The 57,671-nt window shown below is 34.7% G+C and carries 62 protein-coding genes, 1 tRNA gene and 1 pseudogene (2 of these 64 only partly in view); 12 read left to right on the plus strand and 52 right to left on the minus strand.

All coding sequences use genetic code 11. The annotated features are described in order from the left end of the window. The 13 genes and pseudogenes from BR52_RS10705 to BR52_RS10755 all read right to left on the minus strand — a co-directional run. Positions 1-241, minus strand: partial view of a restriction endonuclease subunit S gene (locus BR52_RS10705; protein WP_034572536.1) — the 5' end (the start) only. It extends 974 nt beyond the left edge of the window; only the first 241 of its 1,215 coding nucleotides appear in the window; it begins with the start codon at positions 239-241; its stop codon lies beyond the left edge, outside the window. After that, positions 231-1,826, minus strand: a pseudogene (locus BR52_RS10710) (type I restriction-modification system subunit M). Before BR52_RS10710 ends, BR52_RS10705 begins: the two are co-directional and overlap by 11 nt. A 415-nt stretch (positions 1,827-2,241) precedes the next feature. Continuing rightward, on the minus strand, positions 2,242-2,418 hold the full coding sequence (locus BR52_RS12885) for a hypothetical protein (RefSeq protein ID WP_156099057.1): 177 nt from the start codon (positions 2,416-2,418) through the stop codon (positions 2,242-2,244). 28 nt (positions 2,419-2,446) lie between these two features. Next, positions 2,447-2,698 (minus strand): hypothetical protein, encoded by a 252-nt coding sequence (locus BR52_RS10715; RefSeq protein WP_051915712.1) that lies wholly within the window; start codon positions 2,696-2,698, stop codon positions 2,447-2,449. Positions 2,699-2,756: 58 nt separating this feature from the next. Beyond that, positions 2,757-3,518, minus strand: coding sequence for a hypothetical protein (locus BR52_RS10720; protein WP_034572540.1), 762 nt, complete (start codon positions 3,516-3,518; stop codon positions 2,757-2,759). Positions 3,519-3,770: 252 nt separating this feature from the next. Then, the gene (locus tag BR52_RS10725) at positions 3,771-4,619 is read right to left on the minus strand and encodes a hypothetical protein (RefSeq protein ID WP_034572541.1); all 849 of its coding nucleotides are present in this window, start codon (positions 4,617-4,619) and stop codon (positions 3,771-3,773) included. A gap of 5 nt (positions 4,620-4,624) precedes the next feature. Further along, entirely contained in the window at positions 4,625-5,119 is a 495-nt protein-coding gene (locus tag BR52_RS13025; RefSeq protein WP_236707181.1) for a hypothetical protein, read from the minus strand. Positions 5,120-5,184: 65 nt separating this feature from the next. Next, complete coding sequence (locus tag BR52_RS12640; protein ID WP_201785269.1) at positions 5,185-6,279, minus strand: T7SS effector LXG polymorphic toxin; 1,095 nt, start codon at positions 6,277-6,279, stop codon at positions 5,185-5,187. Further along, positions 6,270-6,632 carry a hypothetical protein gene (locus BR52_RS10740; RefSeq protein WP_034572547.1) on the minus strand — a complete coding sequence of 121 codons (363 nt, stop codon included), beginning with the start codon at positions 6,630-6,632 and terminating at the stop codon, positions 6,270-6,272. Before BR52_RS10740 ends, BR52_RS12640 begins: the two co-directional genes overlap by 10 nt. Positions 6,633-6,642: 10 nt before the next feature. Then, entirely contained in the window at positions 6,643-6,894 is a 252-nt protein-coding gene (locus BR52_RS10745; RefSeq protein ID WP_034572549.1) for a hypothetical protein, read from the minus strand. A gap of 240 nt (positions 6,895-7,134) precedes the next feature. Further along, positions 7,135-7,272: a hypothetical protein gene (locus BR52_RS12890; RefSeq protein ID WP_156099058.1), complete on the minus strand. Its 138-nt coding sequence runs from the start codon at positions 7,270-7,272 to the stop codon at positions 7,135-7,137. A gap of 153 nt (positions 7,273-7,425) precedes the next feature. After that, positions 7,426-7,905: a 23S rRNA (pseudouridine(1915)-N(3))-methyltransferase RlmH gene (gene rlmH / locus BR52_RS10750; protein WP_034572552.1), complete on the minus strand. Its 480-nt coding sequence runs from the start codon at positions 7,903-7,905 to the stop codon at positions 7,426-7,428. A 61-nt stretch (positions 7,906-7,966) separates the two neighbouring features. After that, complete coding sequence (locus tag BR52_RS10755) at positions 7,967-8,152, minus strand: CxxH/CxxC protein (protein ID WP_034572556.1); 186 nt, start codon at positions 8,150-8,152, stop codon at positions 7,967-7,969. Between the two features lie 277 nt (positions 8,153-8,429). On the opposite strand from BR52_RS10755, the gene BR52_RS10760 reads away from it, so the two are divergent. Further along, a complete protein-coding gene (locus BR52_RS10760) occupies positions 8,430-9,290 on the plus strand; it encodes an alpha/beta fold hydrolase (protein WP_279625195.1) in 861 nt (286 codons plus the stop codon). Positions 9,291-9,334: 44 nt separating this feature from the next. Here BR52_RS10760 and BR52_RS10765 read toward each other — a convergent pair whose 3' ends face one another. The 10 genes from BR52_RS10765 to BR52_RS10810 all read right to left on the minus strand — a co-directional run bounded on the left by BR52_RS10765 (position 9,335) and on the right by BR52_RS10810 (position 20,293). Continuing rightward, on the minus strand, positions 9,335-10,498 hold the full coding sequence (locus BR52_RS10765) for a S1C family serine protease (RefSeq protein ID WP_051915751.1): 1,164 nt from the start codon (positions 10,496-10,498) through the stop codon (positions 9,335-9,337). Between the two features lie 468 nt (positions 10,499-10,966). Continuing rightward, entirely contained in the window at positions 10,967-11,776 is an 810-nt protein-coding gene (locus tag BR52_RS10770; RefSeq protein WP_376711490.1) for an MBL fold metallo-hydrolase, read from the minus strand. A gap of 121 nt (positions 11,777-11,897) precedes the next feature. Next, on the minus strand, positions 11,898-12,764 hold the full coding sequence (locus BR52_RS10775; RefSeq protein WP_034572564.1) for a two-component system regulatory protein YycI: 867 nt from the start codon (positions 12,762-12,764) through the stop codon (positions 11,898-11,900). Further along, entirely contained in the window at positions 12,754-14,085 is a 1,332-nt protein-coding gene (locus BR52_RS10780; protein WP_034572568.1) for a YycH family regulatory protein, read from the minus strand. The genes BR52_RS10775 and BR52_RS10780 overlap by 11 nt, the downstream gene beginning before the upstream one ends. Beyond that, positions 14,082-15,917: a cell wall metabolism sensor histidine kinase WalK gene (gene walK, locus BR52_RS10785; protein ID WP_034572572.1), complete on the minus strand. Its 1,836-nt coding sequence runs from the start codon at positions 15,915-15,917 to the stop codon at positions 14,082-14,084. The genes BR52_RS10780 and walK overlap by 4 nt, the downstream gene beginning before the upstream one ends. A gap of 6 nt (positions 15,918-15,923) precedes the next feature. Next, positions 15,924-16,631, minus strand: a complete 708-nt coding sequence (gene yycF / locus BR52_RS10790) for a response regulator YycF (RefSeq protein WP_034572575.1) — start codon at positions 16,629-16,631, stop codon at positions 15,924-15,926. Between the two features lie 246 nt (positions 16,632-16,877). Then, the gene (locus BR52_RS10795) at positions 16,878-18,323 is read right to left on the minus strand and encodes a PTS transporter subunit EIIC (RefSeq protein WP_034572578.1); all 1,446 of its coding nucleotides are present in this window, start codon (positions 18,321-18,323) and stop codon (positions 16,878-16,880) included. A gap of 24 nt (positions 18,324-18,347) precedes the next feature. Then, positions 18,348-18,866, minus strand: a complete 519-nt coding sequence (locus BR52_RS10800) for a PTS transporter subunit EIIC (protein WP_034572581.1) — start codon at positions 18,864-18,866, stop codon at positions 18,348-18,350. A gap of 33 nt (positions 18,867-18,899) precedes the next feature. Next, positions 18,900-19,730: a BglG family transcription antiterminator gene (locus BR52_RS10805; RefSeq protein ID WP_034572585.1), complete on the minus strand. Its 831-nt coding sequence runs from the start codon at positions 19,728-19,730 to the stop codon at positions 18,900-18,902. A 44-nt stretch (positions 19,731-19,774) separates the two neighbouring features. Next, the gene (locus BR52_RS10810) at positions 19,775-20,293 is read right to left on the minus strand and encodes a PTS sugar transporter subunit IIA (protein WP_034572587.1); all 519 of its coding nucleotides are present in this window, start codon (positions 20,291-20,293) and stop codon (positions 19,775-19,777) included. 747 nt (positions 20,294-21,040) lie between these two features. On the opposite strand from BR52_RS10810, the gene BR52_RS10815 reads away from it, so the two are divergent. The 7 genes from BR52_RS10815 to bla all read left to right on the plus strand — a co-directional run bounded on the left by BR52_RS10815 (position 21,041) and on the right by bla (position 26,296). Further along, the gene (locus tag BR52_RS10815) at positions 21,041-21,955 is read left to right on the plus strand and encodes a PLP-dependent cysteine synthase family protein (protein ID WP_034572590.1); all 915 of its coding nucleotides are present in this window, start codon (positions 21,041-21,043) and stop codon (positions 21,953-21,955) included. Between the two features lie 11 nt (positions 21,956-21,966). Then, positions 21,967-23,112: a cystathionine gamma-synthase gene (locus BR52_RS10820; protein ID WP_034572592.1), complete on the plus strand. Its 1,146-nt coding sequence runs from the start codon at positions 21,967-21,969 to the stop codon at positions 23,110-23,112. Between the two features lie 12 nt (positions 23,113-23,124). Next, positions 23,125-23,763 (plus strand): class I SAM-dependent methyltransferase, encoded by a 639-nt coding sequence (locus tag BR52_RS10825; RefSeq protein ID WP_034572595.1) that lies wholly within the window; start codon positions 23,125-23,127, stop codon positions 23,761-23,763. Positions 23,764-23,781: 18 nt separating this feature from the next. Continuing rightward, the gene (locus BR52_RS10830; protein WP_034572597.1) at positions 23,782-24,246 is read left to right on the plus strand and encodes an S-ribosylhomocysteine lyase; all 465 of its coding nucleotides are present in this window, start codon (positions 23,782-23,784) and stop codon (positions 24,244-24,246) included. Between the two features lie 141 nt (positions 24,247-24,387). Then, complete coding sequence (locus tag BR52_RS10835; RefSeq protein WP_227001276.1) at positions 24,388-24,705, plus strand: DUF1622 domain-containing protein; 318 nt, start codon at positions 24,388-24,390, stop codon at positions 24,703-24,705. A 107-nt stretch (positions 24,706-24,812) separates the two neighbouring features. Next, positions 24,813-25,187 (plus strand): GyrI-like domain-containing protein, encoded by a 375-nt coding sequence (locus BR52_RS10840; protein WP_034572603.1) that lies wholly within the window; start codon positions 24,813-24,815, stop codon positions 25,185-25,187. Between the two features lie 194 nt (positions 25,188-25,381). Further along, positions 25,382-26,296, plus strand: coding sequence for a class A beta-lactamase (gene bla / locus BR52_RS10845; RefSeq protein WP_034572608.1), 915 nt, complete (start codon positions 25,382-25,384; stop codon positions 26,294-26,296). A gap of 71 nt (positions 26,297-26,367) precedes the next feature. Here bla and BR52_RS10850 read toward each other — a convergent pair whose 3' ends face one another. From BR52_RS10850 to BR52_RS10860, 3 genes are all read right to left on the minus strand, one after another. Further along, the gene (locus BR52_RS10850; protein WP_034572611.1) at positions 26,368-26,637 is read right to left on the minus strand and encodes a hypothetical protein; all 270 of its coding nucleotides are present in this window, start codon (positions 26,635-26,637) and stop codon (positions 26,368-26,370) included. 196 nt (positions 26,638-26,833) lie between these two features. Next, positions 26,834-26,906, minus strand: a tRNA-Lys gene (locus BR52_RS10855). A gap of 145 nt (positions 26,907-27,051) precedes the next feature. Next, the gene (locus tag BR52_RS10860) at positions 27,052-27,636 is read right to left on the minus strand and encodes a recombinase family protein (RefSeq protein ID WP_034572614.1); all 585 of its coding nucleotides are present in this window, start codon (positions 27,634-27,636) and stop codon (positions 27,052-27,054) included. Between the two features lie 213 nt (positions 27,637-27,849). Here BR52_RS10860 and BR52_RS10865 point away from each other — a divergent pair, with 213 nt between their 5' ends. Continuing rightward, positions 27,850-29,355, plus strand: a complete 1,506-nt coding sequence (locus BR52_RS10865) for a helix-turn-helix domain-containing protein (RefSeq protein WP_034572616.1) — start codon at positions 27,850-27,852, stop codon at positions 29,353-29,355. A gap of 43 nt (positions 29,356-29,398) precedes the next feature. Here BR52_RS10865 and BR52_RS10870 read toward each other — a convergent pair whose 3' ends face one another. The 14 genes from BR52_RS10870 to BR52_RS10935 form a co-directional block, all read right to left on the minus strand. Next, positions 29,399-32,449, minus strand: a complete 3,051-nt coding sequence (locus BR52_RS10870) for a hypothetical protein (protein ID WP_034572618.1) — start codon at positions 32,447-32,449, stop codon at positions 29,399-29,401. Next, positions 32,446-32,757, minus strand: coding sequence for a hypothetical protein (locus BR52_RS10875; RefSeq protein ID WP_034572621.1), 312 nt, complete (start codon positions 32,755-32,757; stop codon positions 32,446-32,448). Before BR52_RS10875 ends, BR52_RS10870 begins: the two co-directional genes overlap by 4 nt. A 9-nt stretch (positions 32,758-32,766) precedes the next feature. Continuing rightward, positions 32,767-33,717, minus strand: a complete 951-nt coding sequence (locus BR52_RS10880; RefSeq protein WP_236707161.1) for a DUF3324 domain-containing protein — start codon at positions 33,715-33,717, stop codon at positions 32,767-32,769. After that, on the minus strand, positions 33,693-33,887 hold the full coding sequence (locus BR52_RS10885; RefSeq protein ID WP_034572626.1) for a DUF916 domain-containing protein: 195 nt from the start codon (positions 33,885-33,887) through the stop codon (positions 33,693-33,695). The genes BR52_RS10880 and BR52_RS10885 overlap by 25 nt, the downstream gene beginning before the upstream one ends. 42 nt (positions 33,888-33,929) lie before the next feature. Further along, positions 33,930-34,751, minus strand: a complete 822-nt coding sequence (locus tag BR52_RS10890) for a WxL domain-containing protein (protein WP_034572628.1) — start codon at positions 34,749-34,751, stop codon at positions 33,930-33,932. 24 nt (positions 34,752-34,775) lie between these two features. After that, positions 34,776-35,951, minus strand: coding sequence for a WxLIP family cell surface protein (locus BR52_RS10895; protein WP_236707160.1), 1,176 nt, complete (start codon positions 35,949-35,951; stop codon positions 34,776-34,778). A 136-nt stretch (positions 35,952-36,087) separates the two neighbouring features. After that, the gene (locus BR52_RS10900; RefSeq protein ID WP_034572631.1) at positions 36,088-36,900 is read right to left on the minus strand and encodes a WxL domain-containing protein; all 813 of its coding nucleotides are present in this window, start codon (positions 36,898-36,900) and stop codon (positions 36,088-36,090) included. Between the two features lie 61 nt (positions 36,901-36,961). Then, positions 36,962-37,789: a WxL domain-containing protein gene (locus BR52_RS10905; protein ID WP_034572634.1), complete on the minus strand. Its 828-nt coding sequence runs from the start codon at positions 37,787-37,789 to the stop codon at positions 36,962-36,964. A gap of 35 nt (positions 37,790-37,824) precedes the next feature. Next, positions 37,825-38,553 (minus strand): WxL domain-containing protein, encoded by a 729-nt coding sequence (locus BR52_RS10910; protein ID WP_034572637.1) that lies wholly within the window; start codon positions 38,551-38,553, stop codon positions 37,825-37,827. 9 nt (positions 38,554-38,562) lie between these two features. Next, positions 38,563-39,360 carry a WxL domain-containing protein gene (locus BR52_RS10915; protein ID WP_051915713.1) on the minus strand — a complete coding sequence of 266 codons (798 nt, stop codon included), beginning with the start codon at positions 39,358-39,360 and terminating at the stop codon, positions 38,563-38,565. A gap of 41 nt (positions 39,361-39,401) precedes the next feature. Beyond that, complete coding sequence (locus BR52_RS10920; RefSeq protein WP_051915714.1) at positions 39,402-40,148, minus strand: WxL domain-containing protein; 747 nt, start codon at positions 40,146-40,148, stop codon at positions 39,402-39,404. A gap of 36 nt (positions 40,149-40,184) precedes the next feature. Next, on the minus strand, positions 40,185-40,949 hold the full coding sequence (locus tag BR52_RS10925) for a WxL domain-containing protein (RefSeq protein WP_051915715.1): 765 nt from the start codon (positions 40,947-40,949) through the stop codon (positions 40,185-40,187). 35 nt (positions 40,950-40,984) lie between these two features. Further along, positions 40,985-41,314: an LPXTG cell wall anchor domain-containing protein gene (locus tag BR52_RS10930; RefSeq protein WP_034572640.1), complete on the minus strand. Its 330-nt coding sequence runs from the start codon at positions 41,312-41,314 to the stop codon at positions 40,985-40,987. Between the two features lie 120 nt (positions 41,315-41,434). Beyond that, positions 41,435-41,638 carry a hypothetical protein gene (locus BR52_RS10935; protein WP_034572643.1) on the minus strand — a complete coding sequence of 68 codons (204 nt, stop codon included), beginning with the start codon at positions 41,636-41,638 and terminating at the stop codon, positions 41,435-41,437. Between the two features lie 398 nt (positions 41,639-42,036). On the opposite strand from BR52_RS10935, the gene BR52_RS10940 reads away from it, so the two are divergent. The 3 genes from BR52_RS10940 to BR52_RS10950 all read left to right on the plus strand — a co-directional run bounded on the left by BR52_RS10940 (position 42,037) and on the right by BR52_RS10950 (position 44,049). Continuing rightward, positions 42,037-42,645, plus strand: a complete 609-nt coding sequence (locus tag BR52_RS10940; RefSeq protein WP_051915716.1) for a recombinase family protein — start codon at positions 42,037-42,039, stop codon at positions 42,643-42,645. After that, the gene (locus BR52_RS10945) at positions 42,635-43,450 is read left to right on the plus strand and encodes an AcpB/EbpR/MafR family transcriptional regulator (RefSeq protein ID WP_034572646.1); all 816 of its coding nucleotides are present in this window, start codon (positions 42,635-42,637) and stop codon (positions 43,448-43,450) included. Before BR52_RS10940 ends, BR52_RS10945 begins: the two co-directional genes overlap by 11 nt. A gap of 137 nt (positions 43,451-43,587) precedes the next feature. Then, positions 43,588-44,049 (plus strand): PTS sugar transporter subunit IIB, encoded by a 462-nt coding sequence (locus tag BR52_RS10950; RefSeq protein ID WP_034572649.1) that lies wholly within the window; start codon positions 43,588-43,590, stop codon positions 44,047-44,049. A gap of 52 nt (positions 44,050-44,101) precedes the next feature. Here BR52_RS10950 and BR52_RS10955 read toward each other — a convergent pair whose 3' ends face one another. The 12 genes from BR52_RS10955 to dnaB all read right to left on the minus strand — a co-directional run. Continuing rightward, positions 44,102-45,403, minus strand: coding sequence for a pyrimidine-nucleoside phosphorylase (locus tag BR52_RS10955; RefSeq protein ID WP_034573887.1), 1,302 nt, complete (start codon positions 45,401-45,403; stop codon positions 44,102-44,104). Positions 45,404-45,544: 141 nt separating this feature from the next. After that, entirely contained in the window at positions 45,545-46,216 is a 672-nt protein-coding gene (gene deoC / locus BR52_RS10960; RefSeq protein WP_034572652.1) for a deoxyribose-phosphate aldolase, read from the minus strand. 348 nt (positions 46,217-46,564) lie between these two features. Then, positions 46,565-47,503 carry a DNA-binding transcriptional repressor DeoR gene (gene deoR, locus BR52_RS10965; RefSeq protein ID WP_034572655.1) on the minus strand — a complete coding sequence of 313 codons (939 nt, stop codon included), beginning with the start codon at positions 47,501-47,503 and terminating at the stop codon, positions 46,565-46,567. A 154-nt stretch (positions 47,504-47,657) separates the two neighbouring features. Next, positions 47,658-48,413, minus strand: coding sequence for a tyrosine-protein phosphatase (locus BR52_RS10970; protein ID WP_034572658.1), 756 nt, complete (start codon positions 48,411-48,413; stop codon positions 47,658-47,660). 16 nt (positions 48,414-48,429) lie between these two features. Beyond that, positions 48,430-49,818 carry a hexose-6-phosphate:phosphate antiporter UhpT gene (gene uhpT, locus BR52_RS10975; protein ID WP_034572661.1) on the minus strand — a complete coding sequence of 463 codons (1,389 nt, stop codon included), beginning with the start codon at positions 49,816-49,818 and terminating at the stop codon, positions 48,430-48,432. Positions 49,819-50,066: 248 nt separating this feature from the next. Next, entirely contained in the window at positions 50,067-51,113 is a 1,047-nt protein-coding gene (locus tag BR52_RS10980) for a tyrosine-protein phosphatase (RefSeq protein ID WP_034572664.1), read from the minus strand. 18 nt (positions 51,114-51,131) lie between these two features. Further along, positions 51,132-52,394: a PTS sugar transporter subunit IIC gene (locus BR52_RS10985; RefSeq protein WP_034572668.1), complete on the minus strand. Its 1,263-nt coding sequence runs from the start codon at positions 52,392-52,394 to the stop codon at positions 51,132-51,134. Between the two features lie 3 nt (positions 52,395-52,397). Then, positions 52,398-52,709 (minus strand): PTS lactose/cellobiose transporter subunit IIA, encoded by a 312-nt coding sequence (locus BR52_RS10990; RefSeq protein WP_034572671.1) that lies wholly within the window; start codon positions 52,707-52,709, stop codon positions 52,398-52,400. 14 nt (positions 52,710-52,723) lie between these two features. Further along, a complete protein-coding gene (locus BR52_RS10995; RefSeq protein ID WP_034572674.1) occupies positions 52,724-53,041 on the minus strand; it encodes a PTS sugar transporter subunit IIB in 318 nt (105 codons plus the stop codon). A 109-nt stretch (positions 53,042-53,150) separates the two neighbouring features. After that, entirely contained in the window at positions 53,151-55,814 is a 2,664-nt protein-coding gene (locus tag BR52_RS11000) for a sigma-54-dependent transcriptional regulator (RefSeq protein ID WP_034572678.1), read from the minus strand. 143 nt (positions 55,815-55,957) lie between these two features. Continuing rightward, positions 55,958-57,250, minus strand: coding sequence for an adenylosuccinate synthase (locus tag BR52_RS11005; RefSeq protein ID WP_034572681.1), 1,293 nt, complete (start codon positions 57,248-57,250; stop codon positions 55,958-55,960). 213 nt (positions 57,251-57,463) lie between these two features. Next, positions 57,464-57,671, minus strand: the end of a protein-coding gene (dnaB, locus tag BR52_RS11010; RefSeq protein WP_034573890.1) for a replicative DNA helicase. 1,175 nt of this gene lie beyond the right edge of the window; only the last 208 of its 1,383 coding nucleotides appear in the window; the start codon falls outside the window, past its right edge — the gene reads right to left on this strand; its stop codon occupies positions 57,464-57,466.

The following is a 57,671-nucleotide window of genomic DNA, read 5'->3' on the forward strand; positions in this document are numbered from 1 at the left end:
ATAGATTTTGTGGTGAGAGAACTAAACAACCGTCTTCAATAATTTTATACCCTTGATTTGATGTACCAGAAACACGACCTTTTCGTATTTCCATACCACTATTAGTGCTAGATAAAACTTTATATTCATTTTCTATTTTAGATTTAACGCTAAATTCCTGTAGAATATCTCCCAATTTACGTTGTTTCCAATCGCCAGTAAACTCTGGAAAACGTATTTCTGGTACTTGATTACTCTTCATGATCAAATACCTCCAATGCACCTTTTATCCATTCTGCATCTTCGGAACTAAATTGTAGAGAAGAAATCGTTTCAAATAACTTCTTTTCTAAAGCACGTTTCTCTTGTCGAATCTCTTTCATTTCAGTTCCAATCGTCGCCATATCAATCGGTGCTTCCTCTTCAAAAGTATCTACATAACGTGGAATATTCAAATTGTAATCATTTTCTTTGATTTCATCAAAACTTGCTACATGTGCGTATTTTTCAACTGATTTTCTTTCTTTATAAGTAGAAAGAATTTTTGTGATGTTTTCTTCAGTTAATTTATTTTGATTTTTTTCTTTGACAAAATCACTACTAGCATCAATAAATAAAACGTCACGCGTTGTACGACTTTTTTTCAAAATGATAACCGTTGTTGGGATAGAGGTCCCAAAGAAGAGATTAGCTGGCATACCAATAATCGCATAGATACTGCCATCTTCTAATAATTTCTGTCTAATAGTACCTTCTGCTGCACCACGGAATAAAACACCATGTGGAAGAACAATTGCCATTGTTCCTGTATCTTTCAAGTGATAAAAGCCATGAAGTAAGAAAGCAAAGTCAGCTTTTGATTTTGGTGCTAATTTTCCATAACGATTAAAACGAGAATCATCTAAAAATGTATCATCCGCAGACCATTTAGCTGAATAGGGTGGATTCATTACAACTGAATCAAATGTATATGGTTCATCTGTAGGCCAATCTTTATTCAGAGTATCTCCATTCCGTACTTGCATATCTTCTGCATCAACACCATGCAAAATCAAATTCATTTTAGCTAAATTGTAGGTCGTCGTATTTAATTCTTGTCCATGATATTTTACATTATCTGGATACGTTAAATAGTTACGAACATTTAACATCAGGGAGCCTGAACCCATCGTCGGATCAAATACACTGAAAAGATTTTTGTCTTCTTGTCCTAGTGTAACAATTTGTGCCATCATATCTGACACCATATGCGGCGTGTAGAACTCTCCTGCCTTTTTCCCAGCTTCTGATTCAAACTGACTAATTAGGAATTCATATGCATCACCGATTACGTCGCCTTCATGTCCAAGAACATCTATGTCATTTAACTTTTTCAAAACTTCTGTAATCGTTACATTCCGTTGTTGCTCATCTGATCCAAGTTTTTTCGACTGTAAATCAACATCATCAAATAAATTATTAAATTGACTATATTTTGATGATAAATCAATGAAGGCCTTATTCAAGTCATTTAGTTGGAAAACATTCTGCTTTGCTTGATTTGCTAACACATTAAATAAATAGTCCGGTTCAATATCGTATCCTAACGTGTCAATTAATGTATCAATCAAATCAGCTTTTGTGGCATCATCAGAAAGTAACTCTTTATACAGTTCCGTCTGCTTATCTATTGTGTCGTATTCCTCTAAAGGTTCATCTGCAAGTTCGACTACTTTTTATACTAATTTATCTGAAAGATACTTATAAAAAATCAATCCTAGCAAATAATTTTTATATTCTGAAGCATCCATTTTACTACGAAGATTATCAGCTGCACTGAATAATCGTTGATTCAATTCTACACTCATGTTTAACTTCCTCATTTCCTTAAGTGGCCTTTTTTATAATTCGAAATGAACTATTTTTTGCCATTTTATACTCTATTTCTATTTTAGATGATTACTCCTGCTTATACAAGTTAAATCAAGGTTTTTAAAGGCTGACTGGCTCAGTAAAGTCTAAAATCATTAAAAAGTATATCCTATTTATATGTACTATAAAAGTATCCAAAAAAAAAAAGAAATCATCTCAAATTTAAGAGATAATTCCTTTAATGATACTTTTTTATTTTGTATATATTAGTATTAGTGTTTTTGCAACATTTTAATTTTCCTTATACTTAAATTCGTTCATACTTATCTTTTAAAACCTTCTTAATGGTTCTTTTACTAGATTACATCTGTTCAACTGCACTAAAAGAAAATGGCTATATTCTTCTATTCATTATCCATGATAATCCCCAGTTTTTTTGTTAATCGTCACAATAGGAAGCTTCTCACTACCACCAGGTAACTCTCCAATCAACTGAGTATACGTATCATCCTTGTTAGAAAAATAATAGTTGACTCCTTCCACCGCATCTTGTGCTAAATAGCCATTCTCTTTGACTCTTTTACACATGGAGCCCAGCCATCAATGCTCGATGTAGCTAATGGGGACTTGTCTTCAACTTCTTCTTTTCTTTATCTTTCTCACTGATAAATGTATGCTTCTCATCTATCCAATTTAGAGCGTCCTTTATATAAGGAAATTTATTTATACTAGAAACATCGGATAAACCACCACCTTGACCAAAGTAATTCATTGTACCGGCTAAAGCACTTACTGGTCCTCCATATTGTGGTCCTTCCAATAGCCCGCTATTTACTAAAAACTTATTAATACCAACGTATAAGGCCATACTTTTATTTCCATAAGCAGGACTTTTAGGATTTTTATATTCTTCCTAAACTTTACATTTATTTCCCATACCACTCTTCTTTTGTATAGTTGTATTGTTTTCTAAACTCTTCAGAATATTTTTCGAACAATTTCCCTTTTACATAACTACTTGGAGAAAATATTAGTGTCGGTAATAAAGTAAAACCAATTAATAATGTAATCAAAATTCCACCCCAAATAATATATTCAAAAACACTTACATTTTCAGTATTTAAATTAACATTCATTAGCCACCATTTGTTGAACCTATAAAAAAGAATACCGAGTATAATTACTGACAAGAATGTTTTTAATATTTTAGAAGTTTTTGGACTTAGTAAACCTGTTTTTTTATGGTATTTTTCACTTGATTCTGGATATTCAGTTTTTATAAAATTAACTATTTTAGAGCGTGCTAAATAATAAGAACATAAGTATCCAAAAATAACATATATAAAAGGCACGATATGGTATTTATCTACTTTTATATATAAAAACACAGTTAGAAAAAAAATCATTCCTGTCTGCCATATTGTGAACATAAATTTGTTATAATTTACTATTTTAAATAAGCGATTTAGACTTAAATATTTTATTAATATCATACTTAAGCATAAAAAAGAAAAACATGGAAAAATTAAAAAATAATTTAGCGACGGAAGAGTGACTAATACTGAAAGTATAAAGCTAGTTATTATTTTGTAAAAAAAAGAACTTGAATTTTTGCGACTATTTACCATATTACGAATATCCTCACAGGATATTTTTTTTACTGCTTGTTCAAAACTTATATTTTCCAAATTTTACCACCTCGGTAATCCGTTATTAAAATCTTTAACATCAACTCGTCCCTCTTGTTTTTCAAACCATTTAAAATATAGTTGCTTTTTTAACTTCTAATGGATATGAAATTTGTTTGACCATAAAATAAACCTCCGTTTTCTTCATTTTACATGAATTCAACGGGGGATTTTTATATTTATCTCAACCTATGGGTGTAGTTCCTTGCCTCTCCTACTAGTTTATCTATCTCATAATACTCAAACGTGATATTAATCTCCATACCACTCTTTTTTTGTATAGTTATACTGTTCTCTAAACTGTTCAGAGTATTGTGAGATAACTTTCCCTTGAACATGATGCTTTACATTAAATAGAAAATATGTTGGTATCAATGAAATGAGTAAAAGTAGTGGAATTCCTATAAATATCCCTATAAGGTTATCCACTAAGCTATTTTGAATTGTTGGATTTCCATCTACAATACCGTTTAACCACCACTTATTTAATCGATAAACTTGCATACCTATCAAAATTAAGACAGCAACAACACCTGATACTTTTAACATTATATTCATTACTTTTGATGTTTTATAATTCCTATTAAACGCTTCATTTATTTCTTCTAAAATCATATTTTGTTCTACTTTATAATAAAGAAATAAGAGCACTACTATACAGAAAGTAACTACAACGAACGTAATTCTGTAATCCCCCATATTCATTCCAAATCCTACAATAAAATAGGATATATATGCTAACTTAGCGCTTATATAACAATATTTTTTATACCCCCAGTTACGCAAAAAATTATTATATTGTTTTAAAAATTGGTACGTGATTAAACAAATAATTAGTAATTCTAATAAGATAACAACTAATTTAGGAAAAAAAGAATCATTTGTCTCTGTAATTTCTTGAATAAATACTAGTTCCATAAAAATGGGGAAAAATAGTGCCAGAATTAAAATTAATAATTTTTTTATTCCAATAGAAAATTTTTGATCTTTTTTTTCATTCATAACTAAATCAATATCTTCAAAATTAATATACTTATTTGCTTCTTTCAAAGATATAGAACTTAAACATTCATCTACTTTGTGACTTAACTTTTTATTCATATAATTTAATTCACTCCGTTCGGAAATATATTTTCGTTATTAATACTAGGATTCGAGTTAGGACTTCCCGAATGAGACGGAATACCTGGCTTATATTCACTGTTTGGTATTTCAAATCCTGAATAATCACCTGATTGTAATCCTTCATGCCTTTTTCCATAGATTTCGTACTGCTCTTTTATCCATTTTTCTTTATCTTTCTCACTGATAAATGTATGCTTCTCATCTATCCAATTTAGAGCATCCTTTATATAAGGAATTTTATTTACACCCGGAACGTCGGATAAACCTCCACCTTGACCAAAATAATTCAATGTACCAGCTAAAGCACCTACTGGTCCTCCATATTGTGCTCCTTCTAATGGCCCACTATTTACTAAAAACTTATTAATTCCCCCATATAAGGCCATACTTTCATTTCCATACGCTGGACTTTTAGGATTTGTATACTCTTCATAGGCATACGCAGTAATTGTTAAGGCATCTCCACCATATGCCAAGCCTTCTCTTGTTCCTGGATGTTCTTTTATAAATTTAGAGATAGGTTTAAACTTCTTAAATAATGTTAAACCAACTTTTGAACCTGCAATGACTTTAGCTCCACTTGGCTATGTGACAGTATACTTGTCACATAGCCAAGTGGAGCTAATACATCCCATCCTTTATCGCTTAAATGCAATAAATTCCCATATACTTTAGCTTGGTTATCCAAGGACATTTTGCCTACATATAAACCAAATTTTGGATTGTTTAAGATACTTTTAGCAATATTTTTAGGCAATTGGTTCCATCTTTCTTGTGCGATAAAAATACCCAATGCTGCATCTTGAAGTCCTTTCGGAAATTTATCTAAAGCCGCAATGACATATCCAAATAGTCGGTCATTATTTTTAATTTTTTCAATCGCTGCTGCTGGATTTTTTGAAAACAGGTCATTTAATTCTTTGATTGCTGTATTCTTTGCTTTGTCTTCCATTTCACCGACTTTACCAGCATCTTGAAGTGATGTAAACCAGTTTTTCTCAACCCCATCGGGTAACGTATAGCTTCCATCACTGTTAACAATCGTTGCGTTTAATACCATAACACCTTGCATAGCTATTTTCATATCACTTAAACTATCGCCAAACAGCCCACTTGTTTCAGCAGAAAATTGTTGCAACTTTTGTAATTTCTTTTCCAAATCGCGTATACCTTCTTGTAAATCATTTGACATTCTTCCTAAATTTCTCTGAAATTCAAACAATGAATCTAGCACTTTAGCAACAGGATTATTTCTTGACAAAGTTTTCGCAATAACAGCGGCGGCATCTACTGATAGTTTCATAGATTTTTTTATCGCGATTTGCTGATTCAGATTATCTTCATCTAAATAACCTTCACTTGAAATAACTTGATCTGCAGACTGATATTTCTGAAGATCTTGTTCGATTGAATCAATAGCTGTAGTTACTCTTGTAATCGTTGGGATGATTAGCTCACTGAATAACCCTTTACCTGCTGTGTAAGCAGCCCCTGATAATGTTTTACCATCTATAGCCGCCACTACTTTTTGACTTCCAGATTTTAATTGGTTAACAGCTTCTGCTCCACTTCTTAAATTACTAGTCAATGCTTGTATCAAATTAGATGAATCAGCACTTGAATATTTTAATCCCACGGAACTTCACTCCTTTTCTTATACAGAACTTCCGTTTCATCCTTTATTGACTTTGATTCTGCATTGTAGTTATCTATAATTTGATGTTCCGCATCTCTGAATTGTTTTTGAAAAAAATGTTCTTGCTCCTCATTGTGCCTCTGCATAAATCTATTTTCATTACCTCCATGCCGAATATTTTCTTTATTTAACATGTTTAACTCTTGAAATCCCCTATGTAGATTTTCTTTTAATTCAGAAATACATTCTTCAATTTTTCTTTTGTCTCTATTTAAATCATCTAGCGTATTTTCTTTTTCCGTAATCAAACGGTTATATTTTAATCGTTCTTGATTATTTGTCGTATTATTCAATTTATCCTCCTTAGAATTTAATTTTACTGTCTTCAATAGCAATCAATTCAGCAATTTTTGGAAACTTATTGCCTTGTTCTTTCACACACTCAATTAAATTAGTTAAATCTGGTAATAATTGATTCGTTACTTCTGTACCCGTCTTCATACTAGATACATTACTTTCTCCTAAAGAAACTTGTTGACCTTTGTTTACTTCAACTGATTGGATACCAGATATAGCGTTTGTAGCAGCGCCACTATCAGATGCAATATGACCCATAAAAAAAATCATCCTCTTTTATTATTTTTCAAAAAGATACACAAACACTTCTTTTTTTACTTTATTGATTCTTAAAAAAACGAACGTCCTCCTATAAAAAGAATAACATTTTATACAGTATCTTGTCTATTTTATTTGATACATGATACATTTTCTTATATTAAAAAATGACTATTAACGACTTTTAATTCTTGAATACAAAAATACTCTCAAAAACCTTCTAGGCATTGAGAGCATTCTTTACTTCTTATATTCATCAAACTTCTTTACTCTTTTTAACATACTTTCTTCACATTTTGTAAGTATACTAAAAGAGTAGTAAGGATGACACACATTCTTACCTAAAGCCAAACCACAAACTAACTTTTTTATTTTCATTACAACTCCTCCAAAAAAATAAAAGAATATTAAAAGACCGTTCAATTGAACGGTCTCAGGTAGTAGCTACATTAATTAATAGGGCTTCTTATTACTACCCTAAATTTGTTAGATAATTCCCCATACAACAACACTCTCCAAGAAAAAACCTCACTACTTATGGTAGGGTTCCCCCTTCATAATCCGATACCCTCGATAAACCTGCTCCACCAATACCAACCGCATCAACTGATGAGGCAATGTCATTTTCCCAAAGGAAATTTGTGTATTGCTGCGTTTCAGAACCGCGTCACTCAGACCCAATGATCCGCCAATCACAAATACCAACTGACTTTTTCCACTAATCCCTAGTTGATCGATTTCTTTTGAAAATTCTTCAGAAGTACGTTGTTTTCCTTCAATTGCTAAAGCAAATACATAGGCATTTTCTGGAATTTTACTTAAAATACGCTCGCCTTCTTTTTCTTTTACTTGAATCATTTCAGCTGCACTCAATTTTTCTGGTGCTTTTTCATCAGGTACTTCAATCAATTCGATTTTACAATACGCTCCCAGACGCTTCACGTATTCCTCAATTCCCATTTTTAAATATTTTTCTTTTAATTTTCCCACACTAATTATTTTGATATTCACAGCTTTTCTCCTTTAATCACAGGTTATCCACAGAAGTTATCCACATGTCCACAATTTCATATCATGATTTGGTAGGCGAACAGAAATTCGCCACCATATATATGGGTTGACTTTTGCAATACGTACATTTTGTTTGATCGTTATCCACAGGTGTAAACTGCTCTAATACAGGCATCTCAAAACCTGTATAAACAGCGTCATCCAGCGCTTCTTCAATGTGTTCTTGGCAAGCATAAATCGATTTCATCCACAGGACCTCCTTTTTTTTGTGGATAAGTTATACACTCCACAATCCTACTATCTTTCATTTTACAGTACTTATCCCCAATGTTCATTACTTTTTTGATTTTCTTATCCACAATTTTCTTTAAATGACTGTTTTTCTCAGAATAGTCGTTTGTGAACAATTAGATTTATGATACAATCATAGTAATTCATTTATTGTTTTAAAGGAGGTTTTTATCATCATAAAAGAACGAATCACGTACTTATCTCATAATCAGGAAACACTTATTTCAGCAAGTATCTGGCGACCCCTTGGTGCACCAAAAGCTATTTTGCAAATTAGTCACGGTATGGCTGAATTTATTGATCGGTATGATGATTTTGCTCGTTATCTATCAGAAAATCAATTTCTTGTAGTCGGAAATGATCATTTAGGACATGGCAACTCTGTTGCTGCAGTTGAAGATCGTGGGTATTTTTCAAAAGGAAACGGCAAGCAGCATGTGGTTGAGGATATTAAGAAGCTCCATGATTTAATTAAAATGGACTACCCTCATTTGCCTTATTTTTTAATGGGGCATAGCATGGGCTCCTTTATTGTTCGTAACTTTCTTCAGCAATATGGAGATACAATAGATGGCGCAATTTTAATGGGGACTAGTGGTCCAAAGCCTGAATTAAACTTTATTTTAAGTCCTTTAACTTTATTAAATAAAATAAGTCCTAAAACACGCAATCCACTTGTGGATAAATTAGCTTTTGGCAGTTTTAGCTCTTATTTTGAAGAAACCGGTTCTGATTTTAATTGGTTGTCAAAAAACCAACAGAATGTCGCTTGGTATGAAGAGCATCCTCAAACGGGTTTTATTTTTACAAACAATGGCTTTTTAACGCTCTTCACGTTACTCAACGATGGCACCAAAAAAGGATGGGCAACTACTATTCCAACTGAGCTTCCTATTTTAGTAATTTCTGGGGATCAGGATCCAGTTGGTGGTATGGGAAAAGGCGTTCGAAAGGTCTTTCATGAGTTGGAAGACGCGCAATTTACAGACATTACCCTTTGCACGTACCCTGAATTGCGTCATGAGATTTTAATGGAAGACTCTTACTTGCTTGTCTATCAAGATTTACTAAATTGGCTGAATAGACATCTTTAAATAGAAAAAGACCTAAATCAATCAAGATTTAGGTCTTTTGTATTTTAAAGGCTTTTTGAAGCTTCCATCGTAACATTAGCCGTTGCTTCTTTACCATCTCGGTAATATTTCACATCAACTTTGTCCCCAACTTTTAAGTTATAAATTACTTTTCTTAGAGACACATTGTCAGTCACTGGTGTGCCATTGATTTCAACAATTGTGTCGTATTGTTTTAAACCAGCTTTTTCTGCTGCTGAGTTCGTTTGTACATCCGTAATAACGACACCTTCTGTTACTTTTTCAGGTAATTTAAGCACACGCTCTTGTTGTTGTGCAGAAATTTGTGATAGATCACGAAGCGAAACGCCTAATACTGGACGAACGATTTCGCCATTTTTCTCTAATTCGCTAATAATTTTCACAACGTCGTTACTTGGAATCGCAAAGCCCATTCCTTCAACTGTGTCTTGTGAAATTTTCATTGAATTGATTCCGATGACTTGTCCTGCGATGTTGATTAGAGCCCCACCAGAGTTTCCTGGGTTGATTGCAGCATCTGTTTGGATAGCGGTCATATCCCAATCTTCTACGCCATCTTCGTTAATGTCCATTGCAACGGTTCTGTTTTTCGCAGAAATAATTCCTTGTGTGACAGAAGTCGCAAAGTTTGTTCCAAGAGGAGAGCCGATTGCGATTGCTGGTTCACCAACTTTAATGCTGTCTGAATCACCAAATGTCGCTACCGTTTTCACCTTTTCAGAAGGAATGGATAGAACTGCTAAATCAGTCCAAACATCCGATCCAATAACTTTAGCTTGAACCTTGGTGCCATCTTTTAAAATAACTTCAACAGCATCTGAACCGTTGATTACATGGTTATTTGTTACAACATAAGCCGTATCGCCATCTTTTTTATAGATAACGCCACTACCTTCACTTGTTGTTTCTAAATTTGAACTATCGTTGCTTTTAGATTGGCTGTAATCCCCACCAAGCATTCCTTGTTGGTTTTGTTTTTGCATATTCGCTACTGAAACTACAGCATCTTCTACTTGCTCAACAGCTTTTGTTGTATCTGTCGTTACGTTCGCTTTGACATTACTCGTCACAACGTTGCCTTTATTGGTTGTAGTGTCTGGTACTGAGCTATTATCTTTTGGTAAATATGAAAAGGCTAATCCACCACCGACTAAAGCGATAATCAAACCACCAATTAGTCCACCGATTAAGCCACTCTTCCAAGAACCACCAGACTTACGTGGTGAATTCGTTGTTGGTTCTTTTGGCGGACGACCGCCACCATTTCCGCCGTTTCCTGTTGTCGAAGAGTTTGATGTTGCTCTTTTTGGTGTCTCTTTTTGTGTTTCCCGTGAAACATTTGCAGCAGATTCTTGCGATATTTTAGCTTCATTTTCTGAACTTACGAATTCATTTTTTTCTACTTCTGTTTGATTATTTTCTTCTGGAATAAGATTTCCATTTGCATCGTATCTCACTTTTCATCCACCTCTTTAGTTGTATTTTATACTCTTAGTTTACCTTTAATTTTTGAATTTTATATGAATATTATAGGAAAAAATAAGCTATTCTTCTATTAATTCTATCACAATTTCTTCAAAATCGATAAGGTTTCACATTATTTTTTGGTATTAAAAAAATCTCTGACATAAGGTTACTTATGCAGAGACTTTATTTTATACATTAAATAACGGAGAGGCTACTTCTGGGTCTGTATCATAAACACTAAAGGTTTCATTAACGCCTGTCCCTTTTTCTTTTAAAATATCCGTTGCCGTCATATGTGCCAATTCTTTAATATTGTTATCCTTGCTTAAATGTCCTAAATAAATTCGCTTGGTTGCGTCACCTAATACATCTGCCATGGCAATTGCGCCATCTTCATTTGACAAATGACCTTTATCGCCTAAAATACGCTGTTTTAAAGACCACGGGTATTGACCCATTCTAAGCATCTCTAAATCATGATTGCTTTCAAAAAGATACGCATCTGCATTTTGAATCACACCGCGCATACGGTCACTTACATAACCTGTATCTGTTAACATTGCAAAACGTTTATTATTTTTATGGAAGCAATAAAATTGTGGTTCCACTGCATCATGAGAAACGCCGAAGCTTTCCACGTCAATGTCACCGATTGTCATTACTTTTCCCATTTCAAAAATATGTTTTTGTTCTGTTTTGACTTCGCCAATAATAGGGGACATCGCTGCCCAGGTTTTTTCATTTGCATATACGTCAAGCTTGTATTTGCGAGCCAAGACGCCTACTCCGTGAATATGGTCACGATGTTCATGTGTAACCAATATCCCATCAACATCTGCAATATCGCGATCAATTTGTTTCATTAATTCGGTTACTTTTTTCCCACTTAACCCACTGTCTACCAATAATCGTTGATTGGCGGACTCTATATACGTCACATTTCCTGAGCTGCCACTCGCTAGAATACTGACTTTTAATCCTTGATTATTCTCCATCATCATGAAACTAGTGCCTCCTCAATCTATCTTCTATAGTTTACATCAAAAATGGAGGAATGCAAATAAGGAAAGATGATATTTAACTAAAAAGACAAGCTTCCCAATTAGGAAACTTGTCTTTCTATTCCATAGCACTATCCGTCGCTTCATCTGCTGAATCGGTTGCATCTGTTCGATTAGACATATCTTTGATGATTGAACCATCAATTGCATTTACGAGTTTTATTTTCACTTCATTGGATGTTTTCACTTCAACATACCAAATAGGTCCATAAATGCTCAAATCTTCCAACCCCAATGTACGATGATAACTTAAAATTGGTTTGCGAATTTCGCTGTTTGCTTGAACTTCACTATTTTGGTAAAGCAACTCGACCGCTCGTTTTTCTGAAATCAGCTCACGACTTTTTCCGGTTACTTTAACTGGACCAGCGTAAGTTTGTTCATAAGAAATAATTCGGTTGTCATTGTCTAAATGGAAGGTGATCTGACCCGTTCCATCCGTAATCGGAATATTGTTAGCAACTTGTGTGTATACTAGCTCTTTTTTGTCTGGTGTGAATTTAAAATATTGATACTCACTACCAAATAAAATTTGATCATTTTTAATAAATTCATCAACTTTTGCTAAATCAGACCGCTTAAACTCACGTCCTGCTGGCATCAATTCAAAAGAGCTCGTTAAAATACTGTATAGCAAATTGCTGCTTTCCATCCGTTTCACAGTTTGTTTATTTAATTTTGATAAATTTTGTTCTAAAAGATCTTCATTTTCAGCTTTGACAAAAGGAACAGCTATCTTTTCATCTGATAGCTTCGCTGGAACTTCGATGGATTCCTTCTTCATTTCTTCTAAAGTATTGATTTTTAAACTACTATCATTTTGGTAAGAAATGGTTTTATTTTTATCCAAATAGGAAGACAGCAAAAAGATATTTAAGCATAGAAATGTAATGGTGAAAATAATTTCTATTCGTTTAAAGTCCATCTGTAGTCCCCCCTTTTTGGCTAATTAAACTTTCTGCGTTTAACCAGACTCCATTGATACATGCATACCAACTCGGTTCAAGATCGACAACACGACTGGATTCTTTACTGTTGGTCCAACAATACCCAATTTCAAGCCCTTCGATTTGTTCATTTTCAATTCCAACTTGATTCAAAGACGCTAAGATATCCGTACCTTTTACTAATTGTTTCTCATCTTCTTTATCAGATAAAGGGGTTTGGGCAACAATTAAAGGGACTTGCAATTGAGATAATCCATTTTCGGCAACGGTTATATAGGTCGCTCCCATGTCATCTTCATTTGTACTATTTTGAGTGGTATTGCTAAAGATTGGATAGCCTTCAATATAACGTCGGTAAATGGCTTGTTGTTTTTGATTATTGTAATTAAAGTAATGAACTGCCCCAGGCCAGTTTTCGTATTTTTGTAGCTCATAGAAGCTGCTTTTCAGCATATCGACTAAATCAAATTTATTCGTGGTTGTTCGATTACGATAATACGATAAAATATTGGTGGACTGCCTTACTTTCATTCGACTAATATTATCATTGAACTGCTCATAACCAGCCTCTGCTGTTGACTCTTTTACTTCAGAGGTATCATCGAACAAACGATAAATAAAGAAACTATTCGGTTGTGTTTCTACCATATAAGCGTATTGCGGCAATTTCACTTCTTCAGTTGGCAGATAAACATACTTGCTTCCCAATTTTTGAAGGGCAACTGCTGTGTAGTTTTTATCACTCCCATTTAAGAGCTCACTCATTTTTTTCTTATCTGCATTTTCTAACTCGCCAGAATAAATTTTCTGTTCGCGGTCATTGTAAAAATGAATGATTGTTGGATTATCTAATGAAATCGTAATTCTTTGGAAGGTTTCATTTTTATAGACATTTGCTAGTTTCCCAAAAAACTTACTGAATAACCCGAATGGCAATTCATTAGGAAAAACAAGTTCAACATTATTATTTTCTGAGAGTTTTTCAGTGTACTCCTCTCCTGAATATACTTCTGAAGAATCGATTGAAGCAAATGACCAGGTCGCAAATTCTTTGTTAAAATTTCTCATTATTTCAGTATCTACCGTCAATTCCTTCGTGTTGTTTTTATGGAGAACAACCATTGTCGGAACAAATACTTCATTGTCTTTTCTAGAAACAGTAATTTCTGATAGTTTATTTGTGTTGCTATTTGCTTTTTTTTCATCTTTTCCTGGCATTGTCCAAATCGCCCAGGTTAATACTAAGCTTAGAGCAACTAGAAAAATCAAAAATCCTCGAATAAAATGTATGCTTTTCATTCCCATTCATCCTCCTCATATGGAACATAAGGTAAGGCAATGAAAAAGGTTGATCCTACATTTTCAGCACTTTCTAACCAAATTTTCCCGCCATGTTTTTGCACAACTTCTTTTGAAATTGCTAAACCTAGCCCTGTTCCACCCATTGATCTAGCACGGGCTTTATCTACTCTAAAGAAACGGTCAAAGACATGCGGAATATCCTTTTTAGGAACTCCTAAGCCTTCGTCGGCTATGCTTAAAACAACACTATTATGTGTTTCTACTAAGCGGCACGTAATGGTTCCTCCTGCTGGAGAATACTTGATAGCGTTATTCATAATATTATCCATTACTTGAATCATTTTATCCGCATCAACTTCAACCCATAAATCACGTTTGGTAAATTCACGTTTAATGACAAAAGGTTTTTCAGGTTTGTCATTGGATTGAATCATCATATCAAACCGATTTAGCACATGGCTAAACAATTCATTGATATTGACATATTCCAATGAAAGAACATCTTTTCCTGCATCCATTCGCGAAAGATTTAGCAAATCACTAATCATGCGGATCATGCGATCTGTTTCCTCTTGAGTGACTGCTAAGAATTTAGGTGCGATTTCAGGATCTTTCCAAGCCCCATCATTCAAAGCTTCTAAATAACTTCTCATACTGGTTAATGGCGTTCTCAATTCATGAGAAACATTTGATACAAAATCACGACGTTCGCGCTCTACTTTTTCTTGTTCCGTAATATCATGTAACACACAAACCAAACCGCTAATAAATCCAGTCTCTCTTTGAATCAATGAAAATTCACCACGTAAAGTCACTTCATTCTCTTCTGTTGAGAAATCCAATATCAACTCTTCTTGTGTTTCTAACAACTGACGGAACGTAAAATGATGCTCGATTTTTAGAATTTCTAAAATAGAGCGTCCTAAAGCGTAATCTTGTGTTAAATTCAGTAAATCCAACGCTGTTTCGTTGATAATAACGACTTTCCCACGACGATCTGTAGCCACAACACCATCTGACATATGTGCTAGTACACCATCTAACCTGCGTCTCTCCGCTTCTGTCGATTCTTGTGCTTCTTCTACTTTTGTAGAAAGGTTATTAACAGCCAGTGACAACTGACCAAGTTCATCTTGTCCGTAAATCTTCACTTGACCAGAATAATCCCCTTCAGCCATTTGAATCGCTTGTTTTTTCATTTCGGAAATAGGTTTCGTTATTGCCCGGGAAATAAACAGCGCTAAAATGACTGTAACCACCGCTGCAATCATTGATGCTCTAAAGAAAATAATCGTAATATCGTTAATTTGATCGTATACTGATTCAATATTCGACTCTAAATTAATGACTCCTAACACTTTATTATCGTCTGAAATAATCGGTACAACCAATTTCCAAACACGTTCATTTGTGCTTTCGTCTGAATACTGCCTTGTTATTTCACTTCCAACTAACAATGCCTGCTTAACATCAAAGTCAGTAGATTTGCGACCTACCATATTTTCTTGGTAATCACTTGTACCAACAATATAATATTTCCCATCTATCACTTCTGCTTTAATTACATTTTTAGCCGAGAAATCCGTTAATAATCTCCTAACATCCGATTCAAAATTTTTGGAATCGGGCTTTTTTAATAAGGGTTGCAGATTGTTATCCAAAAATCCCACTCTTAACCTCATTTGTTCTTGAAAATTATCAACCATTTGTGTTTCCAATTGTCCGACAAAATAAGCGCCAATGATTTCTAGCGCTACGATTAGCAGAAATACAAATACAATAACAATTTTAAAATGGATGGATTGAAAAATTTTAATTCGTTTATTCATGAACGATTACTCCTGTTCAGGGTTTCTCAAATAGTACCCAACACCACGTCTTGTTACTAACCAAGCTGGGTGGCTAGGATTGTCTTCAATTTTTTCTCTTAAACGTCTCACGGTTACATCGACTGTTCGAACGTCACCAAAATAGTCATATCCCCAAACCGTTTGCAACAAATGTTCTCTTGTCATGACTTGTCCTAGATGTTTTGCTAAATAGTGCAGCAATTCAAATTCGCGATGCGTCAATTCAATTTTTTCGCCACGTTTTGAAACAATATAAGCATCTGGATGAACCGTTAAAGCACCAACTTCAATCTCATTGTTGTCTTCTTCTTCCACCACCGCTGTTCCAATTGAACCGTGTCTTCTTAAGTTTGCTTTAACACGTGCCACTAATTCACGGTTTGAAAAAGGCTTCGTAACATAGTCATCTGCTCCTAATTCAAGTCCTAAAACCTTATCGATTTCTGAATCTTTAGCTGTTACCATAATAATCGGCATATCATAATTTTTACGAACTTCACGACAAACTTCCAAACCGTCTACTTTTGGCAACATTAAATCTAACAGAATTAAATCTGGTTCCACATCTGGTACCATCGCTAACGCTTCTTCTCCATCATAAGCTGTAAAAACTTCATATCCTTCTTTAGTTAAATTAAATTTCACAATATCTGAAATCGGCTTCTCATCATCTACTACTAATATTTTTTTCATATTGTAACCCTCCTTGGATTCAATAAAACGTTTAATACGGATGGCAAATTTTGCGTTCAGCTTAAAGATAACTATGCATTTTTTTGCCCAGTAAGCTCATCCTATCCTCCATTATACCTAACCAGTGTAGGAAGTGCAAAATTTTCATAAAATTAGCAAATCAATAACTCTATTCTTATCTAAAAATATCCGCAATTAAAATAAAAACCCGTGATTTTCAAGTTGAAAATCACGGGTTTTTTAGTTTTATTTATCTAATTCATTTTTTAATTTATCTGCAATAAACTCAACATCGGTTCCAACAATAACCTGAACAGCTGTTTCGTTGATTTTCACAACACCACGTGCTCCTGCTTTTTTCAACGCTTGCTCGTTCACAATACTTGTATCTTTCATTTGTAAACGCAAACGAGTCGTACAATTGTCGATACTTGTGAAATTATCAGGTCCGCCAAGTGCCGTAATATACTTAGCTGCCATAATGTCGTATTTATCTCCTGTTGGAGCCACATCATTTTCAGAAGTACCTAACCCCGCCACTGCTGTTTGAACGCCTGCATTTGGAACTTCTGCTGCTAAATCTGCTTCATCCTCATCGTCTTCACGACCGGGTGTTTTAATATCAAATTTAAGAATAGAGAAGTAAAAAATCACAAAGTACACAACTGCAAAAACGAAGCCGATTGGAATCAACATCCAAGCTTTTGTACCTAGACCAAAGTTTAACGCATAATCAATCGCCCCTGCACTGAACGTGAAGCCCATTTTAATGCCTAATAAATTCGTTACAAATCCAGCGATTCCAGCTAAAACTGCGTGAACTACATACAACGGAAAGGCAACAAACATAAATGAAAATTCAAGCGGTTCTGTAATACCTGTTAAAAAGGCTGTAACAGCAACCGATAACATCATTCCAAAAGTTGCTTTACGTTTGTTTGGTTTAGCTGCAGCCACCATTGCCATTGCAGCAGCTGGTAAGCCGAACATCATAATTGGGAAGAATCCTACTTGGAAAGCTCCGGCTGTTGGGTCTCCCGCAAAGAAACGGTTGATATCGCCATTCGCCATGACACCTGTTGCAGCGTCTGGGAATGAACCATAGGCAAACCACAAGTATGAATTTAATACATGATGTAAGCCTGTTGGAATTAACATACGGTTAGCAAATTCAAAGACACCTGCTCCTAAAGCACCTGCACCAACGATAAAGCTGTTGATGTGGTCTAATCCGTTTTGAACCGTTGGCCAAATCAGGCCAAAAATAGCGACTAATAAAAGCGCTGCAATCACATTCAATAATAACGCGATATGACGACCGTTGAAGTAAGGCGAACCTTCATATTTATCGTAAACACGGTTGTAAATCAGTGGCGACATCAGACCTGCGATAAAACCGGCGAAGACACCCATATTGATGTTTTCATTAATGCCAATAACACCAAAGTTCAATACGAAATAAATCAATGCGCCTCCAAGAGCCGCAATCCCGCTATTGTCTTTTGACAATCCAATGGCAATTCCCATTGCGAACATCAACGAAAGATAAGTGAAAATTGAATTTCCACCGGCATTCATAAACGGTACATTTAACACATCTGCTGCACCAAGTCGATTTAACAACCCAGCAGCAGGTAATACTGCGATTGGAAGCATTAACGCTTTCCCAATTTTTTGCATTTGATTTAACATGATTAAAATCCTCCTATTTAACTCTTATAAATGTGGAATAACAACGTTGGCAATAAATGAACCGATAAACAAAGCGACAACGCTGGTTACGATTGGAACGAAACGACGTCCACCAAAGAAGGCCAACCATTCTGGCATTTTGATGTTGTAAAATTTGTTATACAATACGCCTGCAACAATTCCCATGAACAATCCACAAAGGATAAAGAAGAGTTGATCTGATCCTACTGAACCAAATAATTTAATCGGAGATGTTACTAGAAATGCTGTTTTAGGATCAACTAAGACTGAAAATGAAGACCCAAACACTAAGTAACCGACAGCTCCAGCTAAAGCAGAAGCACCACTGTGATCAAATCCAATCCCAGTTGCTACAGAAATAGAAACAACTAACGGAAAGATCAATTTATACGCATTAAAAATCCCTACAAAAGCACCTACACCTGTTAGTGAAAGGGCCCAAAAAATTAATAACGAAACTACTGATACCGCAATATAAGATAAGGCAATTCCATATCTTTTTGCTAATGACTCTTTTTTCATTTTAAAATTCCTCCAAATTCAAACTTCTTTTACTCATGATAAATTACTTAGTCGCTCAATATGAATCGTGATGTAGCCTAACTCATCTTCAGGCAGACTAATCCCAAAATCCACATGTAGCATCGTAGAAACCTTTAATGCTACTTGATAACTAAGGTCGTACTTCTTTTTAATAATGGCTAATACATCTTGATCCATCGCATGATATTTTTTTGTATAAAATCGTTCTAAAACAAATCTTAAATGAGTTACTAAACGAGAATAAGACAAACTCATCTCCGAACTAGTGAAATCAATTGCTAATTCTTCACTTACCACACGAGCCATCTCTGAAACCATAGTGATTTCACGAATACTTTTATTGTTTCCATACTCACTCGTTCTAGCACTATGAATATGAATTGCAATATAAGCCGCTTCATCTAATGTAAAGGTAATTCCAAATTGCGTTGAAAGATACTCAATTGCCCATTCAGCGATTAAAAATTCTTCACTATAAAGCACTTCGATTTCTTTACGCAATTTATTTTGAACAATGATGCCATTTTTTAACCGATCCATCGCAAAGGCGATATGATCTGCTAATGCAATATGAATGTGTTCATTTAATTTCTCTTTTAAAATCGTTTCAGCGTGTTCAATAATGCGTTCTGACGCAAAAAAGTAGACTTCATCAATTTGAGACAACAATTGTTGGAAGTTTTCTTGTTCAGTTTCCATCACAAACATTTGCTCAATGTCTCGTTCATGAACAAGGTCATTCTTTTTTTTATTGAACCCGATTCCCTTGCCGATTGCCACTTTTTCAATGGCGCCATCGGCAACAAGAACGGCATTTTGATTAAATACTTTTTTTATTTTCACGTTAGATCATCTGCTCCTTCAGTTACTCCCTGAGAACACAACCTTTAGGCTTTAGAAACCACCATTGCAACTGTTTCACCAGCTACAGCTTCGCCACTTCCCTTGAAGTCATAGTTATAAGACTCAATATTGCCATTTGTTACGATTACCGGCGTGATAATGCTTGGTGCATTTGCAATTAAAAATTCGCGATCGATTTTTACTAATGGGCCGCCTTTTTTTACAACGTCTCCCACTTTCACTTGCGCATCAAATCCTTTACCTTGTAAGGCAACAGTATCCAATCCAACATGAATTAACACTTCTACGCCACTTTCTGCTTGAATGCCGTATGCGTGTAAAGTATCCGCAACTTGTACTAATGTTCCGCCAATTGGTGCTACGATAACATCTGAAGTTGGTTCTACCGCAAAACCTTCACCCATCATTTTTTCAGCAAAAACAGGATCTGGTACTTCATTGATTGGTAAAATTTTACCATCTGCAATTGCAACTAATGCTTCATTTACACCTGCAACCTCAACTACTTCTTCTTTTTTCTTCTTGTTAAAAAATAAACCCATGTTAAAAACTCCCTTCTTATTTTGAACACTATAAAAAGGCACGACAAAAGGAATCCCTATTTGAGATTTTTTCAAAGCCCAATTAGCGAAGTCTTTTATCATGCCTAATACAACTTAGTCACATGAAAAACAATCAGACAAGTTGCCTGATTTCTAAATTATGGCTTAATTTTATGCTTCACAGCTGAAAAAATCAACTGTTTTTTTCAATTTAATTGATTTTCTAATCGAACTATCCTTTATTCTTTAATATGAAAAAAACAGTTATTAAACTTGATAAATATAGTTTTCATATTATGTTAACTAATTCAATTACAATAACTTTTTTCTTATTATAAGGATTGAAATAACTTGTTTTTATTATACCCTTATCGAATTCAAAAAAACATGTTTTTGCTTCATTCTTGACCTAAGTATATAAAATGCTATCTGCTATCTCACTCAAAAACTTCCATTCACCTAGACCAATTTACCAAACTTCTTATTATTTATCTTTCAATTCACTTCCACTCAGTTCAAAATAAACATTTCATAAAAAATGAACTCTAAACAACACACTCTCACTATCTCACATAATTAAATAACTCTAATAAAAATGAATTTTTATACAAACATGGAATGAAAACGATTTTAAATAACAAAATCTTTGTGTTGCTTATTTTTTAAAAGTGAACTATAATTCATATTAATAAATTTTTCATAGGATTCTCATTGTTTTACTAACAAATCAAAAGGAGTTTTTCGCAAATGCTTTTTCACTCAGTAAATGAACTTATTGGAAATACACCACTTTTAGAAATCAAAGGCTTTGATGTTCCTCAGGGGACTAAAATCTTTGCTAAATTAGAAATGTTCAATCCTGGGGGCAGTGTTAAAGATCGTCTTGGAGTAAAGTTGATTGAAGGTGCCTTAACAGATGGCAGCTTAACAACAGACTCTGTGATTATTGAACCGACTGCTGGCAATACAGGAATTGGGTTAGCTTTAGCTGCTCAAAAACACAACATCGCTGTTTTATTTGTGGTGCCTGAAAAATTTAGCGAAGAAAAACAAGCTTTGATGAAGGCTCTTGGTGCAACGATTGTTCATACGCCAACTAAGGACGGTATGGCAGGAGCCATCAAAAAAGCAGAAGAGCTAGCAAAAGAAATGCCTAATAGCTTTTTACCAAAACAATTTGAAAATCCTAATAACCCTCTAACCTATTATGAAACATTAGGTCCTGAAATTAAGCACGATTTCCCAACAACACCCATCACTTCCTTTGTAGCTGGTGCGGGAAGTGGCGGTACTTTTTCAGGAACTGCTCGTTACTTAAAGGAAATCGATTCCACTACTCGAACTTGTATCGTTGAACCAGTGGGCTCTATCTTAAATGGTGGTGCGCCTCATGGACATGACACAGAAGGAATTGGAATGGAGTTTATCCCAGATTTTGTCAATCAAACCTTATTTGATGAGATTTATACGATATCAGACGAAGAAGCCTTCTATTATGTTAAAGCATTAGCTAAAGAAGCAGGTTTATTTGTCGGAAGCTCAAGCGGTGCCGCGTTTTGCGCCTGTCTGAAAGAGGCGGCAATTTTGCCTGCCGGAAGTCACATTGTGACCGTCTTTCCAGATAGTAGTGAACGTTATTTGAGTCAAAAAATATATCGTTAGGAGGGTTTTCTATGAAAATGAAAACCAAGTTAATCCACGGCGGAATCAGTCGTGACAACTATACAGGAGCACTTAGTGTGCCGATTTACCAAGTTTCTACCTATGCTCAAAAGGAGCTAGGCGGCGAACCAGAGTACGAATATTCTCGTTCTGGGAACCCAACTCGTTTTGCCTTGGAAGAATTGATTGCTGATTTAGAGGAAGGAATTAAGGGATTTGCCTTTGGGTCAGGTTTAGCAGGCATCCATACTGTTTTTTCGTTATTTGAACAAGGCGATCATTTGATTGTCGGCGACGACGTTTACGGTGGAACATTCCGCTTACTGAATGGCGTAATGAAGAAGCAAGGACTTGAATTTACCATCGTGGATACAAGTGACCTTGCTTCGCTAGAAAAAGCTTTAACCCCTTCAACAAAAGCCATTTATTTAGAAACGCCAAGTAATCCTCTTTTGAAAATCACGGATATCACAAGCGTGACTGCATTTGCTAAGAAAAATAATTTAATTAGCATTGTTGATAACACCTTTGCAACGCCTTACAATCAACGTCCGTTAACCTTAGGTGCTGATATTGTGGTGCATAGCGGAACGAAGTATCTTGGTGGACACAGTGACGTGGTGGCTGGATTGGTTGCAACTAATCGTCCTGATATAGCAGAGGAAATCGGTTTTCTACAAAATGCAATTGGCGGCGTATTAGGACCACAAGATAGCTGGTTATTACAAAGAGGGATTAAAACACTTGGTATTCGCATGGACGAACACCAAGTCAATGCCTTGAAAATTGCGACCTTCTTAGAAGAGAATGCCCATGTCGCAAAAGTTTACTATCCGGGACTAGCTTCCCACCGAGGACACGCGATTGCTAAAAAACAATCAACAGGCTTTAGCGGAATTATTTCCTTTGAATTAACGCCAGGATCTTCTGCTAAAACCTTCGTTGAAAGCTTACAAGTTTTTACACTTGCTGAAAGTTTAGGTGCAGTAGAAAGTCTTGCAGAAGTCCCTTCTATTATGACCCACTCTTCCATACCAAAAGAGCTACGAGAAAAAGCTGGCATCAAGGACGAATTGATTCGACTTTCTGTTGGATTGGAAGATATCGACGATTTAATGGAAGACGTGAAACAAGCGCTGGCGCTTGCTTCACGATAAGAGGATTTCATTATGGGAAGAGAATTTTTAACTGTTTTTTCAGAATGGGCAACCGATTACGATACCTTTGTTGAAGGAAAGGATCCAGCTTATCAAGCTGTTTTTCAGAACTATAAAGAAATTTTAAATCAAGTAGTTCGCCGTAGTGGGGACTCTGTTTTAGAATTTGGAATTGGAACTGGAAATCTAACAAGCTTTTTATTAGCAAGTGGCAAACGGGTTTTTCCAATCGAACCCTCTTTAGAAATGCGCCAATTAGCAAAAGAGAAATTACCTGCTGATTTCATTATTTATGATGGTGATTTAGAGCAGTATCCTCGCCCTACTTTTCCAATCGACACTATCGTTAGCACTTATGTTTTTCACCACCTAACAGATTCTGAAAAGCAACGTGCGTTGAAAGATTATTATCACCAATTAACAGCTGATGGAAAAATTATCTTTGCCGATACGATGTTTGAAAGTACTCAAGCGTATCAAAGTGCCATTGAAAATGCCGAAATATCGGGATTTTATGATTTAGCATCTGATTTAAAGCGTGAATACTATCCCTTAATTTCAACTATGAGAGACGCTTTTCAAAAGGCAGGATTTACCGTTTCATTTGAACAAATGAACGATTTCGTTTGGCTTGTAGAAGCACAAAAATGACTACTGGAGGTAACAATCATGGAAAAAATGAATGTTGAGAGTTTTAATTTAGACCATACAAAGGTCAAAGCCCCATATGTTCGTCTTGCTGGAAAAAAAGCAGGTGACAATGGAGATATCATTTATAAATACGATGTGCGTTTTAAGCAACCCAATAAAGAACACATGGAAATGGCAAGTTTACATTCATTAGAACATCTAACTGCTGAGTTGATTCGCAATCATGCGGACTATATTGTTGACTGGAGTCCGATGGGATGCCAAACTGGTTTCTATTTAACGGTCATTAATCATGATAACTACAATGAAATTTTAGATGTTTTAGAAGCAACTATGAAGGATGTTTTGATTGCTACAGAAGTTCCTGCCAGCAATGAAATCCAATGTGGTTGGGCTGCAAGTCATACATTGACAGGCGCTCAGGAATTAGCTAAAGAATTTTTAGCTAAACGAGCAGAATGGGAAATTGTCTTTGCATCATAATTAAAAAACAGCCAAATGAACCTTTTAACGATCATTTGGCTGTTTTTATTTTGTACTTTTCCAGTCAATCATAGTACACTAAAATTATCTAACACATTAGAAAGGATTGTGAACACGGTGGAATTCAAAGCATTATTAGAAATGCTGATTTTAGTTTTAAATACCTTATCCATTTTAGTCATTGTTTGGGGTGTATTATTAGCGATGATAGATTTTACTAAAACAATCATCTTCCCTTATTCAAGAAACGATACCGTTTACCGCAATAATGTTATCAAAAATCAATTAGGCTCTTATATTTTATTTGGTTTAGAAATTTTGATTGCTGCAGATATTATTGAATCCATTTTAAACCCAACATTAGATGATATGATTATGTTGGCATCGATTGTTGTCATTCGAACGGTCATTTCCTATTTCTTAACAAAAGAAATTGAATCTAACGAAAAAAATGCTTAGTTTTCAATGTTCCATGTGTAACATGTCCTTTTTTTAAATGATGACAGATAGTTGTCAGCTTTTAAATGCTAAACTAACCTTATCAATTAAAGGGAGTGACAAACACAATGAGCAAATCAATTCATGGGTTGAAAATCAGAACAAATAATCAACAACTCCATCCCATTCTCGACTTATGGAGCCGCGTTCCAAATATGGAACTCAAAGGCGCTATCTATGCTGTTTATTTTAACTATGAGAGTGATTTCACTGGCGATTATGACCTTTTAGTAGGAAATGAAACAGCAAAATTTGAAGAAACCATTCTACTAAATGATGGAAATTATCTAGAAATCCCTGTTAAAACTGCTTCGCCATCAGGCGTCGATGAAGCTTGGCAAAAAATTTGGCGCGATGCAAAGATAAACCAAGTTCGTACCTATCAAACAGATTTTGAATATTATGCTGAGGATGGCAGCATTAAAATTTTCCTTTCTATATAAAACCTAAAAACCGCCATTCATAATTTTTGAATCGTGGTTTTTAGGTTTTTTGAATGCTGAATAACAAAACTAAGAATGATCATTTGTAACAGTATTTGAATAATTTTAATTAATTCAACGTAAAAATTTAAAATGAATAGCGTATATTTTACATGAAAGTAAAAAAATCAGACAAAGCTTAAAAGGAGGAAAAAATGAAAAATAGAAAGTACGTAAGTTTGCTAGTCATAACGCTGGGGGTTGCGTTGGTTGTCGGAGCCGGAGCTATTTTAAAACCTAGTAAAGATGTGGCCAAAACAAAAATAGACACTAAGTTACAAAAAAAGGATGCTTCTCTCAATTTTGAAAAATTAGAAAAAAAGTATGATGCTACGTTGGGCGTTTATGGATTAGATACTGAAACGAATAAAGTAGTCGCTTATAACGAAGATCAACGCTTTGCCTTTGCATCGACCTATAAAGCTTTAGCAGGAGGGTTAGTATTAAATGAATCCTCTTGGGATGAATTAAATCAAACCATTATGATTAAAAAAGAAGATTTAGTCACTTATTCTCCAATCACAGAAAAATATGTAGATATCGGAATGCCCTTAAAAGAATTAATTAGTGCAGCAATTCAATACAGTGATAACACCGCTGGAAATTTCCTCTTTAAACAGCTTGGTGGCCCTAAAGGGTTTCAAACGAAGCTAGCAGAACTGGGCGATTACACCACTGATTCTTCACGCTTTGAGACCGAATTGAATGAAGCTACCCCAGGTGATATCAGAGATACTAGTACACCAAAAGAAATTGCGCTAGACTTAAAAAAATTAGCTATTGATCACAAACTTCCAACAGACAAACTAGAATTTTATAAAAAACAGCTGATAGAAAATACTACTGGAAGTAAGCTAATTCGTGCCGGTATTCCATCAGATGTTATCGTAGGCGATAAATCAGGAGCTGGTTCATACGGGACTCGTAATGATATTGCTGTGTTGTATCCGCCCAATAGAAAGCCTATCGTTTTGGTTATTTTTTCAAATAAAGAACAACAAGAAAGTGACTATAATGATGAATTAATTGCTGAAACGGCTAAAATTGTTAGTGATGATTTCAATTTATAGATAGCTAAAACAGGAACCGCAAAAAAGACAAGCTCTGTTGAATTAATAAATTCAACAGAGCTTGTCTTTTTTTAATTAGCTGAGTAAAGTATTACTTTCCCATTAAATTCATGTGCAATTTCGTTTTTTGTTCCAGTCACCTTTCCTTTGCTTTTAAGATCTAATGTAGCAAAATAAAAAGTAATGGTTTGGTCTTCTTTTAAAATCATTGTAAAATAAAAGATTATTTTTTCTTCATTAGAAACGATAAATACTGGTGAAAATTGAACGGCTTCTATACCGATACCTTCAGCTAAATTTAAAAAATCAAATGTCGTTAATGTCGTTCCCTCCTGCTCCATTCATAAACTCTCCTCTCTCGTTAAAACTAAATTATCTATTCGATTACTTTATCAAGATCTACAAAAACGATTTATTTACAGGTTAATCCTATTCGTCTTTAGTAACTAGTAAATTAAGTTAGACATAAAAAGGCGCATAAACATTGGGTGTGTCCTTCATTCCAATGTTTATGCGTCTTGTAGGAAAATTAAATTATGGGCTGTGGGGGGTTCGAACCCTCGACCCGCTGATTAAGAGTCAGCTGCTCTACCAACTGAGCTAACAGCCCGAAAAAAACTTGTCTTATAAAACTAATTTTAACACCATTTTATCCATTTCGCAAACTTTTTTCTGATAGTTCTATTATTTTATACAATTATCCTATCTCTATTTTTTAATCAAGTTTTTTCTGTTTAAAGCCACTTATTTTTAAATTAGTTCACTAACAATTTCTTTTTTTTCCTTGAAATGGAGTTTTTTTTGCAATGCGTATAAATCGTTTGTTTGGACAATTGACACTCTTCTGAAATCTCATCAATACTTAATGAGGTAAATTGGTAAAGATTTAAGGCCTGATTAATCTTCTCGAATTGAACAGGTCTGCCTAATGTCACTCCTTTTTCTTTAGCTGCTGAAAGACCTGCTAAAATTCGTTCTCGAATCAAATCTGCCTCCATCTCAGCAAAAGCACTCATGATAGTAAACATTAATTTTCCCATTGGTGTTGAAGTATCAATATTGTTTTCAATACTAACAAAGTTGATCTTTTTTTCTTCAAACATCTCCATCAACGTCAATAACTGCTTGGTTCCACGCGCCAATCGATCCAACTTAAAAATGACAAACGTATCTCCTGGCTGCAGTATTTTTAATGCTTTATTTAATTCGCTTCGTTCTCTTTTTCGACCACTTTCATATTCTTGAAACATTTTATCAACACCATATTTTTCTAATGCACTTTGCTGCGAATCGAATTTTTGATGCTGAGTACTCACTCTCATATAACCAATAACTGCCATCTTTATTTCCCAACTCCTAATCACTTTTTAATTTTTCTGATATCCATATATTAGCACTATTCTATTTTCAAAACTTATCCAAAAAGAATATGGAATAGGTCAAAAATGTAAAAAAGTAGTTTTCGTGCCAACTCTCGTATTGAAAAAAAAAATTCAGTACTGTATGCTCTAAGCTGACAAATAGTTATTTAAAAATGAAGAGAGGCACAGTAAATGATTCCCTTATTTGACAAAGGAAACAAAAGTAGATTTTTGCTATTCAAACACCTTTTATATAAAAATCGTTCTTGCTCATTGATTGAGCTTTCCCATAATACCGCAATCTCAAAAAATTCAGTTTTAAAACATATCGATCAAATTCAACTTGACCTAAACACCTTCTACCCTTCAAATGAACTTGCTATCCTAAAAAGTAAGGAAGGCTTTCATCTGTTAAACAAGACACAGCTTCCCACTAATTTTTTAGTGGATCAAATCAAATTATTTTATTTGCAAAAGTCATTGAAATATCAAGTGCTCGAGGAGTTGATTATTCATGGCGCTCCTTCTGTAGAGGCGCTAAGTATAAATCTATATATTAGCGTCCCAAATACGTATAAGAAGTTGAAAGAACTTGAGCCCATTCTTAAAGATTTTCATTTAACCATAAAATTTGGGGCTAAACTAACGAGCAACTTAATTGGTACTGAAAAGGATATCCGTTCCTTTATTTTTTATTTTTTTTGGAACGCCTATAAAGGAATTGAACCTTTTCGTGAGTGCAATGAAATCGCCACAACTCATTTAAATCTGAATTCTTCTAAGTTTATTTTAGAAAAACATTCAGCTCTTAACCGAATGACTTCTCTTATCACCTTATGTTCATGGCGCATTAAAGACAAGCAAGCCTTAATTGATTTAGATCCCGAAATACAGATGATTTTCGAACAATTTTCACTCGTAAATGATGTTTCCTCTGATTTGGACGAAAATATTCCTACCCTTGATCCAAACCATCTAAAAAAAGAAAAGCTCTACTTCAATTACCTTGCACGACTTCATGTTGGCAATCTTGATTCTCCTCAGCAAAAGAGACAAATAGCTTTGTACCTTTTAGAACTTGATGCAAAGCTAATTAAATTAAGTAAAGAGTTACTTGAACAATTTATTGAGTATTTTAAATTGAATCTTACACTAGATGAGCGTTTATTTTACTTTTATTATATTGTCTCTCTTCAGCTCTATATTTTTTACATTGGAATTTATCCAGAAAAATTAATGATGACGCCAATTGCAATACCCGATACTTTAAAAGAAGACGACTATGTAAGTAGTATTAGTCAAGAAATCAAGAGATTTTGCAAGAAATTTTTACAAACAAATTCCTTTAAAAAAGAATTTTCTATTGATTCTCATTTGGCTCCAGTGGCTCATTCAATGTTCTATTTTTTATTAGAATTTCAACATTCTTTTAAATTAAAACTCTATATTCAATACTCTAAAAAAAATTACGGTGAAGAGTTGATTGAAGCAAAAATCTTTCAAATCTTTTCAAGAGACCATTTGACCATCACATCGGATAGTAATAACGCTGATTTTATTATTTCAGATAGCTATGAAAATAATAACTGTGAAACTCCACTTTTTTATTTAGAGGATATCTTCAATCCGCAAATCTGGGAAGTTTTAATTAGCCAAATTCAGCAATTGCTTTTTCTTAAATCGTTTAATAAACAATAAAAAAACACGCCAAACGATAAATTGTTTGACGTGTTTTCCTATTTTATGGTGCATTTTCCAAGGTGTAGGAAATAGCTCCTGTGTAATCATCCGCATAAATACCCGGATCGACTTTTAACTGTAATCCTTCTTCAAGATTGGAATCAAAAGAGACTTTAGTCAACTGACTTACAGTATCTGACTGCTTGTAAATGACTTCTTCACTCTTATTTAAAACAATCTCATTTTTATCTTTAGTTCTAAAGATAAAGTTACCTGGTAATTTGTGTTTTGACGAAGTTAGTTCAGTAACAACACTAGCTTTTATTTCCCATGGTTTTCGATCTGCTTTATTTCTTGTATCTGAAATTTCAAAGAATAGGTTGTTATTCGGTCCTTTACCATCATCAATTAGTTTTGGTTTATAGACTTGGGTATTGGAATTAATTGTTAGCTCTCCAAATCCAACTGTAGAAGCAAATTTTGTAAAGTTAATATTTCCATTAAAAATATAATCAACAACTGTTCCGCTTCGTTCAAATAATCCACTTTCGTTCGCAGGGGGGGTCGCTAAATCATATCCTTTATCTTCAATTTCTTCAATAATCCATATCACATCAATTTCTGACATTAAATCGTAATGATCATTGATTTTTCCAATTAATTCGTATGGCTCATAACCTACTATCGGTTGTCGATCACCATCTAAAAAGTTTACCGTTACAGTAGACAGAGCCGGAACAATATCAATCTGTTTCACTGGTTTTTCTGCTGCTGGAAGTTCGAAGTTTTCTTTGACAACATCCCCTGAAGTTCCTTTAATCGTTGCTTCGAAGGTTAATTGTTGATCTATTAAATCTTCTGAATCAATCACTTGTCCTGCAAAATGGAGATTCAATGTTTCCCCTGCTACAAAACTTGTTGGAAATTGTGCTTCTAATTGATTTAACGCAGCATTGAAACTGATGGTTCCCTTTGTTCCATCTTGCTTTGTAATGCTTAAATCTTTGAGCTTACTTCCATCAATCATTGTAGAATCAAGTGGGACTCTAATGGTCGAATCAATCAGCTGTGAATATTGAGTTGTCATGTTCATTGCTAAATCAAAGGTGAAGTCTTCTCCCGGTGAAAGGTTGGTTCTTTCTTCACCATCTGTTTTTACTGAAATCGTTGAATCAAATTTAGGTTTTGGTGCTTTAAACCTAAAGATCTTAGAATAGGTTGACGTATTTACCCCTTTAGCACTTGATAGATAAACTCGAACCGTATGATCCCCTGGTGCAACTAACGAAACTGGAATTTCAAAATCTTGTGCTAATCCAACTTCTTCTAATGATTTATAAGAAACAGGATAGTTTTGATAAGCCCCACCATCAATACTATATTTGATCGTATTCGTACTCGTACCATCTTCATAATTACGCCAAGACCCTTTGATCACACCACCGGTATCGCCAGTAGTATAATAGGAATCGCCTTCCTCTAAATGCAGTTTAGGGAGACTTGATACAGCTTCTGTAGCATAGGCCCATGAATTTGATATCGATTCGCCAACCGCTAAGTCTTTAGGATTCCATTTCATACTGATTGTTGTATTTGTATTAGTTGATGTATCCTCTTTAATTTGAGTGTTTGGAGCAATGGCATCTCGTTCATCTCCTGCTGAATACAAATCTGTTGGGTTTTTAAAGCCCTTCATAAATTTTGTAATGTCTCGATTCCCATCTCTTGATCTAAAGGATTCTGACCAAGCAGCCCATGAATCGGGTCCATCTTCTCGGTAATTAGGGTAAATTTCAGCTCGGTGTCCACCAGCTGTTGCTGTTCCAAAAATCCCTTTATTATTTCCCATATATTTTATCGTACCCGCTGTTTTCGTTCCAATACTACCTAAATCATTCGTTATCTTTGCTGTTTTAAACTCAGGTGTATAATTAAACCCTGTCATCAAACCAGGAATGGTACTATCCCCAATATTCGTATACGTGTAAATAACATTCACAACATCTGTTTCAAGGTTAGGAATATAAGCAACCGTTACATGAAATTTATATGTGTCAATCGTTACATCATAAGCAAACTTACGACCAATATCCTCTGTTTTTTTATATACCTTAAAGGTGTTTATATCAACATTGCTCACTTTCGACTCATCCGAAGGATAACCAATGTCTGTTTTTGGACCTACGGAAATTTCCTGTAATGTATTGATGTCATTGTTAACTGCCACTACAAGTCCTAAGGATTTAAAATCAGTCTCTCCATGCATAGTCACACTTTCAGCACTATTTACAGTTGGATTTTTACCAAGATAACCACTAACCGTACTAGGTACATACCAAGCGATCGTATTCGTCTTAGATTCATCTCGTGAATGATACTGTATTGCAGGTACATCCACTCTAAACGCTCGAATCTGTTCCTCTAGAGTTGGTATTTTTGATGAATTGTTTCTTCCACCACCTGGATTTAAGCTTGTCATTAATACCCCTTTAGGCAATAGGGTTGAACTGAATACTTCACTTTTTTGTTGGAATAACCATGAACCAAAGGTATTCGAAGAAATATCCCCCCAACCTGTCAGATCATCAAGTCGATTTAAGGACAACATCTGTGGTGCTTCTGCAAAGGTTGTCAGTTCTTCGTTTTGTACTGACTCTGCTTCTTCAAATTCTGTCTCACTTTTTTCGATTGCATTCACTTCAAATGGAACAGATTTTTGTTTTTCAACAGTTGAAATTACCTTCACTTGATATTTGCCCACAGAGTTAGCCTTCAAACTAAATGTAATAGCTTCCCCTGCTGTTTGCTCTAAGGTTAACTGTCTTGTCTTTTCAGAATAAGTAATCCCAGTTATTTCTTTTTCAGGTGTAACCCAGTCAAGCTCTTTTGGAAGCTCAATTACATATTTCCCAACATCTAGGTGACTAATTGTTGCATTAAAAGGCTCCTCGATTAGCACTTCTTTTACTTCCTCATTTTGATTCTTCATTGCAATCGTCACAACAGGTGCTTGAGATTGAGCTAGAATCGACTTGACTGGTAACTCCATAACTTGTTGACCTAGCAGTAGCAACGCCACTAATGCAACTGGAAAAAGAACACGTTTTTTCATTTTTTAACCTCCTTTTTACGTTTTTTTCTACGCTTTTTAGATTTGAATAATATAATAACCAACACCATCAATTGACACATCATCAAAAAGAAAATTGCCATCATAAGTAAAAAGAGTGCATGTACCTCATTTAATTGGCTACTCATTCCAATAATCAATACTGTGAAAAGAAAGCCAATCATCAAAACACCGACTGTTACTAATGAATGAGAGAAAATCTTTTTAGCTTTGATAAAAAGATAAAAACCACTAAATAAAAAGCTAAAAAGTAAACCAAAGATAAAGTAGATAACTGCTAGTGAATTCATGAAACATAATCACTCCTTTCTCTTAATGTTTGATGTCATTTTTGAATTAGCAGATGCTGCTTTTTTTCGTTTTTTTCGTTTCAGTTCCTGCCTTTTTTTAATCTTTTTTTTCTTATCTATTTGAATTTTAGCAATGATTATCGCCATCAATACAATCAGTATTCCTAACAAACCTATTACGACATATAGCCACCAACTGATTGGATTTTCAGTTAGATCTATCGCTTGACGATTGATTTCTTTTGCTTCTTTTCTAGTAATTGTAAACTCTTTTTCGAATTCCCACTTTTTGGTCAATTCTTTGGGTTCCCCATCAATCCCATGATTTTTTATGGATGCCTTGATTGTATAATTTCCTGCCCGCAATGGTTGGTTTTTCCAATCAATGCCGTAATCAAAATTAGAATTAGGGGCCATTTTAAGGCCTTTTTTAGTTAAGTTAATTAAACTTTTCTGGCTTCCTTTTCGATAAATCGTTGTTTCTATTTCAATATCTCGCATCAATGTCATAGTAGGATTTTGTAAATTGATCGTCACTCCCGTATGTCCATTAATAGAAGCAGCTTTAATTTTTGTTTGATCCATTTTAATCTCTGGAATCACTACATCATCGGTTTCACGTAATTGAATACCAAGAGAATAAGCAAATTTATTTTTAATTTGCACACCTTTATCTGAAGTGGTTTCTTTTTTTGTTGTTTCTTGTTCTGTAAAACGAACGCCACCTAAAACAATGCCTTGAAATTGCTTCTCTGGCATTGTCACCTGCATTTTATAAGGCAGCTCTGATTGTGCTGGAATCTTAATTTCTTTTTCACTCATAATCAAACTTGGTAAAGGCATTTTTAAGGAAGAATCGTATCGAATTTGGTTTACATCTATTTTTTTTTCTGATGCGTGTTTATTGTAGCTCTTTGCTGCTGCTTTTGCTTTTTCTAAATTCCAGCTGTAATCAAGAATTCCATTTTCAAATCAAAATAGGTTTGATTTTTATCTAGTTGATTTTCTGGATGGATGGGCCGAATTGAGAACCCTAATCCTTGTTCTTGTGCGTCTCCTATTAATGGAACGCTACATAAAGCAAGTAAAATCACGAGTATCTGAATCCAATTTTTAATGCTTTTGTTCACTCTATTTCCCCCTAATAATGGTTTTCTTGATTAAGCTAGTCTTTATTTTGGTGCTGCTGTTAACTCCCATGTTAAGTCAGATGTGTACTGAACATTTTTTTCTGCCCCTGCAGATGGAGGAACCGTTAAGATGACATTGGTATTTAACGTATCTTTCGTCCATACTACTGGCGTGTCACTACTTAACGTTCCACTATAAAACTGATTAAAAACCATTCTGGTTCCTGCTGCTCCATGACCTTCGAGTGCTGTGATAATATCTTTAGATGGTGCTGGATTTGCTCCCGTTCCCGTAGTCCCAATCACAATATCTCCATCTGCTTCATGAGTATCATAGAGTCCATCAATTACTAGTAGACCTGAATCTGATTCAGCAGTATTATAAACCTGCTTGCCCATTTCAAAAGTAATCGTTGCATTTTTTAAAATCTTTTGATTCGTTTCAGGGGTATTTCCTACAAATGGACTAGCTGATACACTTACTGTCCATCCTGCTTTTGAACCACGAGCATCTTCCACTGCTAAAATGCTAGGCATATATTTTGGATTTTTTTTCTCAATATCTTTTTTATCGTAAAACAACATACTTTTTGCAAAATAAGTTTCTTTTTTTGTTGAGATTTTTTTTTCCCCAAAATCAAAAGATGGTGCATAAGTAATCGCAAGTGAACCCGTTGGTTTTTCTCCTTCTGGTTGAGGGACAATTAACTCACCATCTGCATCATCTGGTCGAACGATATCTCCCGTAACTTCACCTTCTGAAAAACGTACTTTACTATCTGTTACTGGTGCTGCTATGACAGCCATTTCAGGAGTTAATATCATACCAATTGCGATTAATCCTACCATTCTTTTTAACTTCATTTTACTTCCCCCTACTGCTATATCTTACTCATCTACTTTTTTAGATTTTCTTTTTTTACTAGATGCTGCTGCTTTTTGTTGTTGCGCGCGTCTTCTTTTGCGTGCTCGTGCTTCTTCTCTTCGTTTTGCTTCTTTTTTCTTATCGATATAACGTTTAATCAAGTATAAAATCAAGAGTAATAGGAATGCGATTCCTAAACCAATTAAGACATATACCCACCAAGGAGTTGGAGTTACTTCTAATTCAACAGCTTCTTTATTTAAGACCTCTGCTTCTTTTTTAGTAATCGTAAACTCTTCATCCCAAGACCAGTCTTTATTGTAATCTTCTGAATGGGCAGTTACTTTTGCACGGTATTTTCCTGCTTTAAATTCTTGATTTTCCCAACTCACTCCATAATTGAAGTTTGAATTTGGCGCCATCTTTAAGCTTTCTTGCTTTGATTCATGTAAAACTTCTTGACTGCCTTTTTTATAAATTTTTGCATCAACTGTTAAATTACGAATATAAACAGGCTCAGTATTTTGAAGATTAATTCCTAGTACATTACGGTAGTTGACTTGCTTAGGTTTAATTTTTGTTTTGTCTAATTTCATGTCCGCTACTAATTCGCTAATGTCTTCTTTTTCTCTTAACTGAATCCCCATTACATAAACGTATTTGTTTTTTATTTGAACGCCACCATCACCTGAATTTTTCTGATTAGGGTCTTCTTTTTGCTGTAAGTAAATTCCGCCAGCAACGACTCCTTCGATGGGTTCATTTGGCATTTTCACATGAACTTTGACAATTTTATCTGATTTAGCTGGTACAACAGTTTCCTTTTCAATAACAGCAATTTGTGATAGTGGTACTTTTAAAGTTGAGTCGGTTTTTGGTTTACTAAAGCTATAATCAACCACTCCATTGTCATTTGTAACAGCAGAATTGGCTGAGGCAATCATTGTCAAATCTTTATCCGTCGAATTTCGTAATACGACTTCTAATTCTTGTTCTTGACCTGGCTTCATTAGTAAATCAAAATACGATTGATCTTTATTGATTTGGTTATCTGGTAAATTGGCTGAGATAGAAATACTCGTAGGTTCGGATTGACTTGAACCCGATTCCCCATCGGCAACTGCCCGTTTAGGTTGTATGCTAAAACTTGAACTGATTATCGCTAAAGCGATCATTACAATTGATATTTTATTTTTCACTGTCTTGTCTCCTTGTCTTGTATTGATACTTTTATGAAACGGGCCACTTATTATATAACACAAGATTTCCGTCTGAATACGTATAAAGAATGGACAAAATAATGCTGTCCATTCTTCTTTTTATTTTAACAAGTGTTTATGCTTCTGGTGTTAAGCTCAAAGCCCATGTCACAGTTGCTTCATAAGTTTGAACAGCTTTAACAGTTGATCCTGGTACATTTAATTGAACGTTATCAAAGGTATCTGTTTCAGCGTATACTTTATCACCTGTGTAAGCACTGTCCATTACATAAGAAGTCAGTGCATTACCTGTTCCATTTTTAGCAGATAAAAGCTCTTGTGCTGTTGAAGATAAGATAACTTCTTTTTTCCAATTTAAACCATCAACACTCGGTAAAGTTACAAGTCCAGAACCATCTGTTGCAGAATCTGCTGCGACTACGCTGTTATAAACTTTTCCCCCACCAATTTTGATTGTTGCCCCCGTCAATTCTGCTTTGTCTGCTCCGATAAAATTAGACATTGATACATTTAATGCCCATTTGGCATCTGCATTTGAACGACCTGATGTATCTGAAATTTGAACTAGTGGTGCCTTTAAAACCGTTCCTTTTTCTGGTGCAACTTTTTCAAATTTCGTCACTTTTGCAGAATAGTCTTTTGTTTTAGTTGTTAATTCTTGATTTCCAAAATTAAATTTAGGTGTGCTTACGATCATCACTTGTCCTTTTCCACCAGGTTCATTTGTTTCTGGATCCGGTACTACTACTAAAGGTGGTTTTGTATCTGGAATCGTTACGTTATTATCTCCTTCACTTGGAATATATTTTACACTTGCTTTTGGTGCAGCAGGTGTTCCTACAGTTGTATCTGTTGCTAATGCTGGTGCTGCTACGCTTAATAATGTTGCGGTTGTGATTCCTACTACTGCTAATTTAGTTAATTTCATGATGGTTCCCCCAAAATTTCTTTTTTATTTTTATCTCTTTTTTAATTGTTAATTATTCGTATTAAGCGTCTGGAGTTGCTGCAATTGTCCAAGTTAAGTCAGCAACATAGTTGTAATCTTTGTTCTTTTTAGCTGATGCTGGAACAGATAATTGAATGCCTTCATTAGTTCCTTGTGTATCTGTTGGTTTTGGAACTTCCGTGCCGTCTTTTGTGAAGAATGCTGACCATTGACCGCCACCTTTACCAGCACTTGCAGCTAGAATTGGGTGTCCAGCGTCGCCATCTATTGCTTCAACTGTTACAGCTTTAGAAACTGGTTTCAATGCATCTTCAACACCTGAGTTTGTTTGAACAAATGCTGTACTGAAAAGTAATTGTGCTCCTACTAAACCTTCCGTTCCCTCTGGTGCTGCTTCACCTGTTTGTGTGAAAGCTTTAAATTCAGTTGATTTAGCTGTTAACGTCCAGCCTTTATAATCTCCACTACGCTCATCTGTAATTTGTACATAAGTTGGATAATATTTCACATCCGTAAAATCACCTGTTGAGTCATTTTTAAAGTTTACTTTTACGTCTTTAACTGGGTTGATAACAGTTTTACCTGCAATTGACATTGTTCCAAAGTCTAAATTTGGCGCTTGGTCAATACGTAAAAATCCTGCTCCACCTGGATTTGCTGGATCTGGTTTTACCACTGTTCCGCCGTCTTCGCCACTACCATTATCACCTGGATCTGTTGGAGTTGTTTCACCGCCACCTTCTTGGAAGTTTACTGCTCCTTTTGAAGTTGCTGGTGCTCCTACTTCACTTGCTGCCAATGCTGGAACTGTTGAGCCTAATACTGTTGTTGCCATTAATCCTACTACTGCTAATTTTGTTAATTTCATGATTTATTTCCCCTATTCTTTTCTTTTTTAGTGTTTTAAATTTCTGGTGTTGCTACAATTGTCCATGTTAATTCAGCTTCATAGCTGACATCTTTATTTTTTTTAATTTCCCCTGGAATTTTCAAGGTAACTGCGTTGTTCTCAGTTGCAGTTGCATCTGATATTTCTCCAAAAAGCGTATTCCAACTTCCAATGCCTTCATTTTCTTTTGCAGAAGTAACTGTCACAAAACCAGCATCTTCTGCTGTTGATAATGTTACCTTCTTAAAGATTGATGGAGCTACTCTGTTAGCTTCTTGCTCGATTGATAAATCAGCTGCTTGCGTTGCTGTCAGTGCTAATTCTGCTCCTTCTAATAAGCTACCATTCAGTTTATTGGCATCTGTAAGAGGGACATTCGCTTCATCTAATTGAGTGAATTGACGTGTTTGTTGAACTTGTAACTGCCAGCCCGCTCCATTTCCACGGTTATCAATCGTTTGAACATTTAATGGCAAGTATTTTCCATTCTTTTCATCTTCTGCTGAATAAACTGAATTAATTGTTACTGTATCTCCTTTGGTTGGAGTTGTTCCGAAGTTAATTTTAGAAACCTTATTAATTCGTAATGTTCCTAAAGTTGCATCTTCATCATCGTAATCAAAATTCACATATCCATTAGACTTAGCTGGTTGGCCAACTTCTTCTACTGCCAATGCAGAAGTTCCTAAAAAAACGGTTGAGAAAAGTAGCGTTCCGATTAAACTTAACATTGTTTTTTTCATATTCGGTTCCTACCTTCCCGTTTCGTCTGCAGAGGGTTCACTCATTAGCAGCCAAGTCAATTCAGTCGTATATTTACCATCTTTTACTTTAGCAGTGGTCCCTGGTACAGATAGGGTAATCGCTGTATTTTTTTCTCCTGCTGGTGCTGCGGATAATTCGTCACCTAATAAATTGTCTGTTAGTCCCATTCCTTCGCCCTTAGCAGCATTTACTAGCGGATGGTAATTTTCATCTAGCCCCAACTCAACCTTTTTATTCAATCCTGTAGGAACAATATTTCCAACTGATTTTGCGACTGATTTCGTTGCAGTTAAGCTTAAAATAGCCCCTGTTAATTCCGATGTTCCTGCTGAATTGGTTTTTCCATCTACTTCATGGAACCCATTGCTTTTAACAAACAAACCCCAACCTGCATTTGTTGCGCGATTGTCCTTAATTTGGATGTAAGAGGGTAAGTGTTTTCCAGCTTCTACGACGCCTTCTTTATCATAAGAAACGTCTTGTGCACGATACAGTGCATGATAAACTTTATCATCCCCAGAGATAACTTGCTCACCAAAATCAATATGCGAAATGCGATTAATACTTAATGGACCACTGTTGTTTGGATTATCTGGATCTATGTCTTCCAATTTAAAGCGAATTTCACCTTCTGATTTTGCTTTAGCTGCTTCTTTTTCCGTTAATTCTGAGGTATCTTTTGACGGAATATTTCCCTCACGATTAGCTTCGTCTGCTAATGCAACGGAGCTTCCTAAAATACTAGAGCTTAAAATACCAACCAATACTAATTTTTTTAAGTTCATTTTTCCACTTCTTTCTTACTTAAGTACTCTGACTTAGTAGTTTATTTTGTTGTTGCTGTTATTGGATCGTTCATTAATAACCATGTGATAGATGTTGTATATTTGGCATCTTTTGCTTTAGTTGATGAACCTGGTACAAATAATGAAATAGCTTTGTTTGTCACTGTTCCATTTGTATTTTTTTCACCCATCAATACATCAACAGTTCCCATTCCTTTACCATCTGTTGCCGTTACTAATGATTGATACTCATTTGTTAACGTCACGCCATTTTCTTTAAGAAATTGATCGGGTAATGTACTTGGTTGATTATTTGAAACAGTTGCCCCTTGAACAGAAGTAACATTGAATGTTAAATCAGCTGCTTTCAACTCAGTTTGAGCAGCGTCATTTGTTTTAAATCCATCATTTTTAATGAAAAGTTGCCAACCTTTATTGGTTCCACGATTATCTTCTACTTGCACATAAGCAGGCATATTTTCTCCAATAACATTTCCATCAACATCATATTCTTTATCTAAATCACGATAATTTGCATAATATGTGGTGTCATTCCCGGAGATTAGTTGTTCACCAAAATCAATGGCAGAAATTCGTTTAATCATAAGTGGTCCACTGTTATTTGGGTTTTCTGGATCAACTGGTTTTTGTTTAAAGAAGATATCTGCTTGTGATTGTTCTGTTGCAGCTTCATTAGGTTTAAGTGTTGATTCTGCAAATGCAGGAACCGCTAGCGCAAAACTGGATGAAACAACTAACCCCATTAAACTAATTTTTGTTAATTTCATTTTCTTTCCCCCTAAGTTTGAATAGTTCTAACTTTTTTAGTTACCTGGCGTATCACTCAATAGCCAGACAAGTGTTGTTGTATAACTTTCTTGATTGATTTTAAGATTTGCAGGAACGGTTACTTGAACCCCTTCAGTATTATCTGCATTCTTTAAAAATCCAGTCGTCCATGTGCCAATTCCTTGACCAACTTGATTTTCATTTTCCCCTTTAGCAGACATAAGTGTTGAGAATTCACCTTCACCTGTGTTTATTACAACAAGGTCAACGTTTGAACGCGTGCTTGGTTTCGCTGCAGCATCTACTTGACCATTTTTAGAACTTGCAGTTGCATTGTTTAGTGTAAGAAACGCACCCTTTAATTCTGAACCTGATGCAGATCTTAAAGCACTTTGTTGTTTCACTTGAAGCGTCCAACCTGAAGCTGTTCCGCGATTATCGGTTACTTGAATATAGTTTGGTACTTCTTTTTTAATTCCCGTTTCTTTAACGGTTACAAAATCTGGAAGAGCGTAATAGATTCTTTCTGCTCCTGAGACTTTTTGTTTCGCAAATGAAATGGAGGATGCATAATCAATGCTTAACGGTCCTTTTTCTCCTGTACCTGGCTTATCCTCAATCTCATCCTTTGGTTCTGACGGATCGATTGGTTTTGTCATTTCATCATTTTTGATGTACGAAAGATCTACATTTGAGTCAACTTGACTATTTGTTTCAGCGGCTAATGCATGTGGCACTAACACACTCAAACCTAATAATGCTACTATTCCCAACAAACTTTTTTTGATAACTACTTTCATTTCCTTCCACCTTTCTATCTAAATCGGATATAGTTTTACATTCTTGATTTTGATTCATTCTCATCTCTTTTTTTGATTGCTATATAATAAGCAATCAACATTAAAAATAACCCTGCTAACAGAGAACCACGATTAACAGACTCACTTGTTTGTGGCAACTTCCCTTGGATAGGTGGGTCTATTAATGGAATGTTAATGTCTGAATCATCATTAGGTTGAGGAAAATTGGGTGGCTCGTATTCTTCTCCTTCAAAGGTAATTCCTACCTCTGATTCCGTTGAGCTTTCCGCCTTTACTTCATCCGTTAATATAAAACTAAAAGAAAGTAAGAGAGTAACAACAAATAGGTTTATAAGTCTTTTCATTTGTTTTCTCCTTTCTTTTTGATTTTCTTAATGAATTACTAGCCTCAATCTTTTTTACTTATTTTCAGCAATCAGACTAGTCTCATCTCACCCCCCTTCAATCACTCTTGTTCCTATGCTTTACAAAGAAATCAGCAACGCCTCTTGAAATTCCTCAATAAGTTCAATTTTTTTCAATTTAAAAAAGGACTTTTCAATTGATTCTTTAACGGTTGATTCATTAAATGACGTTGGAAAAATCAACATTTTGTTAATTAAACGATTATCTTCTGTTCGAAAACAAACATTATAGACCGTGACATCTGACCAGTAATCTTCATTCATTTTTTACTCACTATCCCTTCATTTTATTTCGTTCGTTATTCCATTTTGTGTTAACTCCATATTTGATAGGTAAATACTAGTCTAGAAAACATATGATAATTAGAAAATCAAGTAAAACGAAAAAAAAGATTTCCAAAAAAATAAGAAATCCTTTAGTATAGGCATTTTAAAAAAATAAAAAATTTTATATATCTAGTTATTTTATTGGTCAAAAAATCATAAGTTTATTATAGATATATATCAAAGTCAATAGTAAAAAAGCGCGCTTTATTTAATAACAGAAAACGAACATATTTCACATCATTTTTTTAATCATCTTTCAACAATCTAGTTTCATAGCAAAAACAAAATAATCTTTATACACAGAATTTAGGTTTATTATGAAAGGAGCCACACAGATGGCAATAATTGGCTATATGCGAGTAAGCACACATCAACAAAAGTTTGATTCTCAGCAAAAAGCGCTTGAATTATACGGTGTCGATAAAATATACAAAGAATATGAAAGCGGCCGAAAAATTGCGCGTGCTGAATTGAATAAAGCATTAGCCTCGTTAAAACCAGGCGATACTTTCGTCATCTTCAAATTAGATCGCCTTGCAAGAGGAACAAAACAGTTACTAAACTTATTAGAAGAATTCGAAAAAAATAATATTAATTTTATCAGCATTCAAAATAATATTGATACTTCCACTCCAATGGGTCGTTTTTTCTTTACCATTATGAGTGCCTTTGCAGAGATGGAAGCTGATTTGATTCGAGAACGGGTATTGGCTGGCTTAGATGCTGCTAAATTAAATGGAAAACAATTAGGTCGTCCACCTCGGACCAAGGAACTTGAAAAAGCATTACACCTTTACCACACTTCGGATTTATCTGTCGCTAAAATTGCTAAAATCTGCAATGTTTCGACTGCGACTATTTACAATCATTTAAAAAAAGAAGGTATTTCTAGAAATAAGAAAACTCTTGAATCACGAAAGGATAAAAATATAAATGTTACCTAATCTCGCTAACTTAGATAAAATTGCCTATCGAAAAATTGAAATTTTAAAATTATTAGCCGCTCAAAATCTTCCTTGCTCAGCGAGTGTTTTAAGTACAAAACTGAATATTAGCGGAAAAACCTTACTAAATTATTTATCCGACTTAGAACCTTATTTAGCTAACTATAGACAACACATTCGACTTATTAAAACGAAAGAGGGCTATTATTTATCGAAAAAGAATTCTTTTTCGATGAACACTCTTTATTATGACATTGAAAAAGAAACACTATTTTATTCCTTTTTTTCGTACAATTTTCATTACCAAAATGAAACGATCGATTCTTATGCAAAAAAACAATTTGTGAGTTACAGTTACCTATATCGTCACATTCGCTTAATGAATCAATTGTTGAAACCTTTCAAAATATCTTACAACCTTTCTCCTTTAAAATTAAATGGTTCAGAAGTACGAATTCGTTTTTTTGCATTTTTGTATTATTTTCATACTTGTAATGGTATTGCTTGGCCATTTCATCTCGTTTCTGCTCAAAAGTATGAGCCACTCATTGGGCAGTTGGAACAACTAACTTTTCAAAAGCTGTCATTAATTCAAAAAGAGAAACTTCGCTATTGGCTGGCTATTTGTGAAACAAGGTATATCTTAGAGGATTACATTGATTATCGAGAAACGCTCTATCAAAAGGTTGCAGAACATCATCCTCTTTTTTCAGTTCTCCAGCCTTTAATCGATAATTTTCTAAACAAATTTACTATTCCTAATGAAACAAATGAGAGCTATTTTTTATTATCCAAAATATCTTAAAAATCCCAACTGATTCTCTTTTACACATCCAGGATGAGCCAATAGTTAAAAAAACAACTCAATTTTTAGAAAATATCAAAGTCATTTTCCCGAAAATTCACCTGTCATCAATTTTTAAAGAAGAACTTCTTTACTTGATGTATTCAGCCGATCACTTAGGAGATTCATATATTCACTTTTTAGAAAAGCCAACGCATTCATCTACTTTTACTTATCGTTATGAGGCTGAATTAACACAACTTTTTACTAAAAATAAATGTTCTAGAAATAATTCTTACCATTTTCAGGATAGTGTCACGAAATTAATAGAAACACAATTAGCTACCGAAAATTATCAACCGCAAATTAAAATTCTAGTGGTTACAAAGCTAGATAACTTACAAAAACGTTCTTTACTCCAAAAGCTCAATAACCTTCCTTTTCAATTACTACTAACGGAACAAACTGAAGAAAATGTTGATTTGATTTTATCTGATTTCTATCTTAATAATCAATCAACACCGACTTTTTACTGGAATAGTTTGCCGCTAGAAAATGATTGGACTAATTTAATTGAAACTCTTCAAAATTTTGAAAAACAAAAAATTGAAACCTACTAATTAAAAAAAGCTAAGGTCCATTCTGTTTAGAATGAATCTTAGCTTTTAATAGTTAGTCTACAATCACACTGTGAACTAGTTTTGGTTCAGTTGCATGCTCTGAAATCGTAATATTTTCATAGATTTTTTCTTTTACATTTTCAACGTCTTCACGGTTTGCATAAATGGTTACTAATGATTCCCCTTTTTCAACAGCATCTCCTACTTTTTTACGTAGCATTAACCCTACTGCTAAATCAATCTCATCTTCTTTCGTTGCACGCCCTGCGCCTAGTAACATCGCTGCAATTCCAATTTCATCGGCCACCATATTCGATACAACGCCAGATTCTTTTGCTGGAACTTCGATTAAATATTTTGCTTGCGGTAATTTCTCTGGATTGTCTACAACCGATCCATCGCCACCTTGATTGTTTAGGAATTCTTTGAATTTTTCTAAGGCTTTGCCATTTTCCATCACTTCAATCAGCATTTTGCGTGCTTCTTCAAGATCTTTAGCTTTTTTAGCTAAAACAACCATTTGGCTGCCTAAAATTAATACTAATTCAGTTAAATCTTCTGGACCTTCACCTTTTAAGGTATCAATCGCTTCTTTTACTTCTAGTGAATTTCCGATAGCCAATCCTAGTGGTTGTGACATATCTGAAATAACAGCCATTGTTTGGCGGTTAACATTATTTCCAATACGTACCATTGCATGGGCTAGGTTTTCAGCATCTTCTTGTGTTTTCATGAAGGCGCCTGCTCCAGTTTTTACATCTAAAACAATCGCATCCGCGCCAGCTGCAATTTTTTTACTCATAATTGAACTTGCTATTAGTGGAATGGAGTTAACCGTTCCTGTTACATCACGTAATGCGTAGATTTTTTTATCTGCTGGTGTTAAATTCCCCGTTTGACCAATCACCGCTACTTTATCACGGTTGACTAAATCAATAAATTGATCCTTTGTAATTTCTACATGGAAGCCTTCGACTGCTTCTAATTTATCAATCGTTCCGCCTGTATGCCCTAAACCACGCCCCGACATCTTAGCTACTGGAATATCTAAAGCCGCCACTAAAGGAGCTAAAACAAGGGTTGTCGTGTCACCCACGCCACCTGTTGAATGTTTGTCTACTTTAATTCCTTCGATTGCAGATAAATCAATGGTTTCGCCAGAATTTACAATTGCCATTGTTAAATCAGCGCGTTCACGATCTGTCATATCTTGGAAATAAATCGCCATTGCTAATGCACTTGCTTGATAATCAGGAATCGAACCGTCTGTATATCCATTAATAAAAAATTGAATTTCTTCAGTTGTTAATTCTTTGCCATCTCTTTTTTTCTCAATAACATCTACCATTCTCATGTTCTTCACCATTCCATTCTTCTTTTATTGTCCTAATTAGAGGACTAAAGTTATTTGTACTGCATGTTGAATACGGTTACTTTTTATTGTTGATGGAAAGATAGGTAGCTTAATACTCCCTATCTTTTCATCATTTTATTTTTAGTAGCCGTCTGTTTTAGCTTGTTTGTCATTTGTTACGATTGCAACACTTGCACTTGCACCAATTCTTGAAGCTCCTGCTTTAATCATTGCATCTACATCTTCTGTTGTACGGATTCCGCCTGATGCCTTCACTCCAATAGTTGGTCCAACGGTTTTACGCATCAAAGCGATATCTGCTGCTGTCGCGCCACCAGTTGAGAAACCAGTCGATGTTTTAACAAAATCGGCTCCTGCTTCAACAGATAATTCAGAAGCACGGATTTTTTCTTCGTCTGTTAACAAACATGTTTCAAGAATAACTTTCACTAAAGCTTTTCCGTTAGCTGCATTAACAACGGCTTTAATATCATTTAATACGGTTGCTTCGTCCCCTGATTTTAAAGCTCCTACGTTAATTACCATATCAACTTCAGTTGCGCCATTTTTAATTGCATCTTCTGTTTCGAACGCTTTTGTTGCAGAAGTATTTGCGCCTAATGGAAAACCGATAACGGTACAAATGTCAACACCTGTGCCCGCTAATTCTTTACTTGCAAGTGCTACCCAATATGGATTTAAACATACGGATGCAAATTTGTATTCTTTTGCTTCTTCAATTATTTTTAAAACCGCTTCTTTTGTTGCTTCTGGTTTTAAAAGTGTGTGATCAATCATTTTTGCTACGTTCATTTGTATCACTCCTAGTTCGATTTATATTTTTATTATAACCTTTCTTTGAACATATGTAAAACATAATATGAAATTATGTTCAATTTCTTTTTAGCTAATACTAACACCGAAAAATTTAAAGCCAATATTACTAAATTAATGACTTTTTCGTTCTTTCGTGTTACAAGTATCTACAGCCTATCTAGGAAAACAAGCTCATTGCTTATGTTTTTTCATAAAAAAAAAAAAATTGGCTAGTAAGTTTAGAGATCAGTATCTCAATCTTTACCAGTCAATTTATTTTTATAGATCGCTTAAAAAGTAAGTGGCTCTTTTTTGCATATACTAAAAATAGATGAACTAAGTTTTTTAATAGGCTAATAATTCTGCAGCCGTAAATTGATCAATAATTAATACATTCGCATAATTTCCAACTAAAGCACCATTAATTGCTTCGACTTTTCGCTCGCCACCCGCAACTAAAATAGACTGCTCTTTCTTACGCAAGTCTGCTAATTCTATCCCAATTGTTCGTTGGTTAATCTCTTTATCACTAATATTGCCTTTTTTATCAAAAAAGCGTGAACAAATATCGCCAACAGCATTCTCTTTTAGAAAATGAACTTCTTGATTGTTAAAGTAACCTAGTCGAAATAACAATGCTTCATCACGAACTGTTCCTACCGTAAACATGGCAATCGTCGCTTTTTTACCCATTTCAATGATCTGATGGATATGGCGATCTTGCTCCACTAGTTCTTTAGCCACAACATTATCCAATACCACTGGTAATGGCAAATTACGTGCTGTCGTTTGAAATCCTTCAGCAAATAGCGCCAACGTTTCATTTGCATAATTGTTCACGTCTGAATGACTAATGCTGCCTTTTAATTGTACAACTTCCACACCTTTTACTTGCTGTGGTGTTATTTTCCTAGCAATTTCGTACATTGTTGTTCCCCAACTTACACCTAAAATATCACCATTTTTAACATGGGATTCTAGGTATTCAGCAGCGAACTTACTAATGTATTCTGTGATGATTTGGTACTTTGCTGTTGGTGAAAAAACAACATGAGCCTCTAATAAATTGTACTTCTCTTTGATTTTATTTCCTAATGTTTCAAGATCAGCAAAAGGATCGGTTACTTTGATTTGCACAAAGCCTTTTTCTTTTGCATACGTGAGCAGTCTGGATACTGTCGGTCTAGAAATTTTTAGTTTGGTTGCAATTTCTTGTTGGCTAAAATCAGATTGATAGTAAAGTCTTGCAACTTCAATGCTCAGCTGTTGTTTTTCTTTTTCCACGACTCAAATCCCACTTTCTATTTTCTTATTATCTTATAATTATCGCAAAAAAAGACTGATAAAACAAATCAAAAAAGAAATTTCAATCTTTTTAATCACGACAGCCACTCATAAAAAAAAGCAACGCTTGATAACGTTACTTTTCTTTATTCTTCTAAGCTTCTAAATAAAGTGATCTTAATTGACTCACTTTTTCTTTATCGAAGTCTAAAGCTTGTTCAGCATAATTTAGAACCGTTTCATACTGATCTTTAATTAAGGAAAAAGCATAATCTAAATATGCTGGTTTTACATACAAAGCTGTTGACAAAGCAGCTATTTCTTCCTCATCCATTCCCTTATCTCTAAAGGTATCCAATAACTGATCGTTGGCTTGTTTTCTTTCTGTATTTGTTAGTAAAAAATCGTTCATAATCTCCTCTTCTGGAACTCCTAGCAAAGCTAAAATTAAAGCTGCTGCGTAACCAGTACGATCTTTTCCTGCAAAACAATGAAATACGGTAGAACCTGTTTTGTTCGCAACAATAATTTCCATAAATTCTTTAAATCCCTCTTGCGCCCCTGGGTTTAAAATCAAATCTGTATAAACTTCTTTCATATGATTATCTACTGCATCAATTGATTTTAATCGAGCAAAATCTTCTAGGGATGAATTTTTAGCACCCATTTTCCCTAAAATATCAAGATTAATGTAAGCTGCTTTTGGAATTTTTGTATCTGGAGACTGCTGAATTTCAAATTCTCTTCTAAAATCAACAATTGTTGCCAGCTTATAATCATTTATCAGCTCATTGACTGTTTGACTGCTTAAATTTGATAAATCACCTGAACGCAAAAGTTTACGATGTTTGATTGTTTTTCCATCTTCTGTTTTTAATCCACCTAAATCTCTAAAATTTGTAACTTCCATCCTGCTTCACCCTTTCTTATACTTCTATTTTAGCTTGTCGAATTCGTTTTTCTTCTGCAAATGCAACCGTTCCTAATAATACAATAATAATCACAACAGCGATATAGAAAATAATAAATGTATCACCCCACCCATGAAGAACTGTATTAAATAACTTCACACCTGCTTGAGTTGGATCTGAAATTTTTGCTAGTAAAATTTTTGCCATTGAATCACCAAACAAATACGCAAATGCTCCTAGCAATCCACCTGCGACAACCGTTGCTTTTTTAGGGACAAAACCAAGCATTGAGATATTGATCAATAATTGTGGACCAAAAATCATCATCCCCAACATAAACAATGATCCATTAATAATCAATTCAGTCGTCCCAAATTGATAACCAATAATCCCAATCGGTAATAAAAAACTACTGATCGTTGCAACTAATGCTGGACGTCCCTTTAAGAAATCAGAAATATATCCCCAAGCTAAGCAGCCTACTAGCGCACCCATTTCAAAGTAAAAAATCGTATTCGCTGCTGCTTCATTGCTAAAGTTCAAGTGTTCCGTGACATACAATGGTGCCCAATTATCAATTCCAATTCTCACGATGTACACAAAAACGTTCGACACACACAATAACCAAATCCAAGGATTCGTTAAAAGGTATTTTTTGAAAATTTGCCATTTTGTCATATCTTCTGCTTCTTGATTTGCTTCTTCAACAGGCTCTTCAAAGATTTCTTCGCTAGATGCCCAGCCTAAATCCTCTGGACGGTTTTTTCCAATAAAAAAAGTAATCACAGCAATTACACCCGCAACAACAGCGGGCAAAATAAACATCCCGGCTACATTTCCTTTAAAGAATGTTTGCGCACACCAGATAGCAAAAATTCCCGCTAAGCCGCCGCCAATATTATGCGATGCATTCCATAAACCAATATATCGTCCTCGATTTTTCTTAGTCGTCCATTGCGTAATAACAGAAGCACAACTAGGTCCACCAACACATTGAAAGAGACCATTCAATGACCAAAGTACAACAATCCAGCCAAGTGGTACATGATTCATCGTAAATAGAAAACCCATACATAAAACAGTTAGAGAAGATAAAAATAAAAGCACAGATAAAATTTTCTTCGTATTCTTTCCATCAACAATGTAGCCTAAAATAAACTTACCAAAACCATAGACAATTGAAAAAGTGAAACCAATATAGCCTAAATCAGTAGTAGTAAACCCTAACTGGCTTTTTAATAATGGCTGCGCTGCTTTAAAATTATTCCGAATCAAATACATAGTGATATAAATCATCACCACTACAAAAAACGGTTTCATAAATTCTTTAAACCAACGTTTCCGCTGTTCTGAAATGGTTAATGTACTTTTTGGAACAGGAACATTTTTTAGAAAATCTAACATCAAGCATCCTTCTTTCTACTTTTTGTATTTTTTCTATCAGCTGATAAACTCTTAAAGATAACATTTTCTATTTAATAATATAGCACCCCTTCGCACAAATGTAAACGCATACTTGAAATTAATTTCATAAAATAACCAAATAATTGGGAATTTTTTTTTATACTATATGTGTAATTTTATTTAAAATAACAAAAATAAACTACTGAGTTTTTAGATACTCTAGCAGTTTATTTTCTACTTGGTTCTTTTTAGACTAAATACAAAGACCTTAATGACTTAATTTCCTCTTGCGAAATCTTTAATCCTTCTTGAACAAACTGATCAAAACTTCCATAAATTTCTTTAATTGCTTCAAATGTAGCCGCCAAATATTCAGGTTCTGAAGACGTTAATGCCCGTAAATTATCTAATACCTCTTTATCTTCAGTATATTTTTTATAAAGTTTCATCCGACTGGCGATATGTTCTTTACGATACTCGTCTGTTAAAAAGAAATCTGTTGCTACATCTTTTTCAGAAACACCCAATAATAATAAAATGACAGCAACACCAAATCCAGTTCGGTCTTTTCCACCTTTACAATGTTGTAAAATAGGTGTATTTTCTTCTTTCAAGTGAAGCTGAATCACTTTACGATAAACGGTTAAAGATTGTGGGGATAAAACAAATTGACGATATTGTTCAATCATATTGGCTTTTAGTTTCTTGATTTTTGCTCGGCCTTCAACTGTTTCTAACATTTCTTTAAATGAATGCTTTTGATGCATTGCAACACTTTTTTCAGAAGTATTTGAGGCAATTGCAGCCATATCCGCATTGGGATCTAAGTGATAAAACGTAGCTTCTGACCATTCCCTATCAGGATTAGCCTCTCGTTCTGCTTCATTACGGTAATCAATCACGGTTTTAATACCTAATTGGTTTTGAATGTACTCAAGATCTTGCGAAGTTAGTTGAGACAAGACATCTGACCGATACAATTTACCAAAAACAACATTTTTCCCATCAGATCCCTGCCAACCTCCATAATCTCGAAAATTAACGGTTCCTTCTAAATCAACTAAACCTTCCCGAGTAAAAAATTCTGTTCCATTTTTCAATAATACTCGGAAAAAATAAATTGGAAATTCTGCTTTGATTTTAATAAAATCTTGTTTTTCAGCTATTTGTAACACTTTCGTTTCATTATTAGGCTCTGTACCAATCCATAACTGATAAATATCGCTGCTAAAACTCGACCAATCAATCGTTAAAATTTTATTTTCGCGTGTTACAATTAATTTTGGATAGTTCAAAAAATCCCTCCTAACTTCCTATGACTCTTTTTCAAAAACTGCCTCTGCTTTTACTTTATTTGTATCTAGCATACCGACAAATGGTAGATAAATAAGAATGGATACCACCAATAAAACGACATTTAGCACAACTAACTGCCAACCACCCATAAAGATTCCTTTGACAATCTCAGGCATACCTGTTGGCACCATAACGCCGTTTAAACGAGGCACCCAGCCCGCTGCAATAGCAAAATAAGAAATCACGATATTCACCATCGGAGCACCAATCATCGGAACTAAGATATACGGGTTTAAAATCATTGGAACACCAAATTTCAGTGGCTCACTAATTCCAAAAACAGCTGGCAATAACCCTAAACGTCCGACTGTTTTTAACTGGGTACTTTTGGTTTTAAAGGCTAATAAAATGGCAAAGGCTAAATTGTGTGCGCCTTTTTGTTGCATGATAAAAGACATTGTCACAATATACGGTAACGGTGAGCCTGCATTAAATGCGTTTAAATTGGCTAAATCTAATGGATAATAAACCGCATATAAAATAGCCATTGTCGCCATTGAACCGTGAATTCCCAAAAACCATAAAAATTGCATTAAGAAAACTAAAACCAATGCTGCTGGTAAATTCGCGCCTAGTTTTTGCAATGGACCTTGAATCAATTGAATAATCAAGTCATGGGCATTTCCATAGGCAGTCAGTGCCACTAATTGACTGATCACTACAAAAATAACTGCAATGACAATACCTGGAATCAAACTATTAAAAGAATTGCTAACTGTTGGAGGAACGCTTTCAGGAAGCTTGATTTCCCATTTCTGGTCTAAAATTAATACGTAAATACGACTTGCAATTAAACTTACAATAATGGCAACAAATAATCCTTGTGAACCTAGATACTGCATGTTTAATGTTTGAATTTTCTCATCAAATATCGTAATCGGTGTTACAACAAAGAAGGCCATTAAACTCAGAATCCCCCCCATTGCACCATCTTTATCAAATGAATCTGCTAATTTATACCCTATCATATAAGCCGCATAAATCGCAATCAGACCCGTTGTAATTCCATATGGAATATTAATCGCCTTTGCAATCCCCGTTGACGTAATGAAGCTTTGATAGCCTTTTATCGGCAGTGCATATAACAACGAAGACATCGCGCCAACAATCATTAATGGAAATAATGTCATCAAACCATCAGACAGGGCTTGAATGTACCGATTACTGGTGAATTTCCCCATCACTACTTGCATGTTTTCTTGTATTTTAGCCCATTTCATTTTTTAATTCCCCCTCATCTTGTCATATAACCCAACAAATTTATCTGCTAAATCACGAACCGTCATGGCGTTCATTAAATGGTCTTGCCCGTGAATCAAAAGCAATGTCACTTCGACCCTTTCGCCACTAGCTTCTTTTGTAAGTAACGCTGTTTGACCGTTATGGGCCTCATTTAATTTTTCATTGGCTTCTTCTAATTTTGCTTTTGCTTCTTGAATTTCACCTGATTGAGCTATGTCAATTGCTTCCATCGCTAAACTTCTTGCATTTCCTGCCCCTACAATAATCTGCATCACTGCCTGCTCTAAATTCATCGTATCTCTCCTTTTTATTTTCTGACTAAATGAATTGCTTCGTTTAATATTTTTTCACCATTTATCATGCCGTAATCGACACTATTAATAACAACGATTGGAAAACCTTTATCTGCGTACTGTTCTTCGATCTTCTTCTTCATATACATTACTTGCGGGCCTAGTAATAAAATATCCGTTTCATCTGCTAATTTTTTAAACTTGCTTTCTGCTGAAGCCACGATACGAATCGTATCATTAGGATAAAATTGGGTAGCCGCTTTTTGCATTTTTTGAACTAAAATACTTGTAGACATTCCACCTGCACATACAAGCGTTATTTTGATTTCCATCTTTATTCTCCCCTTTTTTGGTTGATACTAACTACTATTGCAAAAAACGTGCCAAGACACATTAAAAAGCACACAGCTCTGTTATTAGCCATGTGCTTTTGGATGTGTCTTAATGTGTATTGATAAAAAATGAAACCATGTAACACACTTCATCTTCACTGATGTTGATCTGATATTTGTATTCAATACTTCTTAATGCTTCTTGAATTAATTGAATTTCATCTGCATGTTTCCTCATGAAAAATTCTTTATCTAAAAATTCTGTCCCTTTTTCGCCACCAAACTCTCGATCAATCATACACGCTAAATGAAAAGCAAATCCAATCAACACATTTAAATTTGATTCGATCGAAAATTGAATTGTTAGAGCTGTAATCAGTTTCTTTACATCCACCACAACTTCCTCTGAATCAACATACTTCAACTGTCCAGCTAGCGTCTTTCCTAATTTCCCATAGGTTTCTGCCAAATCAACTAATTGCTGAATCTCCTGGATTTTAGATTTTTCAATCACCTCTACTAAATCAAAATGAGGGTATTGAAAAGCTAAATGAAAAGGACTCACTATACAGATAATTTCATAAGTTTTGGACAAACTGGCTAGTCTTGCATAAATATCTTCCTTATCAATTAAATTGATTGCAATAATCTCAAGTACCTCTTCATCAAAATTCAATTCTGTTGTTAGTATATTTTTTAAGACTTTTGCCGTTCCTTCACCCGTTGTACAAATCGTTACGATAGCAAATTTGATTGAATTTTTTTTACTATGCTCTTGAAGTTCCTCTTCAATCAAAAGATTAACGGCTAGGGTTTCCTTATAGACAGCTTGCAAGGGATAGCCCAACATGGCTTTTCGGACTGCTTCTAAAACATGTAAAGTGGACACCAATTGAATCGTTTGAGTGTCTATCCCAAAGGTCTTACTAATCTCATTTCCAAAAGTATTTAACGATCCCATATCCACCATAAATAAAATAGGCGCCTTGATTTGATGCGTTTGAATATACGCTTTAATTCGAAGAAGCGAGTCTTGTGGTTTTTCAGATAGAGGTACGTCAAATCCAATCCCGTATTCTTCACCTAATAATTGATTGACTGTATTCACAATAGAGGTTGCTGTCGACTCTCCGTGAGTGACTACAAAAACGTGTACTACTTCTTGAACTTGCTTTTTTGTATGGTTGCCGTACACAAAAAATAGCGTTAGATAATTGGCTTCACTGATTGGCAATTCAATTTCAAATTCTTGATTGAATAACCGAATACAGTCATAAGAAACTTGGTATTCTCGCGGATGACTTTCTTCTGTATTTTCAAACAACTGATTTTCATAATAATGATTCTTTTTAACACGCGACACTGCCTTTTCAAGATGTAGTGCCAATCCATAAAAAACGCGATTGCCAAATACCGTCTCCAACTGACTTTCCGCATATTGAATCATTCGTTCTACACTCGAAATAATACGTTGATCTACTAAATTTTCAATATAGCGTTGATTCGAATCCTTCTTTACTTGATTCATATACTCTTCAAAATGTAAATGAATCTCCTTATTTAAATTCTCTTCTAATTCTTTTCCGCTAATCCCTAAGTGGGTTAATTCAACTTTTTTATGATCAATCAATTCATAAATATCTTGTTGATCAATCGGTTCTTCTAAATAGTGTGTTGCCTCTCCTGAAAATTCAAAATATCGCTGATTAATGCCAATAATTTTATTCCAAAGTTTACGATGTTGAACTTCCAACAATAATCCTGCATTTACTTTTTCAGATAAATCCAATGCTGAAATTTGAATCTTTTCTGCATGATTGGATAAGTATTCCGCATACGCTTTAGCACAGGCTAATTGAACATCTGATTTTAACTCTCCGATATTATGTCTGCATTCATAACTTAAAAAAGCTCTTAATGAATTTACAGAAACGGTAATTGGCTCTTTTAGTTTTGCTGATTCTTGATTGATAAAATACTTAATGAGTGCAAATCGTTCTTCTAACTGTCGACTTTTAAGATTTGGCAATTTAATTACCATGGGCATTCTTCTAACGAAGGTTTCTAATAATGTAGTTGCTGGATTTTCAGTTGTCGCTGCTACAATCATCACCTGTGAGCTACGTTCATTTTCTGTTTCTCCTAGCCTTCTAAATGTCCCTTTGTCCATAAAAGTAAACAACATCTCTTGACCTTCTGGTGGCAATCGATGAACTTCATCTAAAAATAGCACTCCCTGATTTGCCAATTCAATCAAGCCTTTGCGATCATCATTGGCCCCAGTAAAGGCATTTTTTTTCACACCAAATAATTGCGCTAAAAGCATCTGTGGGTTGTGGCTATAGTCAGCACAATTAAAACTAATTAGCTGCTCATTTTTAGTAAAGCGCTTCATTTCTTTTCCAAATGAAAATAACATTTCAGCAAACATTGACTTCCCTGTTCCAGTTTCGCCTAATAGTAAGGTATTCATGCCATTGGGGGGATATAAGACAGCTGCTTTAGCTTGCTCAATTGCTTTGGACAATGAGGGATTTTCAATTAAAAATAAGTCGAATCCTCTCTCTTTAGATAGCGTTTTCTTTTCTTCCTTTGGAAAATAATATACTGGTTTTCCCGACTCTTTACGTGCTTTGCCCATTCTCACGAGTTCATTTAAATCAGAACTTACGTTATTACGACTAAATGACGTTAAACTAGAGACTTCTTTTGTTGTTAAGCCCTTATTTCCTTGTTTTTTTAGCACCTCATAAATTGTTTGAATTCTTTTCATTATACTACTCCTTTACTGGGTGGCAGACTGGACAATTAAAGTATAACTTTTAAATCCAATTTCTACAACAACCTCTCTCTAGTCAAAAAAGACTAGTATCTCCATATTGGAAATACTAGCCTTTTCTTTTAAAGTTAAGTGACCTAAATTTGTGCCCAAACACTTTCTAAGACATTCGTTTGGTTACGATCTGGGCCTACTGAGAATGTTGAAATGCGAACGCCTACTAATTCAGAAACGCGGTGCACATAGTTACGTGCATTAGCCGGTAATTCTTCAAGGGTACGACATCCCGTAATATCTTCACTCCAACCTGGCAACTCTTCATAAATCGGTGTACATTCAGCTAATTCTTTTAAGCTAGCTGGATAATGGAAAATTGTTTCACCGTTACGTTCGTAAGAGGTACAAATTTTAACTGTTTCTAACCCACTTAAAACATCAATTGAATTAAGAGATAAGTTTGTAATTCCAGAAACACGTTTTGCATGACGCATTACAACTGTATCAAACCAACCCACACGACGAGGGCGTCCTGTTGTAGTACCGTATTCTTTCCCTACTTCACGAATTTGTTGACCCACTTCATCGAATAATTCAGTTGGAAAAGGACCGTCACCAACGCGGCTTGTATAAGCTTTACATACCCCTACAACTTTATCAATTTTAGATGGACCAACGCCACTCCCGATTGTTACACCACCGGCAACAGGGTTTGAAGACGTAACAAATGGATACGTTCCTTGATCGATATCTAGCATTACGCCTTGTGCGCCTTCAAAAAGAACACGTTTGCCAGCATCTAATGCATCATTTAAAATAACGGATGTATCACATACATATTTTTTAATTTGTTGACCATATTCATAATACTCTTCAAAAACATCATCAAATTCAATAGGTGTTGACTCAAACATTTTAACGAATTGACGATTTTTTTCTTCTAAGTTAATACGTAAGCGTTCAGCAAAAATTTCTTTGTCTAATAAATCAGCAACTCGAATCCCAACACGTGCTGCTTTATCCATATATGCTGGACCAATCCCTTTAATGGTTGTTCCAATTTTTTGATCTCCTTTTGAATCTTCTTGCAATTGATCCAAGTGGATATGATAAGGTAAAATAACATGTGCGCGATCTGAGATACGTAAATTATCCGTATCAATATTTTTATCTTTTAGGTAAGCCAATTCAGTTACAAGTGATTTTGGGTTTACCACAACGCCATTTCCTATAACGCTAATTTTCTCCTTATAGAAAATACCTGAAGGAATTAAGTGTAATTTGTACGTCACACCGTCAAATTTGATTGTGTGTCCTGCATTATCGCCACCTTGGTAACGTGCAATCACTTCCGCATTTTCACTTAAAAAATCTGTAATCTTACCTTTTCCTTCATCGCCCCATTGTGTTCCCACAACTACTACTGAAGACATATGAACACCTCATTAATTTTATTTATAAAAACCAAATACATCTAATTCTATCAGTTTTGCATAAAGGATTCAAGGTAAAAACGAATATTTGATTTAAATAATAAAATAAAAAGGCATAAAAACGAACAATTTATTAATTTAAACTAAAATATCAGCAAAAATACGAACGAATTTAAAAAATAAAAAAGTGATCCGTTAAGATCACTCTTCATGTTACATAGGCGGTTCTGGCATGTAGGATAAGGAGGAAAATTTATTGTATTCCTTAACAAATAATAGTTTCACCGTACCACGAGCGCCACTCCGGTTTTTTTCAATAATGACTTCAATAATATTATCTTCTCCAGCTGCATCGCGATCGCCATCATCGTCGTCATCTCCACCTTCACGATCATAATAATCATCACGGTATAAAAAGGCA

The organism is Carnobacterium divergens DSM 20623 (assembly GCF_000744255.1).
In the GTDB taxonomy this organism is placed as follows: domain Bacteria; phylum Bacillota; class Bacilli; order Lactobacillales; family Carnobacteriaceae; genus Carnobacterium; species Carnobacterium divergens.

What these genes read in the sequence shown, in the direction of transcription:
- BR52_RS12885 (WP_156099057.1), bottom strand. Translation starts at nt 2,418, where the DNA reads ATGTGTAAAAGAGTCAAAGAGAATGGCTATTTAGCACAAGATGCGGTG.
- BR52_RS10715 (WP_051915712.1), bottom strand. Translation starts at nt 2,698, where the DNA reads ATGGCCTTATACGTTGGTATTAATAAGTTTTTAGTAAATAGCGGGCTA.
- BR52_RS10725 (WP_034572541.1), bottom strand. Translation starts at nt 4,619, where the DNA reads ATGAATAAAAAGTTAAGTCACAAAGTAGATGAATGTTTAAGTTCTATA.
- BR52_RS10745 (WP_034572549.1), bottom strand. Translation starts at nt 6,894, where the DNA reads ATGGGTCATATTGCATCTGATAGTGGCGCTGCTACAAACGCTATATCT.
- BR52_RS12890 (WP_156099058.1), bottom strand. Translation starts at nt 7,272, where the DNA reads ATGAAAATAAAAAAGTTAGTTTGTGGTTTGGCTTTAGGTAAGAATGTG.
- BR52_RS10755 (WP_034572556.1), bottom strand. Translation starts at nt 8,152, where the DNA reads ATGAAATCGATTTATGCTTGCCAAGAACACATTGAAGAAGCGCTGGAT.
- BR52_RS10770 (WP_376711490.1), bottom strand. Translation starts at nt 11,776, where the DNA reads ATGATGGAGAATAATCAAGGATTAAAAGTCAGTATTCTAGCGAGTGGC.
- BR52_RS10775 (WP_034572564.1), bottom strand. Translation starts at nt 12,764, where the DNA reads ATGGACTTTAAACGAATAGAAATTATTTTCACCATTACATTTCTATGC.
- BR52_RS10780 (WP_034572568.1), bottom strand. Translation starts at nt 14,085, where the DNA reads ATGAAAAGCATACATTTTATTCGAGGATTTTTGATTTTTCTAGTTGCT.
- walK (WP_034572572.1), bottom strand. Translation starts at nt 15,917, where the DNA reads ATGAATAAACGAATTAAAATTTTTCAATCCATCCATTTTAAAATTGTT.
- yycF (WP_034572575.1), bottom strand. Translation starts at nt 16,631, where the DNA reads ATGAAAAAAATATTAGTAGTAGATGATGAGAAGCCGATTTCAGATATT.
- BR52_RS10795 (WP_034572578.1), bottom strand. Translation starts at nt 18,323, where the DNA reads ATGTTAAATCAAATGCAAAAAATTGGGAAAGCGTTAATGCTTCCAATC.
- BR52_RS10800 (WP_034572581.1), bottom strand. Translation starts at nt 18,866, where the DNA reads ATGAAAAAAGAGTCATTAGCAAAAAGATATGGAATTGCCTTATCTTAT.
- BR52_RS10810 (WP_034572587.1), bottom strand. Translation starts at nt 20,293, where the DNA reads ATGGGTTTATTTTTTAACAAGAAGAAAAAAGAAGAAGTAGTTGAGGTT.
- BR52_RS10815 (WP_034572590.1), top strand. Translation starts at nt 21,041, where the DNA reads ATGCTTTTTCACTCAGTAAATGAACTTATTGGAAATACACCACTTTTA.
- BR52_RS10820 (WP_034572592.1), top strand. Translation starts at nt 21,967, where the DNA reads ATGAAAATGAAAACCAAGTTAATCCACGGCGGAATCAGTCGTGACAAC.
- BR52_RS10825 (WP_034572595.1), top strand. Translation starts at nt 23,125, where the DNA reads ATGGGAAGAGAATTTTTAACTGTTTTTTCAGAATGGGCAACCGATTAC.
- BR52_RS10830 (WP_034572597.1), top strand. Translation starts at nt 23,782, where the DNA reads ATGGAAAAAATGAATGTTGAGAGTTTTAATTTAGACCATACAAAGGTC.
- BR52_RS10835 (WP_227001276.1), top strand. Translation starts at nt 24,388, where the DNA reads ATGCTGATTTTAGTTTTAAATACCTTATCCATTTTAGTCATTGTTTGG.
- BR52_RS10840 (WP_034572603.1), top strand. Translation starts at nt 24,813, where the DNA reads ATGAGCAAATCAATTCATGGGTTGAAAATCAGAACAAATAATCAACAA.
- bla (WP_034572608.1), top strand. Translation starts at nt 25,382, where the DNA reads ATGAAAAATAGAAAGTACGTAAGTTTGCTAGTCATAACGCTGGGGGTT.
- BR52_RS10850 (WP_034572611.1), bottom strand. Translation starts at nt 26,637, where the DNA reads ATGGAGCAGGAGGGAACGACATTAACGACATTTGATTTTTTAAATTTA.
- BR52_RS10860 (WP_034572614.1), bottom strand. Translation starts at nt 27,636, where the DNA reads ATGGCAGTTATTGGTTATATGAGAGTGAGTACTCAGCATCAAAAATTC.
- BR52_RS10865 (WP_034572616.1), top strand. Translation starts at nt 27,850, where the DNA reads ATGATTCCCTTATTTGACAAAGGAAACAAAAGTAGATTTTTGCTATTC.
- BR52_RS10870 (WP_034572618.1), bottom strand. Translation starts at nt 32,449, where the DNA reads ATGAAAAAACGTGTTCTTTTTCCAGTTGCATTAGTGGCGTTGCTACTG.
- BR52_RS10875 (WP_034572621.1), bottom strand. Translation starts at nt 32,757, where the DNA reads ATGAATTCACTAGCAGTTATCTACTTTATCTTTGGTTTACTTTTTAGC.
- BR52_RS10890 (WP_034572628.1), bottom strand. Translation starts at nt 34,751, where the DNA reads ATGAAGTTAAAAAGAATGGTAGGATTAATCGCAATTGGTATGATATTA.
- BR52_RS10900 (WP_034572631.1), bottom strand. Translation starts at nt 36,900, where the DNA reads ATGAAATTAACTAAATTAGCAGTAGTAGGAATCACAACCGCAACATTA.
- BR52_RS10905 (WP_034572634.1), bottom strand. Translation starts at nt 37,789, where the DNA reads ATGAAATTAACAAAATTAGCAGTAGTAGGATTAATGGCAACAACAGTA.
- BR52_RS10910 (WP_034572637.1), bottom strand. Translation starts at nt 38,553, where the DNA reads ATGAAAAAAACAATGTTAAGTTTAATCGGAACGCTACTTTTCTCAACC.
- BR52_RS10915 (WP_051915713.1), bottom strand. Translation starts at nt 39,360, where the DNA reads ATGAACTTAAAAAAATTAGTATTGGTTGGTATTTTAAGCTCTAGTATT.
- BR52_RS10920 (WP_051915714.1), bottom strand. Translation starts at nt 40,148, where the DNA reads ATGAAATTAACAAAAATTAGTTTAATGGGGTTAGTTGTTTCATCCAGT.
- BR52_RS10925 (WP_051915715.1), bottom strand. Translation starts at nt 40,949, where the DNA reads ATGAAAGTAGTTATCAAAAAAAGTTTGTTGGGAATAGTAGCATTATTA.
- BR52_RS10930 (WP_034572640.1), bottom strand. Translation starts at nt 41,314, where the DNA reads ATGAAAAGACTTATAAACCTATTTGTTGTTACTCTCTTACTTTCTTTT.
- BR52_RS10935 (WP_034572643.1), bottom strand. Translation starts at nt 41,638, where the DNA reads ATGAATGAAGATTACTGGTCAGATGTCACGGTCTATAATGTTTGTTTT.
- BR52_RS10940 (WP_051915716.1), top strand. Translation starts at nt 42,037, where the DNA reads ATGGCAATAATTGGCTATATGCGAGTAAGCACACATCAACAAAAGTTT.
- BR52_RS10945 (WP_034572646.1), top strand. Translation starts at nt 42,635, where the DNA reads ATGTTACCTAATCTCGCTAACTTAGATAAAATTGCCTATCGAAAAATT.
- BR52_RS10950 (WP_034572649.1), top strand. Translation starts at nt 43,588, where the DNA reads ATGTATTCAGCCGATCACTTAGGAGATTCATATATTCACTTTTTAGAA.
- BR52_RS10955 (WP_034573887.1), bottom strand. Translation starts at nt 45,403, where the DNA reads ATGAGAATGGTAGATGTTATTGAGAAAAAAAGAGATGGCAAAGAATTA.
- deoC (WP_034572652.1), bottom strand. Translation starts at nt 46,216, where the DNA reads ATGAACGTAGCAAAAATGATTGATCACACACTTTTAAAACCAGAAGCA.
- BR52_RS10970 (WP_034572658.1), bottom strand. Translation starts at nt 48,413, where the DNA reads ATGGAAGTTACAAATTTTAGAGATTTAGGTGGATTAAAAACAGAAGAT.
- uhpT (WP_034572661.1), bottom strand. Translation starts at nt 49,818, where the DNA reads ATGTTAGATTTTCTAAAAAATGTTCCTGTTCCAAAAAGTACATTAACC.
- BR52_RS10985 (WP_034572668.1), bottom strand. Translation starts at nt 52,394, where the DNA reads ATGAAATGGGCTAAAATACAAGAAAACATGCAAGTAGTGATGGGGAAA.
- BR52_RS10990 (WP_034572671.1), bottom strand. Translation starts at nt 52,709, where the DNA reads ATGAATTTAGAGCAGGCAGTGATGCAGATTATTGTAGGGGCAGGAAAT.
- BR52_RS10995 (WP_034572674.1), bottom strand. Translation starts at nt 53,041, where the DNA reads ATGGAAATCAAAATAACGCTTGTATGTGCAGGTGGAATGTCTACAAGT.
- BR52_RS11000 (WP_034572678.1), bottom strand. Translation starts at nt 55,814, where the DNA reads ATGAAAAGAATTCAAACAATTTATGAGGTGCTAAAAAAACAAGGAAAT.
- BR52_RS11005 (WP_034572681.1), bottom strand. Translation starts at nt 57,250, where the DNA reads ATGTCTTCAGTAGTAGTTGTGGGAACACAATGGGGCGATGAAGGAAAA.